Below are 55715 nucleotides of genomic sequence, written 5' to 3' on the forward strand. Positions count from 1 at the left end.
CTAAGCCAGTGCGTGGCGCTACATTGGAGGTCTTGCTGACGAGCCCTGCTGCTCGCAACGCGAGGAGCCGAGGAGACATTAAAAGCAATTACACAAGCAAACAAACATTCCACGAGGTGTTTTTTTGACAAAAGCGCTGGTAACCCCAGCGCTTTTTTTATGCCCGCCAGGATTCAGCCATGGCACCGCCTGTTTCACCTAAAAAGGCCAGCAGCCCTTTATTTACGGGCGTCACCAGCTATCAATAGTGCAGCAAATAGCCCCCTGGAGGGAGTGAGACAATCCCCGGCATGGAATTATTCTTTGTCTCGTTCGCCTCCCTGCTGGCCGGTTTTGTGGATGCCATCGTGGGCGGCGGCGGCCTGATTCTGGTGCCCACCCTGTTTGCCGTCTTTCCCACCACGCACCCCGCCACCCTGTTTGGCGTGAACAAGGGGGCCTCCATTTGGGGCACCGGCGTGGCCACGGTCCAATATGCCCGGCGTGTCAACATGCGCTGGGCTGCGCTGCTGCCGGCCGCCGCGGCGGGATTTTGCGGCTCGCTGGCCGGTGCCTGGCTGGTGACCGTCATCTCGCCGGGCTTTTTACGCAAGGCCCTGCCCTTTGTCTTGCTGGCGGTGCTGGCCTACACGCTGGTGAAAAAGGAGCTGGGCCGCCACCACACGCCGCGCTTCACCGGCCGCGCCGAAACGGCTGCGGCCTGCTGCATTGGCCTGCTGCTGGGCTTTTACGACGGCTTTTTCGGCCCCGGCACCGGCAGCTTTTTCGTTTTTTTGTTCGTGCGCTGGCTGGGCTATGACTTCCTGAACGCCTCGGCCTCGGCCAAGCTGCTCAACACGGCCACCAACCTGGCGGCGCTGGCGCTGTTTGCGTACAAGGGCCATGTCTGGTGGCATTTCGCCCTGACCATGGCCGTGGCCAATGTGGCGGGCAGCCTGCTGGGCACGCGGCTGGCGCTCAGGCATGGCGCGAGTTTTGTACGCTTGGTGTTTATCCTGGTGGTCAGCGCACTGATTTTGAAGACCGGCTACGACGCGTTCCTGCGCTGAGCCTGGGTTGCCTACAGCTTCAGGGTCAGTTGCCGCCACGGGCCCTCGGTGGCGTCCTGCACCAGCGTGGCCCCTGCAAAGCTGAGCATGCGCGCCCCGGCTGCGGGCAGTCGCAGCACCAGACTGTCTTGCACGGGTGGCCGTGCGCCTTCCCGGGCGACGGCAATGTGCAGGCGCTGAGGCGTGCACGTCACCTGCAGGCGCCACTGCCCATAAGCCCCGCCGCGCCAGGCCTGCGTGAGGCCGTCGTCTTCAAAACACGTGGCCTCGAACTGACCCTCGCCCTGGTACGGAAACACCTGGAAGCCGCGCAGGTCCTCGATCTGCCCGAAATGGATTTCGCCCAAGTTGAGCGGCACGGCGCAGCCTTCGCGCGCCAGCAGCGGCGGCGGGCCGTCCAGCGGTGCGTCCAGGCTCACCCACTGGCCAGCGGCCAGGTAGCGGGCGCTGTGCCAGTCGTACCAGCCCCCGGTGCCGGGCAGCCACACCCGGCGCTCGTGCTGGCCGGGCTCCACCACGGCCGCCACCAGCAGGTTGGGGCCGAGCAGCATGTCGTCGTTTTCATCGAAGCAGCGCGCGTCTTCGGGGAAGTCGTGGTAGGTCGGCCGGATGATGGGCTCGTAGGCGCTGTGGTAGCGCCACACCAGGTCGTACAGGTAGGGCATGAGCCGGCAGCGCAGGTGGATCAACTCGCGGACCTGGGGCGTGACCTCGGGGTACATCCAGGGTTCGTTCACGGTCTTATCGTCGTTCCATGAATGAATGCTGAAGCGCGGCAGGAAGATGCCGTACTGCACCCAGCGTACCAGCAGCTCGGGGCCGGGCGCGGGGCCTGAGAAGCCGCCGATGTCGTGCCCGGTGTTGGACACGCCCGACATGGCCAGGCCCAGGCCCATGCGGATGTTGTAGCGCAGGGTTTCCCAGGCGGTGTAGTTGTCGCCCGACCAGGTCTGCACATAACGCTGCATGCCGGCCGCGCCCGAGCGCGACACGAGGTAGGGCCGGTCTTGCGGTGCGAATTCGGTTTGTGCGGCGTGCGAGGCCTGCATCATCAGCAGGGTCTGCAGTGGCCGGGCTTCGCGCGCCGCGCGCGGCGTGCCGAAGCCGTGGACTCGCGCCTGGTCGCTCCAGATCTCGAATTCGTTGTTGTCGTTCCAGGTGGCGGGAATGCCGAACTGGAGCAGCTGCTCGGTGACCTGCCGCTTCCACCAGGCGATGGTCGCGGGGTTGGTGAAGTCGAGGTAGGCGCCGGTGCCGTCCCAGAACTGCACGGCGGTGGGCTGCCCGTCCGGGTCCTGCACCAGCAGGCCGGCCTGCCTGGCCTCTTCGAAGCGCGGGTGGTCGCGCAGCAGCGCGGGCTTGATGTTGGGCACCAGGCGCACGCCGCGGTCGAGGTAGCTCTGCACGAAGCGCGCCGGATCGGGGAATTTCTCGCGGTTCCAGTGGAACACGTAGCGGCCGGGGCCGATGGAGGTGTAGCCCGAGGAGAGGTGAAACGAATCACAGGGGATGTCGTGCTCCGCGCAGCGCTCGAGGAACTCCCCCATGCGCTCCTGCGCGTTCGGCGCGTCGGTATAACTCATGGTCGAGCCGGAGTAGCCGAGCGCGTAGCGCGGCGGAAAGATCGGCCGGCCGGTGAGCCAGGTGTAGCGGCGGGTGATCGCGGCCGGGTCGGCACCGGCGATGTAGTAGAGGTCGAGGTCGCCGTGGTCGGCCACGAAGTAGCGGTAGTGGCCGTGGTAGTTGTCCATCTCGCGGCCCATGTCGAAGCTGCAGTCGGACAGGGTGTCGTAGAACAGGCCATAACACAGGCTCGACAGGCCCGCGTCCTGCTCGACGCCCTTGCGGGTGATGTAGAACGGGATGTGCTTGTACAACGGGTCGGTGCTGCGCGCGCTGTAACCCATGGGGTCGAGGTTGCACATGCGGTAGCGCTGGCCGGCGCGGTTGGCGTCGCCGGCGCGTTCCCCCAGGCCGAAATAGGCCTCGCCGCGATCGCGCTGCAGGTAGTGGTAGACGCGCTCGTCCCACCAGCCGAAGTTGTAGCTCTGGGTGGGACGGTCGGCGGCGGTGGCTTGCCACTGGCCGTGGTGCTGGCTTTCCCAGCGGCAGAAGAAGCCTTCGAGCGCGATGGTCAAGCGGACCGACTTGGTGGTGATGCGCAGCTGCGCGGCGTCTTGTGTCAGTTCGAAGGTCGGCAGGGAAAAGCCACTCACATCGAAGCGGTCGCGGCCTTCGACGGGCAGATTTTCCAGGCCCGGCGCGACCGTCCAGGTGCGCGGCATCTGCAACTGGCCTTGCGGCAGCACCAGTACGCGCACGATGTCTTCTTCAAGCACCCAGATGTGGGCCACGGCGCCGCCGGCGCTGTTCAGGACGAGGTGGTTGCCGCTGCGCGATTGCAGGGCGAATACGGGAGCTTGGTCGAGGCGCATGGTCGGCTTCTCAGGATTTGGTGGAGGCGTGACGCTCAAAGACGCAGGCCGTTCTGGTCGAAATAATGCAGGTGTTCCGCGGGCGCGCTCACCTTGACGGTGTCGCCGCGCTGGATGGAGGTCTGGCCGTTCAGGATGAGTTCGAAAGGCCCGTCGGCCACCACGTGGCCGTGCAGGATGCTGGTGCTGCCCAGTTGCTCGACCTGCGACACCGTCATCTGCAGAGGACCGTCCTGGACCAGCTGCGCGTGTTCCGGGCGGATGCCCACGGTGTGTGTGCCGGGCTTGGCGCCGGGCATCTGCGCCACCGGCACGAAGTTCATGCGCGGGCTGCCGATGAAGCCGGCCACGAACTGGTTGCAGGGCCGGTTGTACAGCTCCAGCGGCGAGCCGACCTGCTCGATGCGGCCGGCGCGCAGGACCACGATCTTGTCGGCCATGGTCATGGCCTCGACCTGGTCGTGGGTGACGTAGACCATGGTGGCGCCCAGGCGGGCGTGCAGGTCGCGGATCTCCGCGCGCATGGACACGCGCAGCTCGGCGTCCAGGTTGGACAGGGGTTCGTCGAACAGGAACAGTTTCGGCTCACGCACAATGGAGCGGCCGATGGCCACGCGCTGGCGCTGGCCGCCCGAGAGCTGGGTCGGCTTGCGCTGCAGCAGCGGCGCGAGTTGCAGCATGGTGGCGGCGGCGTTGACCTTGCTTTCGATGACCGACTTGGCCACGCCCAGGTTCTCCAGGCCGAAGGCCATGTTGTCGTAGACGCTCATGTGCGGGTACAGCGCATAGGACTGGAACACCATGGAGCAGCCGCGGTGCGCGGCCGAGACCTCGTTGACACGCTGGCCGTCGATGCGGATGTCGCCGCTGCTGGCCGGCTCCAGCCCCGAGATGATGCGCAGCAGCGTGGATTTTCCGCAGCCCGAGGGGCCGACGAAGACCACGAATTCACCGTCGGAAACGGTCAGGTCCACACCATGGATGATGGTGGTCTTGTCGAAGGTTTTGACGACGCTGGCGAGTTCAAGAGTAGCCACGAGAAAGTCCTATGGGGGTTGTTCCGTTTCTCAATCAATCGTGAACGCGAAGCCGAAGCGCAGACAGTACAGACGTACGGCAGGCGAAGGCGACAAAGTGCACGGTTGATTCAGGAATGGAGTTACTTCACACCGGCGCTGGCGATGCCGGTGGCGATGTACTTCTGCAAAAAGGTGAAGACCAGGCTGATCGGGATCAAGGTGATGACGGTCATGGCCAGCAGGTAATGCCACTGCGTGTTGAGTTCGCCCTGGAAGGCGTTGAGCGCGAGCTGCAGGGTGAAATGTTCCGACTTGGACAGCACGATCAACGGCCAGAGGAAGTCGTTCCAGCGCCACATGAAGGAGAAGATGGCCAGCACCGCCATGGCCGGCGCGGCCAGCGGCAGGATGATCTTCCAGTAGATGCGCCATTCGCTGGCGTTGTCCATGCGCGCGGCCTCCAGCAGTTCGTCGGGAATGGTCAACATGTACTGGCGCAGCAGGAACACGCCGGTGGGCGTGGCCACGGCAGGCAGGATCACGCCCCACAGGTTGTTCAGCAGGCCCATGCCCGAGATCACCAGGAAGGCCGGCACCAGGATGATGGTGGGCGGGATCATCAGGGTGGCGATGATCAGCACGAACACCGTCTTCTGGCCGGTGAACTGGTATTTGGACAGCGCGAAGGCCGCCATCGAGTTGAACAGCAGCGTGATGAGGGTGGCGACCACGGTGATGAACACGCTGTTCCACAGGTAGGTGCCGAAGGCGAACTTGCCGAACAGCTCGGTGTAGTTGCCGCCCGCGAACTTGAGCGCATTGACCGGCTGGCGGTCATTGATGTTGACGCGGATTTCGGTCTGCGGCTGCTGCGGGTCGACCATGGTGGCCATGATGCCGATGCGGCGCACCTGGGCCAGTTCACGCGTCTGGCCTTGCTCGTCCTTGGCCAGGAACAGCGGCAGGGGTTTCTCGTGGCCGGCCACCACCACCTCTTTCTGGCTGTAGGGCAGGAAACTCGGAGGGAACTGGGTCAGCGCGCTTTCGGTCTTGAAAGACGACATGACCAGCCACAGCACCGGGCCGAACATCACGATCAGGCCCATCAGCAGGTAGGCGTAGGACAGCCAGTCCGTCCAGTGCAAACGGTTGCGGCCGCGGGTACGGGTGAGGAAATTCGCCATCGCTCGATCCTTGTTTCTCGCTTATTTCTTCACTTTGCCGGCGTCGCCGGCCTTGGACAGCCGCAGCTGCGCCAAGGTCAGGCCCATCAGGCCGACGGCCAGGATCAGCGAGGCCGCAGCCGCCAGGCCGTAGAGGTGGATCTGCTCGGCAAAACCCGTCTGGTAGATGTACTGCACGATGAAGGTGGTGGCCGAGCCCGGGCCGCCGCCGGTGAGCACGAAGGCTTCGTCAAAGGTTTGCACCGCGCGGATCATCACCAGCACCAGCACCACGATCAGGTTGGGCATCAGCAGCGGCAGGGTGATGCGCGTCAACACGCGCCACGGCGGGGCGGCATCCATCTCGGCGGCCTCGTACACGTCCTTCGGGATGGCCTGCAGGCCGGCCAGCAGGATCAGGGTGTAGAAACCCATGTGGGCCCAGATCGACACCACCACCACCCAGAAGAAGGCCCACTGGCGGTCCAGCAGCCAGTCCATCGGCGTGCTCCCCATGGCCACCAGGCCGGCGTTGAACACACCCTGGCTTTGCAGCAGCCATTTCCAGATCAGCGCCACCACCACGGGCGACAGCAGTACGGGATAGAAGAACACGCCGCGCCAGAAGCCGCGGCCGATGATCTTGCGGTTCAGCACCAGGGCCGTCACCAGCGAGAAGAACACCATCAACATCACTTGCATCAGGCTGAACTGGACGGTGTTGAAGATAGAGCGCCAGAAAATGTCGGTGCGGCAGGTCTGCAGGTCGGCGTAGTCGCGGCATTCGAGCAGGATGGAGAAATTCTCCAGTCCGGTGAATGGGCGCTGCGTGGGCAGCAGATTCACGCCGCCAGTGACCACGTACACGAGGTTCACCACGATCGGCAGGAAGGTGAAGATGCTGATCACCACCAGGTTGGGCCCGACGAAGAGCCAGCCGATGCGCGAGGCACCGAGCCATTTCTGGCCCAGCCGGAAGACCGGCTCGAACAGGTTGAAGCAAAAGCCCAGCAGGCTGGAAAACACCGACATACCGACTCCTATCCATCACCCCGACCGGGCCCGCCATGCATCGGGCTTTTGCTCCCGTTCATTTCTCGGCCTGCTTGACCGCTTCGGTCATGTCCGCGCTGATCTTGGTGACGGCTTCGTCCACGCTGATTTCACCCACGATGGCCTGGGTGACGCGGGTCACGGTGGGCAGCATCAGGGCGCGGTTGTACTTGTAGCCCTGCAGGGCATAGGCCGCCGGCGCCAGCGTTGCGGTGCCGCTGGTGAATACGCCGAGCGCCGCTTGCGCCGCAGGACCTGCGGAGGGGTAGCTCACGCCCTTCTTGGCGACACCCGCGTGGGCCGGGATGTTGTTGGTCCGGGAGACGAATTCGGCGACGTTGGCTTCCTGCGCCATGAAGTCGAGGAACTGGCCCACCTCCTTGGGCGACTTGGTGGTCTTCAAGGCCACCCAGGCGGCGCCGCCGGGCATGCCGGAGCAGGCGGCCGGGCCGCACGGATTGGGCGCGGCCACCCAGTCGAACGCATTGCCGATTTCTTTTTGCATGCGGTTGATCTGCCAGGAGCCCGACAGGATCATCACCAGCCGGCCGTTCTTGAACTCGCCCACGGTGTCGGCATAGCTGGAGCCACCCGAGCCGCCCCACACGTCCTTGAGCATGGTGCCGTCCTTGTGCCAGCCGACGAACTTGCCCACCGCGGTCTTGTAGCCCGGGTCCAATGCCAGGTTGCCCTTGGCGTCGAAAATCTTGGCGCCGTAGCTGATGGCCGGTCCGGCGAAGCGGTGGCCGGAACGGTCCCAGGCCATGGCCGCCGGCGTCTGGGTTGCCTTGGCCACTTTGCGGCTGGCGTCCACCCACTCTTCCCAAGTGGCTTTCGGGCCGGGCATTGGCACCTTGGCTTGTTCAAACAGCGTCTTGTTGACGAACGGGCCGGTCATGGTCAGCTGCGACAGGAAGCCGTAGATGCCCTTGTCGCCCGCCTTGTTGCGCATCCAGGGCAGGGTGCTGCCGAAGTTGGCTTCCCAGTACTTGCGGTCTTTCACGTAGGGGCCTATGTCGAGGTAGTTCTTCGACAGGCCGCCGATTTCGGCCACGCGCGCGATGTCGGGCCCCTGCCCCGCAGCGAGCTGGATCGGCAACTGCTCGACGACCGTCTTGTAGGGCACCACGTCCAGGATCACCTTGGCGCCGGCATGCTGGGCTTCATAACGCTTGATGAGCTCGGCCGTGACGTCGCATTCATTGCCATCCTGGTAGCACATGACGCGGATGTCAGCGAACGCGGCGGCAGGCAGCACGGCAGCGGCCAGGCCCAGCACGCCCACGCCGAAGGCGGCTTTGACAGGACGCGGCACGATGGATGGGCGCAAAGTATTGGAATGGAGCTTCATATGTCTTGCCTCTTTCTTGCTGTGTAGGGTTTAGCGGACCATGGCATGGTGCGACCTGGAACTGGATGGTGCGAGATTTTCTTCTGTTATCGTTAACATACCGGGTAATACTAGCGCCCATGCCTCACTAGAAAACAGAGGGTTTACCCCTATATTTAGGCTTGTTTCGCAAGAAAATGGCGGTGTACCGGCTTGTTTACCAACATTGTTATTGATAACAATCATGACTGAATGGTCCGGCTTTCTGGTACACAATCTCTCCATGTCGCAAGCCTTCACTGTTCACGATATCGCCCGGCTCGCCGGAGTGTCCGCCATGACGGTTTCGCGCGCCCTCAACCATCCGGAGCGGGTATCACCCGCACTGCTGGCCCAGGTGCTGGAAGTGGTGCGCCGCACGGGTTTTGTGCCCAACGGCATGGCTGGCGGCCTGCGTTCATCGCGTGCGCGCCTGGTCGCGGCGGTGCTGCCCACGCTGGTGGGACCGGTGTTCCAGGAGACCATCCAGTCGCTCAACCAGACGCTGGACGCTCATGGCTACCAACTGATGATTGGACAAAGCGGCTACAACGAATCACGCGAAGATGCACTGCTCGACGCCATCATCCGCCGCCGACCTGACGGCATCGTGCTCACCGGCATCATGCACTCTGCCGCCGGCCGCCGCCAGTTGCTCGCCTCGGGCATCCCGGTGGTGGAAACCTGGGACTTGACGCCCACACCGATCGACATGCTGGTCGGCTTCTCGAACGAGGAAATCGGCGCCTCGGCATGCGCCTACCTGCAGCAGCGGGGTTACCGCCGGCCGGCACTGATCTGTGGCGGCGACGAGCGGGCACAGCGGCGGGCCGCTGGCTTCCAGCGCATGGCCCGCACCCTGGGTTGGGAGGCCGAACTGCCGGTTTATCTCGCACCCGCCCCCGCCACCCTCGCCTCTGGCCGGGCCGGGCTGTCGGATCTGTTGGCCCGCGCCAGCGGCATCGATGCGGTGTTCTGCAGTTCCGACATGCTGGCGCTGGGCGTGCTCATCGAGGCTCAGGCACGCGGCTTGGCCGTGCCCCAGCAGTTGGCCATCGTGGGGCTGGGGGATCTGGAATTTGCCGCCAGCCTGCAGCCGGCGCTGACCACGGTGCGCATTGACGGCACCCGCATTGGCCAGACGGCGGCGCACTACATCATTGACCGCGCCGAGGGCCATGCCATCGCCCAGCCCATCGTTGATATCGGCTTTACCATCGTCGAACGCGCCACGGCTTGAGGCCGGTCACCACGCCACGCCTGCGTCTTGCCGGACAGCCTGATGGGCACGCGCATGGCGCTCAGGCATGGTGCCGCATTTGTGCGCGTGGTGTTTATCCTGGTGGTCAGCGCGCTAATCCTGAAAACCGGGTTTGACGCCTTCCTGAAATAGCCGGGCCCGGCAGCAGCGGCCGTTCGGGCCCTTGTTCGCGCCCTAATCCGGCTTGGCGCCTGGCAGAGGCGCTGGTGGCGCCGGCTGCGCCGGTTTGCCGGTGGCTTCGGCCAGGGCCGCCTTGGCGGTTTTGGCCACCTCAAGCCCTTTTTCCGTGGCGGCCTGCGGCGCAGCGCCGGCACCGTCGGCGGCCAGCAGGCCGACCATGTCGGCCGCGCGGCGCGGCTTGCCTATGGGAGCAGCGGCCAGCCCCTTTTGCACCGCCACCATGTCTTCCTCGCTGGGGTACTGGCCCATCAGCACGTAATCAAACACCCGCCGCGCGATCGGTGCCGCCACGCCGGCCCCCCAGCCGGCGTTTTCCACGATCACCGCCAGCGCGATCTTGGGGTTGTCGGCCGGTGCAAACGCCATGTACAGCGCGTGGTCGCGCTGGTGCTCTTCCAGCCTGGCCTTGTTGTATTTTTCTTTCTGGCCTATGGTCACCGCCTGCGCCGTGCCGGTCTTGCCGCCTGAGAGGTAAGCCGCACCGGCAAACACCCGGGTGGAGGTCCCCCCCTGCGTCACGCCCACCAGGGCCTTGCGCACGACCGCCACGTTCTCGGGCTTGAAGCCCAGATCAACCGGTGGATCGGCCGGCAGCGGATGCAGCGCGCCGGTCACGGTGTCCTGCGTCGCCATCACCAGGCGTGGCTTGTGCTTGATGCCGTTGTTGGCCAGCGCGGCGGTGGCCTGCGCCAGCTGCAGCATGGTGAAGCTGTTGTAGCCCTGGCCAATGCCCAGCGAGATGGTCTCCCCGGCGAACCACTTCTGCTGCGCGGCGCGTTTGAAATAGCCGCGCTTCCAGGCCTGGTTGGGCAGCACCCCGCGCACTTCGCCGTTGATGTCTATACCGGTGATCTGCCCAAAGCCCAGCGGCGCCATGAAGTCGTGAATGGCTTCCACGCCCAGTTCGTTGGCCAGCGAGTAGAAATACACATTGCTGGACTCGACAATGGCGCGGTTCATGTCCATGATGCCGCCGCGCTCGTTCTCGGGGCTGCCGAAGCGGTGGCCGCCAAACATGTAAAAGCCCGGGTCGTTGACCAAGGCCGTGGGTGAGCGCTTGCCGGTCTGCAAGGCGGCCATGGCCATGAAGGGCTTGTAGGTCGAGCCCGGCGGGTAGGTGCCGCGCAGCGCCCGGTTCAGCAGCGGCTTGTCGAGCGATTCATTCAAGGCCTGCCAGCTCTCCTGGTCGATGCCGTCCACAAACAGGTTGGGATCAAAGGTCGGCTTGCTGACAAACGCCAGCACCTCGCCGGTTTTCGGGTCCAGCGCCACCAGCGCGCCGCGCCGCGAGCCGAACATGTCCTCCACCAGTTTTTGCAGGCCGATGTCCAAAGACAGCATCACGGTGTTGCCGGGCGTGGCGGGATTGCTGGCCAGCCTGCGCACGGCGCGCCCGCCCGCCGAGGTTTCCATCTGCTCGACGCCGGTGGTGCCGTGCAGCTGCTGCTCGAAACTCTGCTCCACCCCCAGCTTGCCGATGTAGTCGGTGCCGCGGTAATTGCCCTCATCGTCGCTGTCGTCGATTTTTTCCTTTTCCGCCTGGTTGATGCGGCCTATGTAGCCCACCACATGGCTGGCCAGTTCGCCGTAGGGATAGCTGCGGAACAGCCGTGCCTTGATGTCGACGCCGGGAAAGCGAAAGCGCTGCGCAGTAAACCGGGCCACTTCCGCGTCGCTCAGGCGCGTGCGTATGGGCAGGGATTCAAAGTTTTTCGCCTCTTCGCGCAGGCGCTTGAAGCGCCGCTTGTCGCGCGGCTGGATGTCCACGAGCTTCTCCAGCGCGGTGATGGTTTCCTCCAGGTTGCCGACCTTGGAGGGCGTGATCTCCAGCGTGTAAGCCGAGTAGTTGCTCGCCAGCACCACGCCGTTGCGGTCCAGAATCAGGCCCCGGTTGGGCACGATGGGCACGATGGCCGTGCGGTTGTTCTCTGCCTGGTCGCTCAGGTCCTCGTGGCGGTATACCTGCAGGTAAACAAGCCGCATCGCCAGCAGGGCAAAGGCGCACAGCACCACCAGGCCCGCCACCAGCACGCGCGTGCGAAAGCGGTACAGGTCGGCTTCGACGTTGCGCAATTCAGTCATGACTGGAAGTGCCCCCACGGCCGCTCACTGCGTGTAGCTCCCTGCCCCCCGCGGGGGGCAGCGCATTACACGCAGCCGAAGGTGAAGTGAAAAGCGTGGGGGCCATTTATAGCGGGCGATTCTCGTCCGGGTTGGGCGCGCGGCGCTGCGGCACGAGCAGCAGCACGCTGACCACCGGCCAGAGCAGGGCCTCGGCCAATGGCGCCACCAGCATGATCCAGCCCGGGAAAATGCCCCCGCCCATCATGCGGATGAGGAGTTCCATGGCGTGCGCCACGGCAAACAGCGGCAACACCTGCACGGCCTGCGACGGCACCGTGAACCAGAGCAGTCGGCGGTGAATCAGGGCGGCAAAAAAACTCAGCGCCGTGTAGGACAGGGCATGCTGGCCCAGCAGCGAAGACTGGTGCACATCCATGCCCAGCCCAAACATGAAGGCCAGGCCAATCCCCACGCGCAGCGGCTGGTGCACATTCCAGAAGACCAGCACCAGGGCCAGAAAATCGGGCATCCAGGGCACGCGCCCCAACGGCAGCATGTCCAGCAGCAGTGCCGCGATCAGGCTGCACCAGATGAACACCGGGTTGGCGGGCAGCAGCAGCTGCTGGCCGGAGCGCATGATCATTTGGCGGCCCCCCTCTTTGGCGGAGCGGCCGGCGCATTGCTGACCGGCCGCGGCGGTATCTGGTTGCCGACGGGCTTGACCACCATGACATGCCGCGCGCCTGTGACGAGCGCTTGCGGCGTGCAGTAAATCTTGGCAAAAGCCGATTCGGCGCGCCGCTCTATGCGGCTGATTTTGGCGACCGGCAGGCCAGGGGGGTAGACGCCATCGATGCCGCTGGTGGTCAGCAGGTCGCCCTCCTGCACGTCCGAATTGCTGCCCATGAAGCGCAGCTCCAGCCCGCTGCCGGCGGCCGCCGGGTCGCCATAGGCCACGCTGCGCGCGCCGGTGCGCATGTTGAGCACGGGAATGGACAGTTCACGGTCCACCAGCAGCGTGACTTCACTGACCAGCGGATGCACCAGCGTGACCTGCCCCAGCACGCCGGACTCGTCGAGAATCGGGGAGCCCACCTCAACGCCCTGGGCCAGACCCTTGTCGATGATGACCTTGCGGGTGTAGGGGTCCGCCGCGTCGTAGAGCACCTCGGCGGCCATGACCGAGGTGGCCAGGTGTTCGCGCAGGTCCAGGAGCTTGCGCAGCCGGCTGTTTTCCTGCGTCAGCTGCTCGACCTGGCTGGCACGCAGCGACTGCAGCGCCAGCTTTTTGCTGGCTTCCCGGCTGTTGGCCTGGGCCTGGCTCAGGCCGGTGAAATACTCGCTGACATTCCTGACCGCGTGCACCGGCTGCAGGGCCAGCCACTGCACCGGGTACAGCGCGGTGGCCAGCACGGCACGCACCGGCTCGGTGACGTGAAACCGGGCGTCAGCCACCATCAAAAACAGCGACAGCGTGCTGAAGAACATCAGCTTGGACAGCGCCGACGGCCCCTGCTTGAAAAAGGGCGGCGGGGATCTGTCAAGGGTTCCTAAGGGCATGGTGCGCTGTCAGGCTGGCCCCGCCTGGTGCGGCGGGGATGCCACACGAAGCGGGGCGTGGGGGGCTATTCCGAGGTGAAGATGGAACCCAGGCGGTCCATGCGCTCCAGCGCGATGCCGCAGCCGCGCACCACGCAGGTCAGCGGGTCTTCGGCCACCAGCACCGCCAGGCCAGTTTCTTCGGCCAGCAGGCGGTCCAGATCGCGCAGCAAGGCGCCGCCGCCGGTCAGCATCATGCCGCGCTCGGCAATGTCGGCGCCCAGTTCGGGCGGCGTATGCTCCAGCGCGGTCTTGACGGCCGACACGATGTTGTTGAGCGGGTCGGTCAGGGCTTCGAGGATTTCGTTGCTCGAAATCGTGAAGCTGCGCGGCACGCCCTCGGACAGGTTGCGGCCCTTGACTTCGATTTCCTTGACTTCAGAGCCCGGAAAGGCCGAACCAATGCTTTTCTTGATGGCCTCGGCGGTCGGCTCGCCGATCAGCATGCCGTAGTTGCGGCGGATGTAGTTGATGATGGCCTCGTCAAAACGGTCGCCGCCGACGCGCACGCTGCCCTTGTAGACCATGCCGCCCAGCGAGATCACGCCGACCTCGGTGGTGCCGCCGCCAATGTCGACGACCATGGAACCGCTGGCTTCCGACACCGGCAGGCCGGCGCCAATCGCGGCGGCCATGGGTTCCTCGATCAGGTAGACGTCGCTGGCACCGGCGCCCAGGGCGCTTTCACGGATGGCGCGGCGCTCGACCTGGGTGGAGCCGCAGGGCACGCAGATGATGATGCGCGGGCTGGGCTTGAACAGGCTGCGCGGATGCACCATCTTGATGAACTGCTTGAGCATCTGCTCGGTCACGGTGAAGTCGGCGATCACGCCGTCTTTCATGGGCCGGATGGCTTCGATGTTGCCGGGCACCTTGCCCAGCATGGCCTTGGCTTCGGAGCCGACGGCCTGGATGGTTTTTTTGCCCTGCGGGCCGCCTTCATGGCGAATCGCCACCACGGACGGCTCATCCAGCACAATACCGTGGTCACGTACAAAAATCAGGGTGTTGGCGGTGCCAAGGTCGATCGCCAGGTCGGTGGAAAAGTACCGACGGAATGATTCAAACATATGCAGGAGTCCGGTTGCGGCATGGGCAAACTTCGTTGCGCCATCGCCTTTTATGATTAGCCAATTTTGAGGAAAGTCAGGCCCAAGCCTTCCGAAACCTGGTTTCCAGCACCTAAAAGGCGCCTAAAGAGTGCATCCGGCACTGATTTCACACCAAAGGCGGGATAATACCGCATCCCCCGTGTTTCCATGGTCCCGCCAGGACCGTTTTTTCAGCTTTACACCTCGTTTCAGCTCCCGTTTTCCACTGTATTTTCGCCCTGTTGCCCCGATCTTTTTTTCCGCATTTCCTTCACACCCTGACCCCATGGCACTGACACCCCAAGACATCGCACGCGTTGCCAACCTGGCGCGGCTGGAGTTGCGTCCCGACGAAACCGAGCACACCCTGCACCAGCTCAACGGCTTTTTCGCACTGGTGGAACAGATGGAGGCCGTCAATACCGACGGCGTGGAGCCGCTGGCCCATCCGGCGGCGGTGATCGGCGAGGTGGCCCTGCGCCTGCGCGAGGACATCGCCAGCGAACCCAACCAGCGCGAGGCCAGCCAGGCCAGCGCTCCGGCCGTCGAACGCGGCCTGTTTCTCGTGCCCAAGGTGATCGAATGAGCCAGCAAGACCTCCACGAACTCGGCGTGGCCGAACTGGCCGCCAGGCTGGCCGCCCGCGACGTTTCCAGCGTCGAAGTCACCCAGCATTTCCTCGCCCGCGTGCAGGCCGAGCAGCTGGGCGCCTTCCTGGCCACCAACGCCGACGTGTCGCTGGCGCAGGCCCGGGCCGCCGACGCGCGGCTGGCCGCCGGCGAGCGCAGCCCCCTGCTGGGTGTTCCGCTGGCCCACAAGGACGTGTTTGTCACCCGCGACTTCCCGACCACGGCCGGCTCGAAGATGCTGGAAAACTACCGCAGCCCCTTTGACGCCACCGTGGTCAGCCGGCTTGGCGTGGGACAACCCGGTACCCAAGGCGGCGCCGGCATGGTGACCCTGGGCAAGCTCAACTGCGACGAGTTCGCCATGGGTTCGGGCAACGACAACAGCGCCTACAAGCCGGTGCAAAACCCCTGGGACCTGAGCCGCGTGCCCGGTGGTTCCTCCGGCGGCTCGGCGGCGGCCGTGGCGGCGCGCCTGGTGCCGGCCGCCACCGGCACCGACACCGGCGGCTCGATCCGCCAGCCGGCGTCCCTGACCGGCATCACCGGCATCAAGCCGACCTACGGCCGCTGCTCGCGCTACGGCATGGTGGCCTTTGCCTCCAGCCTGGACCAGGCCGGCCCGATGGCGCGCAGCGCCCTGGACTGCGCCCTGCTGCTGTCGGCCATGGCCGGCCCCGACCCGGACCGCGACTCGACCTCGCTGGACCTGCCGGCGACCGATTACGCTGCAGATTTAATAGCAGCCACCGCAGGCAGGACGGGTGCCGCTCCCCTGAAAGGCTTGAGAATTGGCCTGCCCAGCCAGTTTTTCGGTGCCGGCTGCGCGCCCGACGTGCTGGCCGCCGTGCGCGGCGCCTTGAGCGAGTTTGAAAAGCTGGGCGCCACCCTGGTGGACGTCAGCCTGCCGCTGACCGAGCTGTCGATTCCGGTGTATTACGTGATCGCGCCCGCCGAAGCCAGCAGCAACCTGAGCCGTTTCGACGGCGTGAGATATGGGCACAGGGCGGCCAACTACAGCGACCTCACCGACATGTACAAGAAGTCGCGCTCGGAAGGCTTTGGCGACGAAGCCACGCGCCGCATCATGATAGGCACCTATGTGCTGTCGCACGGCTACTACGACGCCTACTACCTGAAGGCGCAGAAAATCCGCCGCCTGATCGCCCAGGACTTCCAGAAGGCCTTCAGCCAGTGCGACATCATTGCCGGCCCGGTGTCGCCTACAGTGGCCTGGAAGATCGGCGAAAAATCCGACGACCCGGTGGCCAACTACCTGGCCGACATCTACACCCTGTCGTCCAGCCTGGCCGGCCTGCCCGGCATGAGCGTGCCTGCGGGCTTTGGCGCAGGCGGCCTGCCGGTGGGCCTGCAGCTGATTGGCAACTACTTCAAGGAAGGCCAGCTGCTGGGCGCCGCGCACCAGTTCCAGCTGGCCACCGACTGGCATCAAAAGGCGCCGGAAGTTTCGGCATGACGACCATGAGCAAAGACACAAACTCCCTGTTGGTACAGGGCTACGAAGTCGTGATCGGCTTCGAAACCCACACCCAGCTGACCACCCAGTCGAAAATTTTCAGCCGCGCCTCGACCGCCTTTGGCGCCGAACCCAACACCCAGGCCTCCGCAGTGGACTTTGCCCTGCCCGGCGCCCTGCCGGTCATGAACAAGGGCGCGGTGCAGCGCGCCATCGAGTTCGGCCTGGCAGTGAATGCTCACATTGCAGAAAGCAGCGTGTTCGCGCGCAAGAACTACTTCTACCCCGACCTGCCCAAGGGCTACCAGATCAGCCAGTTCGAGATTCCGGTGGTGCAGGGCGGCGTGGTCGAGTTTTACCTGGGCGACGAGAAAAAATCGGTGCGCCTGGTGCGCGCCCACCTCGAGGAAGATGCCGGCAAGTCGCTGCACGAGGACTTCATAGGCATGAGCGGCATAGACCTGAACCGCGCCGGCACGCCGCTGCTGGAAATCGTCACCGAGCCCGACATGCGCTCCTCCGCCGAGGCCGTGGCCTACGCCAAGGAGCTGCACAAGATCGTCACCTGGATAGGCATTTGCGACGGCAACATGCAGGAAGGCAGCTTCCGCTGCGACGCCAACGTGTCGGTGCGCAAGCCCGGCGCGCCGCTGGGCACGCGCCGCGAGATCAAGAACCTGAACAGCTTCAAGTTCATGCAGCAGGCCATCGACTTTGAGGTGCGCTGGCAGATCGAGCAGATCGAGGACGGCCACGCCATCCAGCAGGCCACCGTGCTGTTTGACCCGGACACCGGCGAGACGCGCGCCATGCGCACCAAGGAAGACGCCGCCGACTACCGCTATTTCCCCGACCCGGATCTGCCGCCGTTGGTGATTGGCCGCGACTGGGTGGAGCGCACACGCGCCGAGATGTCCGAGCTGCCGCGCGTGATGGCGGCGCGCTTTGTCAAGGATTACGGCCTGCCCGAGTACGACGCCGGCCAGCTGACGCAGAGCAAGGCCACCGCCGCCTACTTCGAGGCCGTGGCGTCGGCGAGCAAAAGCCCCAAGCTGGCCAGCAACTGGGTGATGGGCGAGCTGTCACGCCGCCTGAATGCCGAAGAAAAGTCGATTGAGGCCTCGGCGGTCAGCACGGCGCAGCTGGCGCAACTGATAGGCCGGATTGCCGACGGCACCATCTCCAACAACGCCGCCCGCCAGGTGTTCGAGGCCTTGTGGACCGGCGCAGGCCAGGACGTGGATGCGCTGATCGAGGCCAAGGGCCTCAAGCAGATGAGCGACACCGGCGAGCTGGAAAGAATCATCGACGCGGTGCTGGCGGCCAACGCCAAGAACGTCGAAGAGGTGAAGGCCGGCAATGCCAAGGCCTTCAACGCCCTGGTCGGCCAGGCCATGAAGGCCACCAAGGGCAAGGCCAATCCGGCGCAGGTCAACGAGTTGCTGAAGAAAAAACTGGCTTGATGACGGCGGGCGCTGGCCCGGTATGCCCTTACGGCGCAAAATCGCTATGAAAAATATAGCTGCTTGCGCCCGTATTGATTGGGCCAGAGGCCGATCTCTCTCAAGGAATCAGTTCTTGGAAGCCGTCTTGGAGGCGCCCGGCGCATCGGCAGGCGCCCTGCCCGCCAGTGCCCACAGCTGTCTGAGCTTGACCAGTTCTTCATCAAAGCGCTGGTTGATGCGCTGTTTTTCCAGATTCTGGTCGGCAATGAATCTCTTTTGCACGGCCGCGCTGTTGTCGTTTTCCTCGATCCGGCGCTTCAGGGCCGGGGGGGCCTTGCTCGGGTCCTTGACGTAAAACTCCAGCTCGGCATTGATGGCCTTTCGCTGCTCGGCCAGCTCGACGGTTCGTTTGCTGGAGGCCTTGATGACCTCATCCACCTGGCTCAGCGCCGTGCTGCGCTCCTGGTCGTGCACCGCGCGGTTGGGATAGCGCAGCAGCAGGGCCCGGTCGCGGCGCTTGTCTTCGGCCTCGCGGGCCCGCGCCTCGGCGGCGAGCTTGTCTTTTTCGTCCTGGGCGGCGCGCTCCTGGGCGGTGAGCGAGGGCCCCAGCTCGCGCCTGATGGTGCCGGTATGCGTCAACTCGCGCTGCGTGCGGTCTATGCACTCAATGATGGGGCGGTCCGCCGTGATCGTGCGGCCCTTGCCATCGACACAGCTGTAGATGTTTTGCGCTGAAACCTGGCCGTCCAGGCACGCGGCCAGCGCCAGACCCACGGTAAATGCAGTTCGCAAGATTTGATTCCTTAATCCACGCCGTAGCGTTCCCGGTAAGCCAGCACAGCCTGGTAGTGCGTCTTGAATGCCAGGGCGCCGGCCTCATCCGCCGACGGCGCGCTGCTTTGCACGGACAGATACTGCAGCAAGTCCGTCAGGCGCGCAATCGCGCAAACCTGCAAACCCAGCTGCCGGGTGACATATTGCACGGCGCTGTGGTCCACATCGACCCCGTTTTCGGTGGCTTTTTCCTGCCGGTCCAGCGCGATCACCACCGCATGGGGGGTGGCGCCGGCGGCCTGGATGATGGCAATCGACTCGCGTGCCGCGGTGCCGGCGGACATCACGTCATCGACAATCAGCACCCGGCCCTGCACCGGGGCACCGACCAGCGTGCCGCCTTCGCCATGGTCCTTGGCTTCCTTGCGGTTGTAGGCAAACGGCAGGTTGCGGCCCAGCCGCGCCAGCTCGATGGCGACGGCGGCGGCCAGCGGAATGCCTTTGTAGGCGGGGCCGAAAATCATGTCAAACTGCAGGCCGCTGCGCTGCTCTTCGGCGACCAGCAGCCGCGCATAGAATTGCGCCAGCCGGCCCAGCTTGGCGCCGTCGTCAAACAGGCCGGCATTGAAGAAATAGGGGCTGATGCGGCCGGCCTTGGTCTTGAATTCGCCAAAACGCAGCACGCCCGATTCGACGGCAAACTGCACGAATTCCAGCGCCAGCGCGCTGTCCGCGGAAGTCGCTGCGCCCCTGTTGTCTGTTTGCCCTGCATTGCTCATTGGAAATCCCATGTTTAAATTAACCAGCCTCAACCTCAACGGCATCCGGTCCGCCGCCAGCAAAGGCGTGCAGGAATGGCTTGCCCAGTCCATGCCGGATTGTATTTGCGTGCAGGAACTCAAGGCGCAAGCCGCCGACGTGAGCGGCAAATTTGAGGAAATTGCCGGACTCAAAGGGCATTTTCATTTCGCCGAGAAAAAAGGCTATTCGGGCGTGGCGGTGTACACCCGCCATGAGCCCAGCGACGTGATCGTGGGCTATGGCTCGACCGAATTCGACGCCGAAGGCCGCTATGTGGAGCTGCGCTTCGACACACCCAAGCGCAAGCTGTCCATCATCAGCGCCTACTTTCCCAGCGGCTCATCGGGCGAGGAGCGGCAAGCCGCCAAGTTCCGCTTCCTGGCCGAGTTCTACCCGCACCTGCTGGCCCTGAAGACCACGCGCGACTTCGTGCTGTGCGGCGACATCAACATCGCGCACCAGGAAATCGATTTGAAAAACTTCAAGGGCAATAAAAATAACAGCGGCTTCCTGCCCGAAGAACGCGCCTGGATGACCGAGCTGCTGCGCGATGCCGAACTGGCCAACGAGGCGGCCGATGAGTTGATCGCCCCCACGCTTGTCGCTTCGCGTACTGCGCCGCCCCCCGAGGGGGCCGCTTTTTCCTTGGGGCGGCCCGGCGGAAAAATACCGCCCCAAGGAGGCGGCATGGTCGACGTCTACCGCAAGCTGCAGCCCACGGCCACCGACGCCGCCTACACCTGGTGGAGCAACCGCGGCCAGGCCTATGCCAAGAACGTGGGCTGGCGGCTGGACTACCATTTGGCGACACCGGCTTTTGCCGCGCTGGCCCGCCACGAGCATATCTACAAGGAGCAGCGCTTTTCCGACCATGCGCCCATCAGCGTGGACTACGACTTCAAGCTCTGAGCTTCATTGCCACAGACGTCACGTCGACCTCAAAGTCATTCGAGCAACTGTTGACGCTGCAGCTCGTAACTTCGGTGCGGACTATCCACTGACAAACCGCAACTTCCTGACTGATGGCAAGCGGCTCTTCCTTCAAGCCATTGAACAGGCAACAGGAGAACCTCGACTGATTGACGTGCTGCGCAAGCAATATGTCTTTTCGGACATCATCAAGCCGTCGCTTTATGCCGGCATTGAATATGGACACGATGATGCTCAAAGATGGTTCCCCGTCAACAGGCGAAAAACAATCGTCCTGGATCCTGCCTTGCAATTTGGCACTCCGGTTCTGGCTGAGGCGGGGATCCCAACCGACACAATCCACGCCTCGTTCCTGGCTGAAGGACGAGGCCGCGCGATGGTTGCAAGAGTTCTTTGACATCACGACAGGTATGGTGACTGCAGCGGTCGAGTTTGAAGAAAGACTTGCCGCTTGAAGTTTTTCTTCGACAACAACCTGTCACGGCATTTAGCCCACGGCATCAGAGAGTTGTCGGCACTCACGGCGGGGGAGGAAGAGGTCATTCATCTCGCTGATCGCTTCGAGAAAAATGCCCCTGATCTCAAGTGGATTGGCGAGCTATCCCAGGATGGTCCCTGGTACATCGTTTCCATCGACCGGTTCAAAAAGCAGCATGGCGCCGAGCGCGAAGCGATCCGCAGAGCAGGCCACACAGTGTTCGTTCTTGATAGCCAGTGGTCAAAGCACGGCTTCTGGATGGAAACAGAACGTTTCGTGAGATGGTGGCCTCAAATCGTCGATTATTCCGACCGCGTCAGCGACGGTGCATACAGGATGCCTTGGCAACATTCTCCAAGCGCCAAATTTCAGGCGATCTCGTTCTAGGCATTCGTTTCGCATTTCGGCCAACATCCGTAGGTTTTTCGTCGCACTGACTATCAAATCACGACTCCTGGTATCGCCAAAGCCGCTAAATTAGCCGCGACTTGGTGTGTCAGCCGAACACTCGACCCGACCTCTTGAAGTAGGTGAGAAACGAGCAACAACTCACACCAACGGCATTCATAGCGCATACGGCAGGAATCTTGTAATTCGCCATTGCACGTGGAAGAGTGGGCTGCTCGCTCTCATTGCTGATTAACTCAAAACCATGATGCCGTGCGGTCGCGACGATCAACAAGTCGTTTTCACCAACGCCTGCTTGGTAGCGGTCACCCACTATTCCAAGAAGCCCTTTGATCCTGTTTGCGTCAGTCGTGACTTGATTTCCGACAGGAAGCACAACGATTCCAGCCGCCGTCAACCAAGCCGCGCAATCAGGTGCCACGTTGCGCACCTCTTCGAGTGCGACAAACGGAATATGTAGGCGGACTGCGTTGATCTCGTCGCGCAGCCAATCCCATAGTCGAGGAAATTGAGCTATCGGATAGTTGTCCCACGCATACACGATTGAAGAGGCGTCAATTACCTGCAATGTGCCTCTCCAACTGATGTATGTCTGACAATTTGATGCCGTCTAAGTAGCTGCTCGCTTTGGTTGTCGTGATTCGGCGGGCGCTGAGTGCATCAAGAACAGTACGTACGTAAGTCTCGCCAAAAATATGCCTTGGTTCTCGGAAGCGGTACATACGGCTGCCGCCCTCTTCTTCTCGGACCGGTAGCGACGCAACGTGAGCACGATAGGCGGCATACTCGTCTTGTTCAACGCGTCCAGCCTCCAACAATCGACGCAAAATCACCTCGGTACTTACTCCGAGCATCCTACGCAAAGGCTTCAGCCACTCGTCGTAGTTCATGACATTCGCAGGGCGCTCGTCATCACGAAGACTGTTCAGAACTTCGTCGGGCACAAGTAATCTGCCCGCAAATGAGTTCGCTTGCCGCTCATGCCCCAGTCGGGACTGCATATCTGCTTCATCGTCAATGGAACTCTCATGATGGAGTAACAAATGTCCGAGCTCGTGCATCAGCGTGAACGTTTGCTGAGTTTCCCACTGCGACTTCCTAACCACGATGACAGGGCATCGTGCGTCGTAAAGTGCGAATCCTAAGATTGGACTCTCCTTAGGAATCTGCCATTGCCCCGCATATCCGTTGGTTCGGAAGACAAGAATGCCTTTCGCCTGAACAGCTGCTCGATATGCCTCGAATGTGTTTTGCTGACCTAGCCCCAGCCAACGCCGTATGTCTACCGCTGTGCGCGGTAGATCGGTTGCAAAAACCGTAGGAGGGACGAAGGTTGGATAGTCATCGGGGTTCAAGTCATCACGAAGGGCAAGATAAAGCTCACGTTGCCTCTCTACACGCTCGATCAACTTCTTCACTTGGTAGGACATACCAGGTTTTATGCCGGCTAGTGTTCGATACTGCACCGTGTGCACCCGCTCTGTTTCAGCGGGTCCTTCATCGAGGAAGAACAGAACACCTCGTCCAAAATACTCGGCGATTTTCCTCAGTTGCAAGAACGTTAGCCCAACTTCCCCGACTAGGAACTTTGCAAAGGTGATGGGCGAGATGCCGACCTCACGTGCAAGATCCTCTGGCGTTACGCCCCTTTCGGCGCAGCACCATTGGATTCGTTGACGATTGATCGATTCGATCCGTTCCATTTGACTTTCCAAGCGCCACAGCAGCCTTTGGCAGAAACCTTCTAGGTAAAAGTAAGCCCTTGATAGTACCGTACGCCCCACGGGGGCTGCCAGACATGGTTTAAGAGTGGGTGAGACCATTTTTCATTGGTCATGACAACCACAACTCAAATGTAGTTTTTTTGTGCAACTTTCTACCATTTGGCCACGCCAAGCCTTGCCGCCCATGCACGATCAAGCGACATCTACAAGGCCCAGCGCTTCAGTGACCACGCGCCGCTCACTGTCGAGTACGACTGGGCGCTTTGAAGGGCGACGGCACGGCCATCACATAGAAAGTGAAAACCGCATGCTCACCGTGACCCGTGCCCAGGTTCGCCCAGCTGTTTCATCCATGCGTCGTACCCGCCCTTGAGCGGGCGAACAGACGTGTAGCCCAATTTCATCAGCACGCGTGCCGCCCTCACGGCCGTGGCGTCCTGAGGGCAGGCACACAGGGTCACAATGCGATGGTCCTTAGGCCAGGGGCCGACGGCTTGGGGCAAGTCGTCCAGGCGGGCCGGCGTGGCGCGTGCTATGGGTCCCTCCTGGGCGATCATGGCGTCGCCACGAAAATCCAGCAGCAAAGGCGGTTTTTTGGACTTCAGGGCCTCCGCCAGCTCCACGGGCGTGATGTGGGGAATGGCCGCCAGTTGTTCAAAACGATATTTCTGCCACAGCTTCCATACGAGCCAGACGCCGAGGGCCATCGCAACGGCGACGACGGCTGTGCCGCCATGCCTGTTCATGATTTCCAGCGCGGTTTGCAGCTCGGCACGCAACCACCAGCCGGCGAAAATGGCCGCACCTGCCCAGAGCGCCGCGCCAAGACCGGCTGCGGCAACGAAACTGGGCAGCGGCATGCGCAGCGAGCCGGCGATCGGTGGCGCCACGATGGAAAAACCTGGAACGAACTTGGCGACAACCAGCGACCACGCGCCCCACTGGATAAAACGTCCCTCCGTTTCCGAAACACAGGAACCCGGATTGATGGACAGCCTGCACAGGGCGGACAGGACGCGATAGCCAAACGCGCGCCCGGCCAGATACCAGATCCAGTCTGCCAGCACCGACGCCAGCACCGCTGCCGCGAGCATTTGTCCGGCCCGGCCCGAGGAGGCGGCGAGGCTGCCGGCAACCAGCAGGGTCGGCACAGCCGGGATCGGCAGCCCCAATTGCTGCAGCAGCACATTCACAAACACGACCCACAAGGCGTCACGCTGGATGGCTTCGGTGATGGGAGTGATGTCCATGAGCGTTGCTGGCGTTTTTGCTTGCATTATGAGCGCTCGTCGTTTGTCGGATTGACCACCACCCGGCCCCGCATGAGCCTGGTCTACAACCTCAAGCGCTGGGGGCACCCGGCGCCTTCGTTTTAATTGCTACCAAAATAGAAGCACCCTGCGCTGATCCGGAGCGGGCTGCAAGCTCTTTTCATTCTTCATCCGGAAACAGCACGGGCCAGCAGCCCGGCTCGCCGGCCAGCAGGTCCAGCTCTCCGCGTGCCGGCTTCCCGCACGGCGCGGCGTTCAGGACATGGGCAACCACCGAGGCCGCCGGGGAGAAATAGGCCACGACCTCACAGTGCAGCCGCCCCTCCGACTCATGCCGCGTGAAGACCGCCATCTCCAACGGGCGGCCCGCGAGCACAAACAGGGGCAGGAATGCATCCTTGACCTGGTCCGTCATGCTGAAGGACCAGACCCCATCGCCCAGCGATTTTGAAAACCAGGTACTCATTGGGTAACCTCCGTGCTGCGCACTGCGGTGCGAGCTTGCTTGGGGACGGCCCGGCGCGGCGCTCATGCGATGTCCACCCGGAAATGGGGATCAAACAGGGGGTTCTCATTCACCCCGTCCTTCGCATACCCGCGCGGGTTGCAGACCACCCTGGTGCCGTTGAGTGGGTAGTCGAAGCTGTCATGGGTATGGCCGTGCACCCATAGCCGGGCGCGGCGCCCGTCGATCAGGGAATCCAGATCGGACACAAAGCAGGCATTGAGCGGCGAGCCGGCAAAGCGCGGATGGATGCTGCGGCGCGAGGGCGCATGGTGGGTGATCACCACGGTCGGTCCCGCATACGGCTCGGCCAGCCGGCTTGCCAGCCAGCGCGCCTGGCCATGGCACAGCGCCGCCGCGTCGTCGGGCGTGAACAGCCGGTCCGGAACCTCGTCCACATGGATTTTGCTGAAGTCACGCATGAAATGTTGCGCCGCCTGCATCGCCAGCGTCCGCGGCTCGCCCTCACCCATGAGCCGGAAATCGGTCCACAGCGTGGCGCCCAGAAAGCGCACGCCGCCAAGCATGATTTGCCCGCAGTCCAGCACATGGATGCGGGTGCCGGCGCACAGCCGCCCGAGTTCCGCCAGGGTGTCCACCATGCGGCTGCCGTAGAACTCGTGGTTGCCGGGCACATAGAGCACCGGCTTGCCGAATCCCAGGGCCCAGGACACGGCCTCCGGCGGGTGCGCAATGTCCCCGGCCAGGATGACCACATCGGCGTCATTGCGGGGAATCTCCAGGACGCCGCAGCTCAGGTGCAGATCAGACAGGATGTTGAGCTTCATGGACACCGCTCCAAAAAAGCAGGTGGCAATGGCCGGCAGGGCCGAATTGCCATATTACATCATGCCGTGATATATAGGGTGGGTCTGGAAATTTATCACCATGCCCGCCTCTGCCGTCCCAAAAATGTCCAAGGCCGACTTCGAACGGCTGGCCGATTTCCGTTACCAGCTGCGGCGTTTTCTGCGTTTCAGCGAAGAGGCCTGCCGCGACCACGGCATCACCTCCCTGCAGTACCTGCTGATGCTGCAGATCAGGGGCTTTCCGGGCCGCGATTGGGCCACGGTCGGCGAACTCGCCGAACGCCTGCAGGCCCAGCCGCATGGCGTGGTTTCGCTGATTTCAAGGTGCGAGGCCGCCGGCCTGGTCAAACGCCGGACCAGCAGCGACGACAAGCGGCGCGTTGAAGTCACGCTGACAAAAAAAGGCGAGCGCTGCCTGGAGCCGCTGGCTGATCTGCATCGGGCCGAGCTCGCCGGCCTGCAGGATGAATTTGCCCTGCCCGAGCTGGATGCGCCGTATCCCGAACGGGCTGCGGGCCGGCCGAAGGAAAAGAAACCGGGGCCATGAGCAAGGCCGGGCGCTTCCGCCGCCAAAGACAGCTGTAACCTGGCGGCCGCGTGAACCATCTAATGCAGTAATACCGACCCAACCGAGGTGAATGCATGGAAACCTTGTCGCCCGCGTCCCCGGCACTGACCGACCCGCAAGTGCTGATTGCACAGATTGCCGCAGGCAACCTGAAAGCATTCGAGCAGCTGATGCGCAGCCACAACCGGCGCCTGTTCCGCGTGGCGCGCAGCATCCTGCACGCCGATGGCGACGCCGAAGACGCCCTGCAGGAGGCCTACCTGCGCGCCTTCATCGCGCTGAAAACCTACCGGGGCACGGCACAGCTGTCCACCTGGCTGACACGCATCGTGATCAACGAGGCGCTGGGCAAAAAACGCCAGCAGCAAGCCGCCGGCCAGCGTCTGCAGGGCGACACGGCCTTCGCCATGCACGACAACCAGGCCCTCAACGCCATCGAACTCATGCTCTCGGAAACCCCGGAGGACCTGGCCATGCGCGAACAGTTACGCAGCCTGCTGGAAGCCAAGATTGACCGCCTGCCCGACGACTACCGCACGGTGTTTGTGCTGCGGACCCTGGAAGAGCTGAGCGTCGAGGAAACCTCGCAGTGCCTGGAGATTTCACCGGCGCTCGTCAAGACCCGGCTGTTCCGGGCCCGCCAGATGCTCAAGCTGTCCCTGCTGCGTGACGTGAAAGCCGGCTTGCAGGACTCGTTTGCCTTTGAAGGCGGGCGCTGCGACCGGATTGTTCACACCGTGCTGCAGGCCATTCGCCATGGCGCAGGCGCCGGCAGCACGCCACCGCCCTAGCCTTCCTCGCCCCTTCACCGACCCCATCAAGTCATGGTCAGCGCACATGACTTGGGGATGGCTTCGCCTGCGCTTTATCTAATCTACTTCGAGGGAATCATCATGTCATTCAGCTTTATTCGCCACGGCGAAGAACTCCTGAGCAGCCGCCGGGGCATGCTCCAGGCGACCGGCCTGACCTTGTCGGGCACCGCCATCGCCATGCTGGCCGGACGCGAAAGCCTGGCCGCCAGCAACAAGACCAAATCGCCCCACAAGGATGTGGGCATTCTGAACACCGCGCTGGGGGCGGAGCTGGAAGCCATTGCGGCCTACCAGGTCGGCGCCGAAAGCGGCCTGCTGCAAAAACCGGTGCTCGATCTGGCCGTCCAGTTCCAGGGGCACCACAAGGAGCACGCCACGCTGCTGGCGTCGGTGGTCAGCAAGCTGGGCGGCAAACCCGTGGTGGCCAAGGCCAAGTACGACTTTCCGGTTGACAAGCTCAAGAGCCAGGCCGACGTGTTGCGCTTTGCGGCCATGCTGGAAAAAGGCGCCGTCAGTGCCTACCTGGGTGCGGTGCCGGTGTTTGGCGATCGCGAACTCGCCAAGGCGGCCGCCAGCATCCTGGGCGACGAGGCCATGCACTGGGCCATTCTGAGCAACGCCCTGGGTGACAACCCGGTGCCCATGGCCTTCATGTCCTGAGCGCCCGCGCTGCCGCCGCCTGCCCGGGCCGCTTGTCCGGGCAGCCCGCGGCCCCGTTCATGGTCGCCTTGCCCGCAAGGCATGAAAAGAAAGAGGTTTTGCCGTGCGTGCTTTTATCTGCCTGTTTTTTGGCGCCGTCGTCAGCGGGGCGCTGGGCGCCGCGCCTGTGCGCGGCGATGTTGTGCGTGGCGAGCAGATCTACACGCGCTGCTTTGCCTGCCATGCGCTGGAGCGTGACCGCGCCGGGCCCAGGCACTGCGGCCTGTTTGGCCGAAAGGCGGGCACGGTGGCAGGCTTTGAATATTCTTCGGCCATGAAAAAATCCGGCATCGTGTGGAACGAAAAGACGCTGAATCTGTTCCTCGCCAACCCCGCCAAGGCCGTGCCGGGCACCTCCATGGGCTACGCCGGGGTGACGGATGCCCAGGAACGGGCAGACCTGGTGGCCTATTTGAAGCAGGCGAGCCAGCCCGGCAAGCAGTGCCCGTAATCTGGCGGCCACAGGTCCAACCGGAAACGCTATCAAAACAGTAGCAACCTATACCCATCCGAATTGGGCAAACAGCACTTTCAACCGTTTAATTCAACGATTCAATCCTGGCAGCCTCAGCGCCTGGGCAGACGCCAGCAGCGGCAGCCCCGGCTCACGCCGCCGGATCGGCCGCCCGCCCCAGTGCGGCGACCAGGTCGGACTGCGTGATCATGCCGACCAGGCGCTCCCCCTCTCCGATGATGGGAATGTGATGGTGGCCGGTGCTGCCAAACAGCGGCACCAGGTCCACGAGGTGGCGCTGCATGCCGGCCACGCGCACATGGCGCGTCATGATCTGGCCCACGACCTCGGGTTTGTTCGAATAGCTGCTCTTCGTGCTGCGGATCAGCGTTCGCAACTTCTCATCGAAGCCCTCGTACAGGTCGAGCTCGGCGGCCCGCATGAAATCGGCCAGCGTGATGATGCCGGCAATGCGAAAGCTGCGGTCCACCACGGGCAGGGCCTTGATGCGCCGCTCGCGCAGCAGCGCCCAGGCTTCCTGCAAGGGCGTGCCGAACTGCACCGTCACCAGGTCACGCGACATGATGTCGGCGCAGCGCACCTCGGCCAGCTTGCGGTCATAGGCCCGCAGTTGCGTATCGGCCAGCAGGGCCTTGAGGTCATCCCGGCTGACGTCCAGCACCTGGTTGTAGCGCGCCAGCACGGCGTCCAGGTCGGCATCGAGCTGCCGCGCCTCGCGGGAAACCGCCCCGGTGAGCGGCGCGAGCTGCATGTGCGGGTAGGGCCGGCGCGTGGCATTGTTGTAGGCGATGCCGGCGAGCACCAGCAGCACCGAATTGAGCAGCACCGGGTAAAACGCAAAAGCCGGGTCGGCCATGCCGCCCAGCACCATCATCAGCGCCGTGGCGCCGCCCGGCGGGTGCAGGCAGCGCAGCGCCAGCATCAGGGCAATGGCGGTGGCCACCGCGAGCGCGGCGGCCAATTCGGGCGAGCCCAGCAGGTACACGCCATGCACGCCGGCAATGCCCACCAGTGCCGACAGCGTGTTGCCGCCCACCACGGGCCAGGGCTGCGCCATGGGACTGGCCGGCACTGCAAACACCAGCACCGCGCTGGCGCCCAGCGGCGCTATCAGCCAGGGCAGGCCTGAAGCCAGCGTGCCGCCCGCCAGGTGGCACAGCCATCCGGTCAGGAAAATACCCAGCAGCGCGCCCATCACCAGGCGCAGGCGCTCGCGGGTGTTGATGCGGGTCCGGGCGGGCCGGAAAGCACGCCACCAGGCGCGGCTGAACAGGGACGGCAGGCGGCCGCGTTCAGTGTTGAGGGCGTCAGGACCTGCGGGAATGCTCATAAGCCTGGGGGTGGTGAAAAACGGCACAGGCCGCCAACCAGGCGGCACCCTGATTGTCCGCTACGCCGGAATGAGGAGCCGAGGCGGCCGCGCAGAAGGCACCGCCTCAGCTTCGGGCACGCAGGTACAAGCCCTGAACCTTGGGAACGTTGGCCTGAAGCTGCTGGATGCGCTCCGGCCCCGAGGGGTGCGTGGACAGAAAAGCGGGGCCGTTGCCACCCCCGCCGGCCTGGGCCATTTTTTCCCACAGGCTGACCGCGGCCTGGGGGTTGTAGCCACCGCGTGCGGCCAGTTCCAGCCCCACCAGGTCGGCGTCGGTTTCGTCTTCGCGGCTGAAGCGCAGCGTGAGCAATTGCGTGCCGACACTGGCTGCCAGATCGCCCAGTTGCCCCAGCCCCAGCAACTGCGCGCCCAGCGAGAGTATCGTCCCGGTGCCTTGGCTCTTGGCGATGCGCGCGCGTGCATGCTCGCGCAGGGCGTGCGCCATTTCGTGGCCCATGATCATGGCGGCTTCGTCGTCGGTCAGCTGGAGCTGCTCGAGAATGGCGGTGTAAAAAGCAATCTTGCCGCCTGGCATGCAGAAGGCATTGATCTGCTTGCTGCCGATCAGGTTGATTTCCCAGCGCCATTGCCTGGACCGGTCGTTCCATTGAGCGGTTTGAGGCACCAGGCGCGCGGCAATGCCGCGCAGCCGCTGCAGCTGCGGGTTGCCTTGCGGCGCCAGCGCACCCTTGGCCCGGGCCTCTGCCAACAGCTTGGTGTACTCCTGCGTGGCCGCGCCTTCGATCTCGTCGGCCGGCACCAGATTGCGCAGCCCCGATGACGGCCCCACCTCGACCTGGGCGCGCAGCGGCGTGGTGGCGGCAGTTGCCGCCGCCCCGGCCGCAGCCAGCAAAAATGCCCGGCGGCCTGACCAGGCGGAGTGTTTGGCCTCGCATAAAAAGCACATGAGTGAATAATAGTCACAAATTGAAATGCCCATGTCAGCCAAAAACCCCTCTTCCGACCTGCCTTGTCCCGATGCCCTCGATGCCAAGAGGCCATCGATGACCGAGGCCAACGCCACCACGCGCCGCAAACGCTCTGCGCTCGAGGTGCTGGCCGAGCTCCGGCAGCCGAAGGTCGCGGTCATGCTGGCGCTGGGCTTCGCCTCGGGCCTGCCCTTCCTGCTCACCGCCAACACCTTCGGCTACTGGCTGAGGGACGACGGCACGAGCCTGGTTGCCATCGGGTTCATCTCCTGGGTCGGCTTCGCGTACGCCTTCAAGGTGTACTGGTCGCCGCTGGTGGACCGCATCGACGTGCCGCTGCTGGGCCGCCTCGGCCGGCGTCGCGGCTGGATGCTGCTGTGCCAGATTCTTGTCACCATCGGGCTGCTGGGCATGGCCGCGGTCGGGACGGCGGGCGGGCTCGCAGCCATCGGCGCCTTCGCCTTGTTGACGGCCTTCGCCTCGGCCACGCAGGACATCGCGATCGACGCCTGGCGCATCGAGGCGGCGTCCGACGCCGACGAAGTGGGGCTGATGACCTCGGCGGCGCAGGTCGGCTACCGCATCGCCCTGCTCGTCACCGACGCCTTGATCATCGCCGCGGCGGCACGCGTCGGCTGGTCGATGTCGTACGTTGGCATGGCGGTGCTGATGGCGCTCTGCACGATGGCCACCTTGTTCGCCTCCGAGCCGACCCGCGCCGATGTGGTCCTGCACCAGAAGCCCCCGCTCTGGACCTTGCGCGGCCTCGCCGATGCGATCGTCGGCCCCTTCGTCGACTTCTTCGCCAAGCACAAGGTCGCCGGGCTCGTCATGCTGCTGATGGTGGCGCTCTATCGCCTGCCCGACTTCGTGATGGGGCCGATGTACAACCCCTTCTACCACGACCTCGGACTCTCCAAGGACACGGTCGCCTGGGTGCGCGGCTCCTTCGGCCTGGTCGCCACCTTCCTCGGCATCGCCGCGGCCGGGATCAGCGCCGTGCGGCTGGGCTTGCTGCCGACGCTGGTCGCAGGGCTGGTGCTCGAAGGGTTTGGTACGGCGGCATTCGCCTTGCTCAGCGTCTATCCTGAGCCGTCGGTTTTCGCCGCGGTGATGACACTCGACGCGTTTGCCCAGGCCTTCGCCGGCGTCGCCCTGGTGACCTACATGTCGAGCCTGACAAGCCTCGGCTACACCGCCACCCAGTACGCCATGCTGTCCTCGACCTACGCTTTGCTCGGCAAGTTCCTGAAGGGATTCTCCGGGATTGCGGTCGAAACGCTCACGCCCACCCACGGACTCCTCGGCGCCTACGCCACGGCGTTCGTGGCCACCGGCCTGACCGCCATCCCGCCCATGCTGCTGCTGCTGCTGCTTTGGCGCATGCAGCGGCCCGGGCGCTGAGCAATCTTCTCTTCGCGTGGCCGCGCTGATTGGATGCCTTCGGTGACAGCCATTTTTCCACCGCGACGGCCTTGCCGGGCTTGCCGGTGCTCGTGCTGGCGGCCCTCGTTTCAAGACTAAAATAGCCTCCAGCCCAATAACGGCGGGCACAAGAAGCTATTAATTAAATAGCATCTAGCGGCGCGGACGGCAGCGAAATCACTGCCGTTTACCGTATCTTTACGGAGGCTTCAAGCGGGATTGTTGCGCCGGGCGCACCATGAACGGCATTGTGATCCCCTCGGGGGACATTCCCCTGCAACCGAGGACCCGGCCATGACCCAACAGCTTTTGATGATTGAAGACGACGCCCGACTGGCCGCCATGGTGGGTGAATATCTGCGCCAGTCCGGTTACGGCTTTAGCCATGCCGCCGACGGCGCCAGCGGCCTGGCCGCGCTGGAAGCCAGCCCGCCCGATCTGGTGATCCTGGACCTGATGCTGCCCGACATGGACGGCCTGGAAGTGTGCCGCCGCATCAAGGGCCAGGGCAGCGATTCGGCCCGCACGGCGGTGCTGATGCTGACCGCCAAGGGCGACCCCATGGACCGCATCGTGGGCCTGGAAATTGGCGCCGACGATTACCTGCCCAAGCCTTTTGAGCCGCGCGAGCTGCTGGCCCGCATTCGCGCGGTATTGCGCCGCGGCGCCGAAGCCGGCGCGGCGGCGGCCGGCGGCAGCCACAAGGTGATGCGCTTTGGCTCGCTGGAAATCGACCGCGATGCGCGTACCGTCTCGGTGTCCGGGACCCTCTGCGAGCTGACCTCCTACCAGTTCGACCTGCTGGTGGCGCTGGCCGAGCGCGCCGGCCGCGTGCTCAGCCGCGACCAGATCATGGAAGCCGTGCGCGGCCGCGAACTGGAGGCCTTTGACCGTTCCATTGACGTGCACATGGGACGTATCCGCAGCGCCATCGAGGCCGATGCCAAGGACCCCAAACGCATTCTCACGGTCCGCGGCGTCGGTTACGTTTTTGCCAAGCAGCAAGACTGATGCAGACCATGTGGGCACGCTTTACCTCGCACCTTTATGTGCGCATCTGGCTCGCCGTGGTGGCGACGGTGGCGGTGCTGACGTTTCTGGTGGGCGCGGCCTGGCACCTCAACCGGGATCCCCCGCAACTGCCGATACGTGAGGTGCTGGTTCACAACAGCGCCGGCGAAGTCATTGGCACGGCACAAACCCGGCCGGACCGCAAACTGGGCGAGGACCTGGTATTCAGGGTCGTCACCAGGGACGGCCAGACCCTGAACCTCTTGCTGCCACGGCCCCAACGCCCGCCCGGCAACCCCTGGACGCGCCTGCCTTTCGGCTTTGGTTTTGGCTGGATGCTGGTCCTGGTCGGGCTCGCAGTGGCGCTGGGCGCCTACCCCGTCATGCGGCGCCTGACCTTGCGGCTGGAGGCACTGCAGCGCGGCGTGGAGCGCTGGGGTGCCGGCGACCTGTCGGCGCGCGTCAACGCGGATGGCAGCGACGAGGTGGCTTTTCTGGCCGGGCGCTTCAACCACGCGGCCGAGCGCATTGAGACCCTGATGGACTCCCACAAGTCGCTGCTGGCCAATGCCTCGCACGAATTGCGCTCGCCGCTGGCGCGCATCCGCATGGGGCTGGAGCTGATGGGGGTGGACCCGGCATCGCCCCAGCGCCTGGAAATCGCGCGCAGCATCAACGAGCTCGACCAGTTGATCGATGAAATCCTGCTGGCCAGCCGGCTCGATGCCAAGCAGGCCGACGCCGAACCCTTTGAGGTGCTGGACCTGACCGGGCTGGCGGCCGAGGAGTGCTCGCGCGTCAATGCCGAACTGCAGGCCGAACTGGAAACCGGCCTGGGGATTGCCAGCAACGGCCACAGCCTGACGGTGCAGGGCTCACCGCGGCTGTTGCGCCGCCTCATCCGCAACCTGCTGGAAAACGCCAGGCGCTACAGCAACGGCGACATCAGCCTGGAGCTGGCGCAAATGCGGCTGGGCCTGCGGCAGCTGGCCGTGATCAAGGTGCATGACCGCGGCCCGGGCGTGCCGGCCGGCCAGCGTGAGCGTATTTTCGAGCCGTTTTACCGCCTGCCCGGCGCCAGCGAGCGGGAGGGCGGCGTGGGCCTGGGGCTGGCGCTGGTCAAATCCATCGCCCAGCGCCACGCCGGCACGGTTCGCTGCGAAGCCCGCCCGGGTGGCGGCGCCTCCTTCATTGTCGAGCTGCCGCTGGCCGATCCAAGGGCCTGAGCCGAATACGGGAATCCGGTGGTGGCAAAAACTTTGCGCCGCCTCCCCTGTTTGGGGGATGGACACCCCTCGAGGATTGCCCCACAGTCGAGCAGTTGCTGTCACAACCAGGGGCGCCAGAGGGATACGAGAACAAAAAGGGAATTGAAAAGCCAGTGCGTCGGCAAGGGGTAAAGCACTTATTTGATCTCCCAGCGACGCCCTCTTCGCCAGGAGGACGTTCAAAAGGCCACCGCAAGGTGGCTTTTTTTTGGGCGGCATTGTCAGCATAATGGGCCCATGGCCGACACCCGCATCCCCGCATACCCCCGCCTGCAAACCCGTCTGACCCGCCAGTTTGGCCTGCAGACGCCGCTGGTGCTGGCGCCGATGGCGCTGGCTTCGGGCGGCGCGCTGGCCGCCGCCTGCGCCCAGGCCGGCACGCTGGGACTGGTCGGCGGCGGTTATGGCGACCTGGCCTGGACGCAGGCGCAATACAACCTCGCGCTGCAAGGCACCAGCACTGACGGTAGCCGCGCACGCCTCGGCTGCGGCTTCATCACCTGGAAACTCGACGAAGATGCCAGCGCGCTGGACTGGGTGCTGGCGCATCCGGCCACCGAGAAGCCGCACGCCATCATGCTGTCGTTTGGCGACCCGCGGCCCTATGCGGCCCGCATCGCCGCCGTCGGGGCGGCCCTGATTTGCCAGGTGCAGCGCATGGAACAGGTACCGCAGGCCATCGAAGCCGGCGCCCGGATCATCGTGGCGCAGGGCGGCGAAGCCGGCGGCCACGGCATGAACGCCCTCAACGGCCGCGCCACCATCACCTTTGTGCCCGAACTGGCCGACTGGCTGACCGTCCACGCCCCGGACGTGCTGCTGCTAGCCGCCGGCGGCATTGCCGACGGGCGCACGCTGGCCGCCGCGCTGGTGCTGGGCGCCGACGGCGCGCTGGTGGGCTCGCGGCTGTGGGCCACGCATGAAAGCCTGGCCGCCCAGGGCGCGAAAGACCAGGCGCTGGCCGCCAACGGGGATGGCACGGCACGCAGCAGCGTGTTCGACATCCTGCGGCGCAAGAACTGGCCCGAGCCCTACGACTTCCGCGCCATCCGCAACGACCTGCACCGCCGCTGGGAGGCGCGCCTGGACGCGCTGCTGGCAGACCCGGCCGCCGCCCGCGCCGACTACGACGAAGGCGTCAGGGCCGGAGATTTTTCCCGGGCCCATGCCACCGTGGGTGAAGCCGTCGGCCTGATTGGCAACCTGGCGCCGGCCGCCGAGGTGATCGCCCACATGAATGCCGATGCCGCCGAAATCTTGAGCAAAAACAGCTTCTAGCCCGCGCCGGATGGGCGCAAGCAGCTATAAGTTTTCCAGCACCCTGGCCACCGTGAGGTCATTCAGGCAGCGCGTGTGGCCGAGCGGGCATTCGCGCGCAAAGCAGGGCGCGCAATCCAGCGGCGGCTGGTAGGACGGGTCGGTTTTCAGCCAGAGCACCTTGGCGCGGTCGCTCAGGGGTGGCGTGTGCAGCGGGCTGGACGAGCCAAATATCGCCACCTGCGGCACCCCGAAGGCCGCCGCGACATGCATCAGGCCGGAGTCGTTGCTGACGGTGCTTTTGCTGGCCGCTATCAGGCACAGCGCCTGGAGCAGCGAAGTCTTGCCGGCAAAGTTGATGCACTTGCCGGCCTGCGCCGCATTCACCGGCGCCGCGATTTCATCGCACAGCGCCGCTTCCTTGCCGGAGCCGAGCAGCAGCACCGGCAGCCCCAGCTTCGCAGCCAGCTCTGAAAAATACCGTGCGGGCCAGCGCTTGGCCGGACCATACTCGGCGCCCGGCGCAAACACGTGGTAGCCGCCGCGCTGCAGGCCCAAGCCCTGCAGGGTGTGTTCGACATCCGCTGCGCTCATGTGCAGTTGCGGCCGGTCGGCGTCCAGGCCGTCCTCACCGCTCAGCGCGGAATAAAACGCCACCATGGGCGGCTTGTTGCTGGGGTTTTTGAGCCGGTGCGTGAGCAGCCCGACGCGCGCCTCACCGAGGTAGCCAATGCGGACCGGAATGCTGGCCAGAAACGGCAGCAAGGCGCTTTTCAGCGAATTGGGCAGCACATAGGCCTTGTCGAACTGGCCTGCTATGCGCTTGGCAATCGCGCGGCGCGCCTTGAACTGCAGGCCGCCGTGGGCAAAAGGAAAGTCGATCACTTCGGCGACCTGCGGCATGGCGCGGTACACCGGCGCCACCCAGGGCAAGGCGCCCACGGTGAGGCGCTCGCCGCGCGCGTGCAGGCGGCGCAGCAGGGGTTCCGTCATCACCGCGTCGCCTATCCATTGCGGCGCGATGATGAGGGAGTTTCCTGTTTCGCTGGTGCTCATCAGCGAACGCAGCGAAGGGCCGCCCAAGCCAAGTTCAGCCCCCTCAGGGGGAAGCGAAGGACACGCAGTGCCGAGCGTGGGGGCCTGCTAATGGCTTCCACCGAAATGTTCGCCGTCTTTCAGCTTGTACACCGTACCGCAGTAGGGGCACTTGGCTTCACCGGTGCGCGCCACATCCAGGTAAACCTTGGGGTGGCCGTTCCACAGCTTCATGTCGGCCTTGGGGTTGGGGCAGTAAACACCGCCCTGAGCATTGAGGTCGGAGGCCAGCAGCTCAACAATGAATGATTTGCTCATGTCCGGACGTCCTTCAGACCTTGCTCAGCCAGTGAGCGTACTTGGGGTTGCGGCCGTTGACGATGTCAAAGAACGCGGTCTGGATTTTTTCGGTGATCGGGCCGCGCGAACCGCTGCCGATCTCGATGCGGTCGAGCTCGCGGATGGGCGTGATTTCAGCAGCCGTGCCGGAGAAGAAGGCTTCGTCGGCGATGTAGACCTCGTCGCGGGTGATGCGCTTTTGCACCAGCTCCAGGCCCAGGTCCTGGCAGATGTGCAGGACGGTGTCACGCGTGATGCCCTTGAGCGCGCCGGCCGACAGGTCGGGGGTGTAGACCACGCCGTCCTTGACGATGAACACGTTCTCGCCCGAACCTTCGGACACAAAGCCGGAGGTATCGAGCAGCAGGGCTTCGTCGTAGCCGTCATCGGTGGCTTCGGTGTTGGCCAGTATGGAGTTGGTGTAGTTGCTCACCGCCTTGGCCTGCGTCATGGTGATGTTGACATGGTGGCGTGCGTAGCTGGAGGTCTTGACGCGGATGCCGCGCGTCATGCCCTCTTCGCCCAGGTAGGCGCCCCAGGCCCAGGCCGCGACCATCACATGGATGTCATTGCCCTTGGGCGAGACGCCCAGCTTCTTGTCGCCGATCCAGGTCAGCGGGCGCAGGTAGCAGCTTTCCAGCTTGTTGCCGCGCACCACGGCCTTTTGGGCTTCGTTGAGTTCTTCCTTGCTGAAGGGAACCTTCATGCGCAGGATTTTGGAGCTGTTGAGCAGGCGCTCGGTGTGGTCTTCAAGCCGGAAGATTGCCGTGCCGTTGACCGTGTTGTAGGCGCGCACGCCTTCAAACGCGCCGCAGCCGTAATGCAGGGTGTGGGTCAGCACGTGAATCTTGGCGTCGCGCCAGTCGACCATCTGGCCGTCCATCCAGATTTTGCCGTCGCGGTCTGCCATGGAGGGTACTACTGGGGACATGATGCTGATCCTGTGTGAATGAAGGTTGTCGTGGAATGAGGGTTGAAATCGGGGCGCTCCTGCCCCAGGAGCCGGGGGCGGCGTCAAAACCCGAATGGGCGATTTTACGGCGCGGGCGGCAAACCGTCTTGCGCGGCGGCGGAATCCGACGGCTGGGGCCTGAAAAGCACATGGTCCGTCAGTTTGCCCGCCACAAAGGTGCAGGTGACATGCGACTCGCTGCCGTCGGTCCAGCGAAACAGCTCGGGCTGCTGGTCTTTTTCGGACTGCAGCCGGCCCAGCGCCCGCGTCATGGCCACCACATGCAGCAGCGTCATGCCGGGCTTGAGCTTGGCATTGAGCATGACGGCGCTGTCGACATAGCCGACCGGCCGTTCGGCCGCGCGCTTGAGAACCTTCATCATGCGGGTGAAATGCAGCAGCATCCACATCACCACGCCGGTGACGGCCGCCGCCACGCCGGCCCAGCCGTAAGACCGGTAAGCCAGCACAGCGATCGCGATGCCGGCGGCGGGAACGAGAATTTTTTGGAAGTTCATGGCGCCATTTTCGCAGCTGCGCCGGGCGCCGCTGCTGTGGGGAGTGCGTAGCGGCCCGGAAACCGCCTGCCCGCCACTATTGCAAGGAATTCAGGCCATCAGCCCAGTGGACACGGGCGCAAACGGCTATTGTTTTTATAGCAAAATACATCAGGCCGGGCGCAGGGCAAAACCCGTCGCCAGCGCATGCGCCCAGTCGGGGAACTGGTTGCGGGCCGCGACCCGGGCCTGCGCCAGATGGTCGTAGGGCACGGCACGCAGCTCCACCCGCCAGCCCTGGCGGTTTTTTTCCAGCACCGCATAGCGCGCGTGCGGTGCGCCGTTTTCAACGACATGCGGGTAAGGATGGTCGTCGTCGAAGGCAGGCAAGCCGACGCTGCCGGGGTTGACGACCAGCACGCCGCCCGACTGCACCATGCGCGGCACATGCGTGTGGCCGCACAGCACCACCGGGTGCGAGGCGCTGCCCAGCCGGTCGGCAACCTCTTCAGCGGTGGCGGCACGCACGCCGGGGCTGCCACTCTGCCCGAAACCGGGCACCACGGTTTCCATCCAGTACTGCAGGTCGCTGCCGGGCGTGCCGTGGCACAGCCAGACGTCGGCATTCAGTTCAAGGACAGCGGGCAGCGCGCTGATCCACGCCGCATGGGCCTCGGACACCTGCGTGGCGGCGTAGCCGTCGGGGGTGGCCGCATCGATGTCGCCCTCGGGCTGGCCCAGCAGAGCCAGCAGCTGGCGCTCGTGGTTGCCCTTGATGGTGGGGAAATCCTGCGCCATCAGCAGGTCGGCCGTTTCAGCCGGCTGCATCGGGCCGCTCAGGATATCGCCCAGGTTGACCGTGGCGTCAACGCCCTGGCGCGCAATGTCGGCCAGCACCGCCTGCAGCGCCAGCAGGTTGCCGTGGATGTCCGAGATCACCGCCAGTTTCATAACGCTTGAGTCCTTGCCATCCTTCTTTTTACGCCAAACCGCGCACCACGTCCATGGCCTGCTCCACCCGCTCCACCGCATGGATGGTCAGGCCGTCTATGGGTTTCCTGGGCGCATTGGCCTTGGGCACCACGGCCACGCTAAAGCCCAGCTTGGCGGCCTCCCTCAGCCGCTCCTGGCCGCGCGGCGCGGGCCGCACCTCGCCGGCCAGGCCGACCTCGCCAAAGGCGATAAAGCCCTTGGGCAGCGGCTTGCCGCGCAGGCTGGAGGTGATCGCCAGCATCACGGACAGGTCGGCCGCCGGTTCGCTGATGCGCACGCCGCCCACGGCATTCACAAACACGTCCTGGTCCATGCAGGCCACGCCGGCATGGCGATGCAGCACGGCCAGCAGCATGGCCAGGCGATCCCGGTCCAGGCCCACCGACAGGCGGCGCGGACTCGGCCCGCCGTTGTCGACCAGCGCCTGGATCTCCACCAGCATGGGCCGCGTGCCCTCCAGCGTCACCAGCACGCAGCTGCCGGGCACCGGCTCGCTGTGCTGGCTCAAAAAGATGGCGCTCGGGTTGGTCACGCCCTTCAGGCCCTTCTCCGTCATGGCAAACACGCCAATCTCGTTGACCGCGCCAAAGCGGTTCTTGATGGCGCGTACCAGGCGAAAGCTCGAATGCGTGTCGCCTTCAAAGTACAGCACGGTGTCGACCATGTGCTCCAGCACGCGCGGGCCGGCCAGCGCGCCCTCCTTGGTGACATGGCCCACCAGCACGATGCAGACACCGCTGGACTTGGCGGCGCGCGTCAGGTGCGCCGCGCATTCGCGCACCTGCGCCACCGAACCGGGCGCCGAGCTGAGCTGGTCGGAATACACCGTCTGGATGGAGTCGATGACCGCAATACCCGGCTGGGTCGCCTCCAGCGTGGCGAGTATCTTCTCCAGCTGGATTTCGGCCAGCACCTTGACCTGCGAGCCGTCCAGCCCCAGCCGCCTTGAACGCAGCGCCACCTGCGCGCCGCTTTCCTCACCGGTGACATACAGCGTGCTCAGGCCGACGCGCTGCAGCGAATCCAGCGCCTGCAGCAGCAAGGTGGACTTGCCGATGCCGGGGTCGCCGCCTATCAGCACCACGCCGCCTTCGACAATGCCGCCGCCCAGCACGCGGTCCAGCTCTTCATGCCCGGTGGGCGTGCGCGACATGTCGGTGGCGTCTATGTCGGCCAGCGTGGTGACCTCCGAGGCCTTGGCCAGCGACTGGAACTGGCTGCTGTAGCGGTTCTTGGCCGGCGAGTTGTTCTCGGCGACCGACTCGATCAGCGTATTCCATGCATTGCAATGCGGGCATTTGCCCAGCCACTTGGGGCTGGTGCCGCCGCATTCGGTGCAGGTGTAGATTGTTTTTTCTTTGGCCATGCGGCTAGTGTATTGAGCGCGCAGCCACCAGGCCGGAGGAAAATGCCGGGAAGCTGTAGCATGCACCCAGGATCACCAACTCGCGACAGGATTCCCCATGAAACTTCCTCTCAACCCGTTCAAAAAGGCGCTGGCCGAGCGCCGCGCCCAGATCGGCCTGTGGCTTGGCCTGGCCGACCCCTACAGCGCCGAGCTCTGTGCCGGCGCCGGCTTCGACTGGCTGCTGATCGACGGCGAGCATTCGCCTAACGACCTGCGCAGCATCCTGGGCCAGCTGCAGGCCATTGCGCCCTATGCCTCGCACCCGATTGCGCGCGTGCCCATGGGCCACGGCCATGTCGGCGAGGCGCTGATCAAGCAGTACCTGGACCTCGGTGTGCAAACCCTGCTGGTGCCCATGGTGGACACGGCCGAGCAGGCCGCGACGCTGGTGCGCGCCATGCGCTACCCGCAAAACGACGGCAAGGGTGGCATTCGCGGCATGGGCGGCGCGCGGGCCTCGCGCTGGGGCCGCTACCCGGCCTACGCGCATGAGGCCAACGCCCAGGTCTGCCTGCTGGTGCAGGCCGAAACCCGGACCGCCCTGGACAACCTGGACGCCATCGCCGCGACCGAGGGCGTGGACGGGATTTTCATCGGCCCAGCCGACCTCTCGGCCTCCCTGGGCCATGTGGGCAACCCGGGCCATCCGGAAGTGCAGGCGGCCATCGCGGACGCGATTGCGCGCATCGTGAAGGCCGGCAAGGCCGCCGGCATCCTGACGCCCGACGAGGCCCTGGCGCAGCGCTACCTCGAACTCGGCGCCACCTTTGTGGCCGTGGGGCTGGACACCCAGCTGCTGGTCAAAGCCACCAGCGCGCTGGTGACCCGTTTCAAAAACGCCGTGCCGGCCACGCCGGCGAGCACGACCTACTGAAAACCCGCTTCTCATCCGGAGTCCCATGCCGCATCTGAACATTCAATACACCGCCAACCTGGACGCGCTCACCGACATGAGCGCCCTGTGCCGCGGCCTGGCCGCCACGCTGGTGGCGCTGCGCAATGACGACAACGACCCGCTGTTCCCGGTGGCCGGCACGCGTGTCATGGCCTGGCCCGCGCCGCACTTTGCGGTGGCCGACGGCCAGCCCGACCGGGCATTCATCTACCTGAACCTGCGCATCACGCCGGGGCGCAGCGATGCCCTGAAAAAACGCGCCGGCGACGCGGTGCTGGCCAGCGCCAGCGCGCACCTGGCGCCCGTCTTTGCCCGGCACGCCATTGGCCTGACCCTGCAGATTGACGAAGGCGCACCCGTGTATGAAGGCAAACGTAACAACCTGGCGGAGCATCTGGCAAAAGCAGCGACCGCCTGAAAGCTGGTGGCCCGCAGGCCTGCACAAAATGCCGGCTTGCTGGGACAATGAAAGGTGGATTTGCCCCCCGGCTCCGCCCCCAAATTTCTGCTTTATTGATATAACCGGGACAACAGGAAACACTTCATGACCATTTCACGCCGTCACCTTATCCAGACCAGCGGCGCCGCCGCGCTGCTGGCCAGCATCGGCCGCCAGGCCTGGGCCCAAGCCATTGAAAGTACCAAGGTCATTGCCGGCTTTGCGCCCGGCGGCACGGCCGATATCGTGTCGCGCCGTGTGGCCGACAAACTGCACCCCGGCTATGCCAAAAGCGCTGTGGTGGAAAACAAGACCGGCGCGGGCGGCCAGATCGCCGTGCAGTTCGTCAAGACGGCGGCGCCCGACGGTGCCACCGTGCTGCTGACGCCCATGTCCATGCTGGGCATTTACCCGCACACCTACAAAAAACTGCCCTACGACCCGGTGGCCGACCTCACACCCGTCTCGGCCGCCGCCGTGTTCGACTACGGCTTTGCGGTCGGCCCCATGGTGCCTGCCAGCGTGAAGACCGTGCCGGAGTTCCTGGCCTGGTGCAAGGCCAACCCGAGCCTGGCCAACTTCGGCTCGCCCGCCGCCGGCTCGTCGCCGCACTTCATCGGCGCGCTGCTGGGCCGCGCCGGCAACGTGGACCTGCGCCACGTTGCCTTCCGCGGCACGCAGCCCGCGGTGCTGGACATGGTTGGCGGACAGATCGCCGCCGTCTCCGGCCCGACCGGCGAGTTCACCCAGCAGGTGGCAGCCGGCAAATGCCGCCTGCTCTCCACCAGCGGCCCCAAGCGCAGCAAGTTCACGCCCAACACGCCCACGCTGCGGGAGCAGGGCTTCAAAGACATGGCGTTTACCGAATGGTTTGGCTTCTTCCTGCCCGCCAAGGCGCCGCAGGATGTGGTGCAGCGCCTCAATGCCGCTATCCGCACGGCGCTGGCGTCGCAGGACGTAATCGACGGCCTGGCGATGTCCTTCCTGGAAGTCATGCCCACGTCGCCCGCCCAGCTGGCCGCCATGCTCAAGGCCGACACCGAACTCTGGGGCCCGCTGGTAAAAGCCGTGGGCTTCACGCCGGAAGGCTAGGAATATGGCCCCCACGCTCGCCACTGCGTGTGCTTCGCTGCCCCCCGAGGGGGCTGAACTTGCTTGGGGCGGCCCTGCGCTGCGTTCGATGGCCCCCACGCTTGTCGCTTCGCGTACTGCGCTGCCCCCCGAGGGGGGTGAACTTGCTTGGGGTGGCCCGGCGGAAAGTTGTTTTTGCTATCAAATAAAGAGCTAATGGCGCTCGTATCTATTGGGCAGGTGGTTAATTTCTCTTAAAGATTTGGCGGGTAACAGCATGAAAGTTTGCATTTACGGCGCAGGCGCCATAGGCGGGTGGATAGGCAGCGGGCTGGCCCATGCGGGCTGCAGCGTCAGCGTGGTGGCCCGTGGCGCCACGCTGGAGGCCTTGCAGATGCACGGCCTGCGCCTGAACCAGGGAGGCCGCGTGACCTCACAGGCGGTCGCCTCCAGCGCGGCGCCGGCCGACCTGGGCGTGCAGGACCTGGTGGTGCTGACCGTCAAGGCGCCCGCGCTGCCGGAAGTCGTTCGCCACATCGGCCCGCTGCTGGGCCCGGACACCATAGTCCTGACCGCCATGAACGGCGTGCCCTGGTGGTTTTTGCAGGGCTTTGGCGGCCCGCTCGCCGGCACGCGCCTGGCCGCGGTGGACCCGGACGGGGCGTTGGCCGAGGCCATTCCCGCGCGGCACATCATGGGCTGCGTCGTGCATGCCAACTGCTCGCTCGATGAACCCGGGCTGGTGCATCACCACTTCGGCAACAAGCTGATTCTGGGCGAGCCCTCCGGCGAGAAAACCGCCCGGGTTCGGCAACTGGCCGCCCTGCTGGAAAAGGCCGGCTTTGAAGCCCCCATATCGGAACAGATCCAGAAAGACATCTGGTACAAGCTCTGGGGCAACATGACCGTGAATCCCATCAGCGCCCTGACCGGCGCCACCACCGACCTCATCCTGAGCGACGATCTGGTGCGCAGCTTTATTTCGAGCATCATGCTGGAAGCCAAGGAAATAGGCGCGCGCATTGGCATCCCCCTCGACCAGCAACCCGAAGACCGCCACGCCGTCACCCTCAAGCTGGGCGCCTTCAAGACCTCCATGCTGCAGGATGTGGAAGCCGGCAAGGCCATGGAGCTGGACGCGCTGGTGGCCGCCGTGCGCGAGCTGGGCCAGCTCACCAACGTGGCAACGCCGTACACCGATGCGCTTCTGGGGCTGGCGCGCTTGCAGGCGCGGGTCAGAGGACTGTATTAGGGCCTGTTCATACTATTTTTACAAGATGCGTTGCGGGCCAGTAGAGGCGCATCGGGTTATTGACCAGCAACTTCCTCTGCAACCCGGGAGTGGTGGCAATGCGGGGGATGAAATCCACCAGCAGGCCGTCGTCGGGCATGTGGTCCTTGAGGTTGGGATGCGGCCAGTCGGTGCCCCAGAGTACGCGATCGGGGAAGGTCTCTACGATGCGGCGGGCAAACGGAACCACGTCCTGGTAGGCGTTGCGCTCGCCGTCCAGCGCCTTGGAGCCGGTGACGGACAGGCGCTCGGGGCAGCTCACCTTGCTCCACACATTTTTGTGTTCATGCATGAACGTCACGAACAACTCGAACTCGGGGCCGTCCACCGGCTTGCTCACATCGGGACGGCCCATGTGGTCCACCACCACCGTGGTCGGCAGCGCGGTGAAGAAGTCCCAGAGCTCGGGCAGGTCCGCGGCCTCGAAGTAGATCACCACATGCCAGCCCAGCGGCGCAATGCGCGCGGCGATCTCCATCAGCTCGTCCCTGGGCGTGAAGTCCACCAAGCGCTTGACGAAGTTGAAGCGCACGCCGCGCACACCGGCGGCGTGCATGTCCTGCAGCTCGGCATCGGTCACGCTGGGGCGCACCGTGGCCACGCCGCGCGCCTTGCCGTTGGCGTGGCGCAGCGCATCCACCAGCGCGCGGTTGTCGGCGCCGTGGCAGGTGGCCTGCACGATCACGTTCTTGTCGAAGCCCAGGTGGTCGCGCAGGGCGAACAGCTGGGCCTTGCTGGCGTCGCACGGCGTGTACTTGCGCTCGGGCGCGAACGGAAACTGGTCGCCGGGGCCGAACACATGGCAGTGCGCGTCGACGGCGCCGGGCGGCAGCTTGAAGCGGGGCTTGCTCGGCTTGGCGTACCAGTCGAGCCAGCCGGGCGTCTTGGTGAAATCACCGGCCGTCGGTTCGGACACGAGGCGCCTTCAGTCGATGTACTTGAGGCCGGCCTTCTCGAGCGGCTCGCGCATCTTGTACATGTCCAGGCCCAGCACGCCCGAGGCAAGCTTGGCGCGCTTCTCGCCTTCGTTGGCCTCGCGAGCCTCGGCGGCGTCGGCTGTCTTGCGCGCCCAGTCGGCAGGCACAACGACCACGCCGTCATCGTCGGCCACGATCACGTCGCCGGGGTTGACCAGTGCGCCCGCGCAAACCACGGGGATGTTGACGGAGCCGAGCGTTGCCTTGATCGTGCCCTTGGCGCTGATGGCCTTGCTCCACACCGGGAAACCCATTTGGGTGAGCGTCTTCACATCGCGCACGCCGGCGTCGATGATCAGCGCCTTGGCGCCGCGCGCCGTGAACGATGTGGCCAGCAGGTCGCCGAAATAGCCGTCGGTGCATTCGGCCGTGACGGCCGCCACCACGATGTCGCCGGGCCGGATCTGCTCAGCCGCGACATGCATCATCCAGTTGTCGCCGGGCTGCAGCAGCACCGTGACGGCCGTGCCGGAGATCTGCGCGCCGGGCCAGACCGGCCGCATGTAGGGCTTCATGAGCCCGACGCGGCCCATGGCCTCGTGCACGGTGGCCGAGCCGTATTGGCCGAGGCCGTCGGCCGCGGCCCGGTCGGCCCGCTTGATGTTGCGGTACACAACGCCCAGTTCAAACATGTCAGAGTCCTTTCGAGGAAAGCAGCTTGTCCAGCCGCGGGAACACTCGGCGCGAGTTGGCTTCGTAGATCTGGTGACGGTCGTCGGCGCTGAGGATCTTGCTGGCCTCGATGTAGCGCTTGGTGTCGTCGTAATAGTGGCCGGTTTCAGGATCGATGCCGCGCACGGCGCCGATCATTTCGGACGCAAACAGCACGTTCCTGACCGGGATCACGGTGTTGAGCAGGTCGATGCCGGGCTGGTGGTAGACACAGGTGTCGAAAAAGATATTGTTGAGCAGGTGCTCGGTCAGCAGCGGCTTCTTGAGCTCCTGCGCCAGGCCGCGAAAACGCCCCCAGTGGTAGGGCACGGCGCCGCCGCCATGCGGGATCAGGAAGCGCAGCGTCGGGAAGTCCTTGAACAGGTCGGACGTCAGGCACTGCATGAAGGCCGTGGTGTCGGCGTTCAGGTAGTGCGCACCCGTGGTGTGGAAGCAGGCGTTGCAGCTGGTGCTGACGTGGATCATCGCGGGGATGTCATGCTCCACCATTTTTTCGTAGATCGGGTACCAGTACCTGTCGGAAAGCGGCGGACTGTTCCAGTGGCCGCCCGAGGGGTCGGGATTCAGGTTGATGCCGACGTTGCCGTATTCCCGGACGCACTTTTCCAGCTCGGGGATGCAGGTCTTGGGATCGACGCCGGGTGACTGCGGCAGCATGGCCACCGGCACGAAGTGCTCGGGGAACAGCTGACTGACGCGAAAGCACAGCTCGTTGCAGATCGCGGCCCAGGTGGACGAGACGTTGAAGTCGCCGATGTGGTGGGCCATGAAGCTCGCGCGCGGCGAGAACAGCGTGATGTCGCTGCCGCGCTCCTTCATCAGGCGCAGCTGGTTGCTTTCGATGCTCTCGCGCAGCTCGTCGTCGCTGATTTTCAGGTCAGACGCCCTGGGCATCATGGACGGGTCCTTGATGCCGGCAATCTGCTGGTTGCGCCACGCTTCCAGGGCCTTGGGCGCCGTGGTGTAGTGGCCATGGCAGTCGATGATCAAGCTCATTGGGCCTCCCGACGAGCCGCCTCAAGGCGGGCACGCGCCCCCTCGGGAGGCAGTGAACGAATGTAAACATAGGGGGTCATTGCTTGTCTCCTCGAGTCCATACAAATTTCGGCACCATCACCTCGCCGCGCATGATCAGCCGTGCCGTGCGCAGCAGGGCCGCGCGGGTGACGTTTTGCGAATTGGCCGGATCCAGGCCCAGCTCCACGCTGAACTCACCGGTCGGGTGTTCCACTGAAATGGTTTTAGGGTTGCCTTCGGGCATGACAGCCGCGCCATCGCAGACCGAGCCCTTGAGCACGCAGGCGGTGCCCACGGTCACGGCGGCCAGCACGCCGATGGCGTCGTGGCAGACATGCGGGATGAAACTGCGGGTGCTGATCGCACCCCCATTTTTCGGCGCTGCGATCAAGGTCATCTTGGGGTAGTTCTTGCTGGTCACGTCGCCCAACTGCATGGCGTGACCCGCCGCAATGCGCAAACGCTCGATGCGCGCCTTGAGCCCGGTGTCGGCATTGAGCTCGGCCGCGGTCTCGTAGCCAGTGCGGCCCACGTCGCTGGCCTTGAACATCACCAGCGGCATGCCGTTGTCGATGCAGGTGACTTCAACGCCGTCGATCACCTCCTTGACTCTGCCGGTGGGCAGCAGGCCCGGTGCCACCGAACCGGCCGTGTCGAGAAAATTGATGGTGATGGGCGCCGAGGTGCCGGGTGCGCCGTCGATGCGGGTATCGCCCGCGTATTCCACATGGCGCAGTCCGTCGGGGCCCTGCGGCGTCAGCACCGTGATGTTGCATTGCATGCCGGTGTTGCGGGTCAGCACGCGGAAGGTGCTCGCATCCCCCTGCGCCCGCACCATGCCGGTCTCCAGCGCAAACGGCACCACGGCCGCCAGCATGTTGCCGCAGTTGGGCGTGGTGTCCACCGTGTCCTTGTCGGGCTGCAGCTGGGCAAACAGGAAGTCGAGGTCCACGTCTGGCGTGGTGCTGTGTCGTACGATGCCGACCTTGCTGGTGAGCGGATGCGCGCCGCCCAGGCCGTCGATCTGCCGCCTGTCGGGCGAGCCCATGACGGACAACAGCACCCTGTCGCGGGCAGGGATGTCGGCCGGCAGATCGGCCTCGTTGAAAAACGGCCCCTTGGAGGTGCCGCCCCGCATGAACAGGCATGTGATGGCAGTTTGCATGAGGGAAATTCTAGAAACTTACCCTCGTTTCAGGTGCATTCCCGGCCACTAGCTGTTATATATAACCGTTATATCTTGGGCGCTGATAGCGAAATCGCATATGGACCTCAAACAAATCGAATCCTTCGTCCGCGTCGCGGAAATGGGCAGTTTCACGCGAGCGGCGATGGCGCTCGGCATGCCGCAGCCCCTGTTGAGCCGGCATGTGCGCCAGCTCGAAGTGGAATTGCGTCAAACCTTTCTGTTGCGCAACGGCCGGGGCGTGACCTTGACCGAAGCCGGCCTCGTGTTGCTGGAGCATGGCCGCGGCATTCTTCATCAGGTCGCCCTGGCCAGGGAAGAGTTGGGCTCGGTGCGGGGAGCACTGGCCGGACGGGTCTCGATCGGCCTGCCGCCCAGCCTGAGCAAATTGATCACCGTGCCGCTGACCCGCGAATTCAGGCGCAGCCTGCCCGATGCGCACCTGACGCTGACGGAGGGTTTTTCGGTGGTGATGCACGAAGGCCTGCGCTCCGGCCGGCTCGACATGGCCTTGCTGTACAACACACCGCATTCGCCGGACATTGAAATGCGCGTGCTGCACCGGGAGGCCCTCGTCCTGATTTCCTCCGAGGCCAGTGTGCGACTCAACAAGGTGCCCGCCCTGAAGTCACGCATGCCACTGGCCGCCCTGGCCGAGTTGCCCCTGATTGTCCCGAGCCGCCCGAATATCTTCCGGATTCTGATTGAAACCGAGCTGATGCGCATCAACTGCCGGCCCCGGATTGCGCTGGAGGTGGATGGGCTCAACGCCATTCTTGACCTGGTGCGCGAGGGTCTGGGGTTTGCCGTGCTGCCGCCCTATGCCCTGAGCAATTTTCCGAAACCGCATACCCTCACGACGCACAAGCTGTACAACCCCCAGCTCATGAGCGAGCTGATGCTGGTCACCTCGGCACGTCGGCCCAGCACCGAAACCCACAAGGAGGTGCAAGGCCTGGTCGCCGCCGTGGTCAAAAAAGCCATTCAGGAATACCTGTAGACGGTGCCTCCGGCATACCCCTGGTTTGTTATAGCTGCTATGCCTTGGCGAGCGCGCGGCGCCCCCCTAAGATCGCCCTAACGCTGGCTGACCGCGGCGCGCCCAGGCCTGGCTCACAGGCCTTGATGGCCGCCGTGACGGCGCTGCTCCCGCGCACCGGGGTCACCAGGAAACAAGGGAACACCAAGGGCCGAACCGGAGCACCCCTAGCATGGCAACAATCATTGGCGCGGTCGCCGCGTCACACACACCCACCATCGGCTTTGCGCTGGACAGCGGCAAGCAGGCCGATCCGGTGTGGGCTCCCATTTTCGAAGCCTTTGAGACGCCGCGCCGCTGGCTGGCGGAGCAAAAGCCTGATGCGCTGGTGGTGATTTACAACGACCACATCAGTTCATTTTTCCTGGATCACTACTCGGCATTTTCGTTGGGGATCGGCGAGGAATACCGGGCAGCCGACGAGGGCGGCGGTCCGCGTGAGCTGCCCCCCATCGCCGGACATCCGGAGTTGGCCGCGCACATCGGCCAGTCGGTCATGGCTGACGCGTTTGACCTGTCATTTTTCCAGGATCGGGCGCTGGACCATGGCTGTTTTTCGCCGCTGTCACTGTTGCTCCCGCATGACAAGAAGTGGCCCGTGCCCATCATCCCGCTGCAGGTGGGCGTGTTGCAGTTTCCAAGCCCCAGCGCAAGGCGCTGCTTCGATCTTGGAAAGGCGCTGCGGCGTGCCATTGAAAGCTACCCTGAGCCGCTGCGCGTGGCGATCGTGGCCACCGGAGGCCTCTCGCACCAGGTGCACGGCGAGCGCGCCGGGTTCAACAACATCGACTGGGACCAGACTTTTCTGGCGCTCATCGAGCACGACCCCGAGCGCCTGGCCGACCTGACCCAGGCCGAGCTCGCCGAACTGGGCGGACTGGAGGGCGCCGAGGTCATCATGTGGCTGGTCATGCGGGGCGCCCTGTCGGCCTCGGTCAACAAAACCCACCAAGCCTACTATCTGCCCTCGATGACGGGCATTGCCACGGCCATTTACGAGAACCGCAGCCACCCTCCGGTGGCCGGTGAGCTTGAGCGGCACCGCCAGCAGGCGCAATTGCAATTGCAGGGTGCCGAGCGATTGAGCGGCACCTACCCCTACACGCTGGCGCGCAGCGTGAAGGCCCTGCGTATCAACCGCTTTTTACACGGCATGACGCTGCCATCCCACAGGGCCGCCTTCCTGCTCGACGAAGAAGCCGCCTACGACACGGCCCGCCTGAATGATGAGGAGCGCGATCTGCTGCGCCAGCGCGATTGGCGCGGCCTTATCCACTACGGGGTGATTTTCTTTGTACTGGAGAAATGGGGTGCGGTGCTGGGGGTCAGCAACCTCCACATCTATGCCGCCATGCGCGGCCAGCCGCTGGCCGAGTTCCAGCAAACGCGCAATGCCCCTGGAGCGCTCTACTCCGTTGCCGGGCAGGTCCCTGCCCGCTTCAAAGGATAAGGAACTGTGCGCTATTGCCAGCGACCGCTTGATAGCCCACTTCATGGGCTGCGCTCAGGTCGCCGGAAAAGACGAGAGAAAGTGGCCCTTGTGCACCCCGTATCGCTTTTGCATTTCAACCACAACCAGGAGACATCATGCAAACTTCCTTCAAGACCCTGATTGGCACGCTGGCCCTGTCCGCCGCGGCCCTGGCGACGGCCCAGACCGTTCCGGTTTTTGGACTGGTCGAGCTCAGCGGAACCGGCGCCACCTCTGGCAGCAACTTTGACAATGGCATCAAGCTGGCGGTCAAGGAAATCAATGCGGCAGGCGGCATTCTCGGACGCAAGGTCAGTTATGTGTCGATGGATACCCAATCCAACCCCGGAGTCGCGAAAGCACTGGCCCAAAAAGCCGTGGACCAAGGCGCTTATGTGGTGATGGGGCCTGTGTTTTCCGGGTCCATCATGGTCAGCATGGCCGAGACGCGGCGCGCCGAGATTCCCAATTTCACGGGTGGCGAGGCGGCATCCATCACCCAACAGGGCAATCCCTACATCTTCCGCACCTCGTTCACGCAGTCCACCGCCATGCCCAAGGTGGCCGCCTACATTCACGACACGGTCAAGGCCAGGACGGTGGACGTGATTTATGTGAACAACGACTTCGGCAAGGGCGGCCTGGATCTCATCAAGAAAGAGCTGGAGGCACGCGGCATCAAGGTGCCCAACAGCATTTCCACCGATCCGGGCCAGCTGGACTTCAGTGCCCCGGTGCTCAAGGCCAGGCAGTCGGGCAGCGACGCCGTGTTTGTGTACAGCAATGAGGAGGAGTCGGCCCGCGCCCTGCGTGAACTGCGCAAGCAGGGCTACACCAAGCCCATGATCGGCGAAACCGTCCTGACCAGCCAGAAAGTGATCGAGCTGGCCGGCGATGCCGCCAACGGGGCCGTGGCCCACGTCGGCCTGACGGCCGACGCACCACAGCCGCTGATCAAGAAATTCAGCGACGCCTTTTTTGCCGAATACAAGATCAAGTCCGACCACAATGGTCTCAAGGGCTACAGCGGCATGTACCTTGTCAAGGCTGTCACGGAAAAGATTGGCAAGTTCGACCCCAAGGCTTTTGCCGCCGCCATGAAGGGGGTGACGCTGTCCGTCAAGGACCACCCCGGCATTTTGATGGACGTGAGCTTCGACCAGAATGGCGACCTCGACCGTGAAAGCTACATGACCAGAGTGGAAAACGGCAAACAGGTCGTCAGCGCCATCTTGCCCCCCGTTGGCCGCAAATAATCCCGCCAACAGCATCAACCAAGGAAGTTAAAAAATGAGTGACCCAAAATTCGGACTGGCGGGCATCATGGGCTGGCCCGTGGCGCATTCGCGCTCACCCACACTGCACAACTACTGGATCAAAAAGTACGGCTTGCTGGGCGCCTATGTGCAGTTGCCCGTCGCACCGGGCCAACTGGAGGTGGCCCTGCCCGGCCTTGCGGCGCTGGGCTTCAGGGGATGCAACATCACCATCCCGCACAAGGTGGATGCGCTGAAGCTGGTGCACGAGCTGGACCCGGTGGCACGTCGCATGGGCGCCATCAACACCATCGTCGTGCAGCCAGATGGCTCGCTCAAGGGATTTAACAACGATGGCTTTGGCTACATCCAGAGCCTGCTCGATGCCAAGCCCGACTGGCGCGCGGACGCGGGACCTGTCACGGTGCTGGGCGCCGGCGGCGCGGCGCGCGCTGTCGTGCTGAGCCTGGCCGAGCGGGGGGCCAAAGCGATTCGTCTGCTCAACCGCACCCTGGACAAGGCGCAGGCGCTGGCGGACGAGTTTGGCGGCCCCGTCCGGGCGTTGCCGTGGGAGGACCGGCACGACGCGCTTGAAGGAGCAGCCCTGCTGGTCAACACCACCAACCAGGGCATGCACGGCAACCCGGCACTGGACCTGGACCTGCGCAAACTGCCCGTGCAGGCGCTGGTGTCCGATGTGATTTATGTGCCCCAGGAAACCCCGCTGCTGGCGGCGGCACGCCTGCGTGGCAACCCGACCGTCAATGGTCTGGGCATGCTGCTCAACCAGGCCCGCCCGGCCTTCCACGCCTGGTTTGGCGTGATGCCCGAAATCACCCCCGAACTGCGACGCGCCATCGTGGCCACGCTTTAAATGCCGACGGATTTCTCGATTTATGCGCAGCCCAAGGTGGATTGCCACTGCCATGTGCTGGACCCGGCGCAATTTGCCTACGCGCCCGACGTCGGCTGGCGGCCAGCCGGACAGGAAACCGGCTCGGCCGCCTACTTTGGTCACGTGCTGGAGGCTTATGGCGTTCAGCATGCCTTGCTGGTAGGACCCAATTCGGGCTACGGCACCGACAATCGCTGCCTGCTCGACGCGATTGCGCGCGGCCAGGGGCGGTTCAAGGGCATTGCAGTCGTGCCCAACGACGCGCCAGCGTCACAGCTGCAGGACCTCAAGGCCCAGGGTATCGTGGGCATCGCCTTTAATTTTGCGCTGCACGGCCTGGACTATTACGCCAACATCGCACCGCTGCTGGACCGCCTGGCGGCGCTGGACATGTTTGTGCAAGTGCAAGTGGTCCAGGCCCAGCTCAAAGCCCTCGCCCCCCTGCTGGGCGACTGCGGCGCCCGGGTACTGGTGGACCATTGCGGCCGGCCCACCGTCGCGGAAGGCGTTACGGGCGAAGGCTTTGCAGCCTTGCTGGGTCTGGCCGACAAGGGCAACACCGCGGTCAAGCTGTCGGGCTTTGCCAAGTACTCCATGCAGGATTACCCGTTTTCCGACACCCCGGCCTACACCCGCGCCTTGCTGGACGCCTTTGGCGCGGCGCACTGCCTGTGGGCTTCGGACTGGCCGTTCCTGCGTGCGCCCAGGCGCCTGGACTACGGCGCGCTGCTGCAGCTGTTTGCCCAGACCGTTCCCGATGCCTCGATGCGACACGACATTCTTTGGCGCACGCCCCTGCGACTGTTCGGGTTCGGCTAGGGCCTGTTCACACTAAAACGGGAGATGCATTGGTTCCTCATGCGGATGGATGCACGAAGGGCGGCTTGCACGAGTTGCGCCTCGGGTTAAAGAGTTGTATTAATATCAAATTCGAACCCACAGCAACTTTCATCAGGGGACAACCATGAAACACATTGGATTCATAGGCGCCTCGGGCTTGATGGGTCACGGGATTGCCCGCAACCTGCAGGCCAGGGGCTTTGACCTCAGCCTGACGGCGCATCGCAACACCGAGCGCATGGCCGACCTGCTGGCCGCCGGCGCCAGGCTAGTCACCAGCCCCGCCGAACTGGGCGCCTGCGACGCGGTGCTCATCTGCGTCACGGGCTCGCCCCAGGTCGAGCAAACACTGGCCGGCCCGCAAGGGGTGCTATCCAGAGCCCGCGCCGGGCTGATCGTGATCGACACATCGACCAGCGAACCCGAGTCCACACGCCGCCTGGCAGCCCAGTGCGCCGAGCGCGGCGTCACGCTGGTGGATGCGCCGCTGGCGCGCACGCCGGTGGAGGCCGAACTGGGCCGGCTCAACACCATGGTGGGCGCCGAGCCGGCCGTGCTCGACAAAATTCGCCCGGTGCTGGCGGCCTACTGCGAAAACATCTTCCACGTCGGCGGCCCCGGCGCCGGCCACGTGGTCAAGCTGCTCAACAACTTCATCGGGCAGGCCATTTGCACGGCGACGGCGGAGGCGTTTGCCGTGGGCGCGCTGGCCGGCGTGGAGCCGCAAAAGCTGGTGGAGGTGGTCTCGGCGGGGGCGGTGAACTCGGGCCTGTTCCAGGCCATGGCCAAGACCCTGCACGGTGACTTCTCCGGCCTCCAGTTCGAGCTGGACAACGCCCGCAAGGACTTGCGCTACTACACCCACCTGGCCGAAATGGTGAACGTGCCTTCCCTGGTCGGCGAGGCCGTGCACCAGAGCCTGGCCACCGCCAGCGCGCTGGGCCAGGGCAAGAAGTTTGTCACCTCGCTGGTGACGGCGCAGGAAAAACTCACGGGCGCGAGGATTGCACCGCAGTGAGGCTTGCCGCTGGCGGTGCTATCGGCGCCATCGCCGTTGCGCCTTGATCAGCTCGATGCCGCCCCCGTGACACCCGGCCCCGGCGCGCCAGGCGGGCAAGTTCCTTATTCGACGGTCATGGGCACACGCGGTGCCACCGCGCACATCAGTTCATAGCCCACGGTGCCGGCCGCCTGCGCCACCTCGTCAATGGACAGCACGGCGCCGCCCGATGACTGCCCCCACAAGGTCACTTCGCTGCCAAAGCCGGCCTCCGGCACCGGCGTCAGGTCCACCGTGAGCATGTCCATGCTGACGCGCCCCACCAGGCGGGTGCGCACGCCGTTGACCAGCACCGGCGTTCCGGTGCCGCAGTGGCGCGGGTAACCGTCGGCATAGCCGCAGGCGACCACACCGAGGCGCAGCGGCCCGTCGGCGCTGAAGCTGGAGCCATAGCCCACCGTGTCGCCGGCCACCAAATGCTGCAGCCCGATGATTTTTGATGCCAGCGTCATCGTGGGCTGCAAGTCCCAGTCGGCGGCGCTGTGTTCGGGGAAGTCCGGAGAGCTGCCGTACAGCACGATGCCGGGGCGTATCCAGTCGGAGCGACCGGCCAGAATGGCCCCGTAGCGCATGGTGGCGGCGCTGTTGCTGAGGCTGCGCTCGCCGGGCAGGTCGTGGGTCACGGCCTCAAAGGCCTTGAGCTGGGCAGAAATGCCCCTGGGGCCGTCGGCATCGGGGAAATGCTGCATCAGCGAAATCTCGTCGACCTGCGGCAGGGCATTGAGGCGCGTCCAGGCGGCGCGAAAGCGCTCGGGCGTGAAGCCCAGGCGGTTCATGCCGGTGTTCATTTTCAGAAACACGCGGTGCGGCAGCTGGGTCTTGTGGGCGGCCAGCATGTCGATCTGCTCGTTGCAGTGAATGGCGTGCCACAGGCCCAGGCGGGAGCACAGCTCGAGGTCGCGCGCCTCAAAACAGCCTTCCAGCAGCAGGATGGGACCGCGCCAGTCGAGCGCGCGCAGGCGCTGCGCCTCCGCCAGATCCAGCAAGGCAAAACCATCGGCGCTGCGCAGGGCGTCAAAAACCCGCTCGATG

Annotated in this window: 55 protein-coding genes and 2 pseudogenes (1 of these 57 running past the window's edge); 28 read left to right on the forward strand and 29 right to left on the reverse strand. The window is 64.5% G+C overall.

Going from position 1 to position 55715, the window contains the following annotated elements:
- Window positions 1-290: 290 nt before the first annotated feature.
- Complete coding sequence (locus PJE01S_RS18685; RefSeq protein WP_068835169.1) at window positions 291-1049, forward strand: sulfite exporter TauE/SafE family protein; 759 nt, start codon at window positions 291-293, stop codon at window positions 1047-1049.
- 11 nt (window positions 1050-1060) lie between these two features.
- On the opposite strand, the gene PJE01S_RS18690 is transcribed toward PJE01S_RS18685, so the two are convergent.
- From PJE01S_RS18690 to PJE01S_RS18710, 5 genes are all read right to left on the reverse strand, one after another.
- Complete coding sequence (locus tag PJE01S_RS18690) at window positions 1061-3484, reverse strand: glycoside hydrolase family 31 protein (RefSeq protein WP_068835170.1); 2424 nt, start codon at window positions 3482-3484, stop codon at window positions 1061-1063.
- Window positions 3485-3519: 35 nt separating this feature from the next.
- Complete coding sequence (locus tag PJE01S_RS18695) at window positions 3520-4521, reverse strand: ABC transporter ATP-binding protein (protein ID WP_068835171.1); 1002 nt, start codon at window positions 4519-4521, stop codon at window positions 3520-3522.
- Window positions 4522-4643: 122 nt separating this feature from the next.
- Window positions 4644-5687: a carbohydrate ABC transporter permease gene (locus PJE01S_RS18700; protein WP_068835172.1), complete on the reverse strand. Its 1044-nt coding sequence runs from the start codon at window positions 5685-5687 to the stop codon at window positions 4644-4646.
- A gap of 21 nt (window positions 5688-5708) precedes the next feature.
- On the reverse strand, window positions 5709-6698 hold the full coding sequence (locus tag PJE01S_RS18705) for a carbohydrate ABC transporter permease (RefSeq protein WP_084389631.1): 990 nt from the start codon (window positions 6696-6698) through the stop codon (window positions 5709-5711).
- A 58-nt stretch (window positions 6699-6756) separates the two neighbouring features.
- The gene (locus PJE01S_RS18710; RefSeq protein WP_245660852.1) at window positions 6757-8070 is read right to left on the reverse strand and encodes an ABC transporter substrate-binding protein; all 1314 of its coding nucleotides are present in this window, start codon (window positions 8068-8070) and stop codon (window positions 6757-6759) included.
- Window positions 8071-8293: 223 nt separating this feature from the next.
- On the opposite strand from PJE01S_RS18710, the gene PJE01S_RS18715 reads away from it, so the two are divergent.
- Both PJE01S_RS18715 and PJE01S_RS25280 read left to right on the forward strand, forming a co-directional pair.
- Entirely contained in the window at window positions 8294-9328 is a 1035-nt protein-coding gene (locus tag PJE01S_RS18715; protein ID WP_068835173.1) for a LacI family DNA-binding transcriptional regulator, read from the forward strand.
- A gap of 36 nt (window positions 9329-9364) precedes the next feature.
- Window positions 9365-9481 (forward strand): annotated as a pseudogene (locus PJE01S_RS25280) (sulfite exporter TauE/SafE family protein); the annotation flags it as partial.
- Between the two features lie 42 nt (window positions 9482-9523).
- Here PJE01S_RS25280 and mrdA read toward each other — a convergent pair.
- The 4 genes from mrdA to PJE01S_RS18735 all read right to left on the reverse strand — a co-directional run bounded on the left by mrdA (window position 9524) and on the right by PJE01S_RS18735 (window position 14262).
- On the reverse strand, window positions 9524-11611 hold the full coding sequence (gene mrdA, locus PJE01S_RS18720; protein WP_068835174.1) for a penicillin-binding protein 2: 2088 nt from the start codon (window positions 11609-11611) through the stop codon (window positions 9524-9526).
- Window positions 11612-11717: 106 nt separating this feature from the next.
- On the reverse strand, window positions 11718-12236 hold the full coding sequence (gene mreD, locus PJE01S_RS18725; protein WP_068835175.1) for a rod shape-determining protein MreD: 519 nt from the start codon (window positions 12234-12236) through the stop codon (window positions 11718-11720).
- Window positions 12233-13153 carry a rod shape-determining protein MreC gene (mreC, locus tag PJE01S_RS18730; protein WP_068835176.1) on the reverse strand — a complete coding sequence of 307 codons (921 nt, stop codon included), beginning with the start codon at window positions 13151-13153 and terminating at the stop codon, window positions 12233-12235. The genes mreD and mreC overlap by 4 nt, the downstream gene beginning before the upstream one ends.
- Before the next feature lie 65 nt (window positions 13154-13218).
- Window positions 13219-14262 carry a rod shape-determining protein gene (locus PJE01S_RS18735; protein ID WP_068835177.1) on the reverse strand — a complete coding sequence of 348 codons (1044 nt, stop codon included), beginning with the start codon at window positions 14260-14262 and terminating at the stop codon, window positions 13219-13221.
- 307 nt (window positions 14263-14569) lie between these two features.
- Here PJE01S_RS18735 and gatC point away from each other — a divergent pair, with 307 nt between their 5' ends.
- From gatC to gatB, 3 genes are read left to right on the forward strand one after another with little or no spacing between them, the layout of a single operon-like run.
- Window positions 14570-14869, forward strand: coding sequence for an Asp-tRNA(Asn)/Glu-tRNA(Gln) amidotransferase subunit GatC (gatC, locus tag PJE01S_RS18740; RefSeq protein WP_068835178.1), 300 nt, complete (start codon window positions 14570-14572; stop codon window positions 14867-14869).
- Window positions 14866-16386 (forward strand): Asp-tRNA(Asn)/Glu-tRNA(Gln) amidotransferase subunit GatA, encoded by a 1521-nt coding sequence (gatA, locus tag PJE01S_RS18745; RefSeq protein ID WP_068835179.1) that lies wholly within the window; start codon window positions 14866-14868, stop codon window positions 16384-16386. The genes gatC and gatA overlap by 4 nt, the downstream gene beginning before the upstream one ends.
- A 5-nt stretch (window positions 16387-16391) precedes the next feature.
- Window positions 16392-17849, forward strand: coding sequence for an Asp-tRNA(Asn)/Glu-tRNA(Gln) amidotransferase subunit GatB (gene gatB / locus PJE01S_RS18750; RefSeq protein WP_068835230.1), 1458 nt, complete (start codon window positions 16392-16394; stop codon window positions 17847-17849).
- A 108-nt stretch (window positions 17850-17957) separates the two neighbouring features.
- Here gatB and PJE01S_RS18755 read toward each other — a convergent pair whose 3' ends face one another.
- Entirely contained in the window at window positions 17958-18623 is a 666-nt protein-coding gene (locus tag PJE01S_RS18755; RefSeq protein ID WP_084389632.1) for a DUF4124 domain-containing protein, read from the reverse strand.
- A gap of 11 nt (window positions 18624-18634) precedes the next feature.
- Window positions 18635-19384: an orotate phosphoribosyltransferase gene (gene pyrE, locus PJE01S_RS18760; RefSeq protein WP_068835180.1), complete on the reverse strand. Its 750-nt coding sequence runs from the start codon at window positions 19382-19384 to the stop codon at window positions 18635-18637.
- Window positions 19385-19394: 10 nt separating this feature from the next.
- On the opposite strand from pyrE, the gene PJE01S_RS18765 reads away from it, so the two are divergent.
- Genes PJE01S_RS18765 through PJE01S_RS18775 form a run of 3 tightly spaced genes read left to right on the forward strand, consistent with a single transcriptional unit; the run spans window position 19395 to window position 21201 of the window.
- Entirely contained in the window at window positions 19395-20315 is a 921-nt protein-coding gene (locus PJE01S_RS18765) for an exodeoxyribonuclease III (protein ID WP_068835181.1), read from the forward strand.
- Entirely contained in the window at window positions 20278-20733 is a 456-nt protein-coding gene (locus PJE01S_RS24665) for a hypothetical protein (RefSeq protein WP_174548564.1), read from the forward strand. The genes PJE01S_RS18765 and PJE01S_RS24665 overlap by 38 nt, the downstream gene beginning before the upstream one ends.
- Window positions 20734-20787: 54 nt before the next feature.
- On the forward strand, window positions 20788-21201 hold the full coding sequence (locus PJE01S_RS18775; protein WP_068835183.1) for a PIN-like domain-containing protein: 414 nt from the start codon (window positions 20788-20790) through the stop codon (window positions 21199-21201).
- 109 nt (window positions 21202-21310) lie between these two features.
- On the opposite strand, the gene PJE01S_RS24670 is transcribed toward PJE01S_RS18775, so the two are convergent.
- Both PJE01S_RS24670 and PJE01S_RS18780 read right to left on the reverse strand, forming a co-directional pair.
- Complete coding sequence (locus tag PJE01S_RS24670; RefSeq protein WP_084389633.1) at window positions 21311-21790, reverse strand: DUF4411 family protein; 480 nt, start codon at window positions 21788-21790, stop codon at window positions 21311-21313.
- Window positions 21777-22925 (reverse strand): helix-turn-helix domain-containing protein, encoded by a 1149-nt coding sequence (locus PJE01S_RS18780; RefSeq protein WP_068835184.1) that lies wholly within the window; start codon window positions 22923-22925, stop codon window positions 21777-21779. The genes PJE01S_RS24670 and PJE01S_RS18780 overlap by 14 nt, the downstream gene beginning before the upstream one ends.
- Before the next feature lie 174 nt (window positions 22926-23099).
- Between PJE01S_RS18780 and PJE01S_RS26035 the strand changes: the two are divergent.
- Window positions 23100-23213: pseudogene (locus PJE01S_RS26035) on the forward strand (exodeoxyribonuclease III); the annotation flags it as partial.
- 44 nt (window positions 23214-23257) lie between these two features.
- On the opposite strand, the gene PJE01S_RS18785 reads toward PJE01S_RS26035, so the two are convergent.
- From PJE01S_RS18785 to PJE01S_RS18795, 3 genes are all read right to left on the reverse strand, one after another.
- A complete protein-coding gene (locus PJE01S_RS18785) occupies window positions 23258-24196 on the reverse strand; it encodes a VTT domain-containing protein (protein ID WP_068835185.1) in 939 nt (312 codons plus the stop codon).
- Between the two features lie 181 nt (window positions 24197-24377).
- Window positions 24378-24683, reverse strand: a complete 306-nt coding sequence (locus PJE01S_RS18790; protein WP_068835186.1) for a hypothetical protein — start codon at window positions 24681-24683, stop codon at window positions 24378-24380.
- Window positions 24684-24745: 62 nt separating this feature from the next.
- Window positions 24746-25510: a metallophosphoesterase gene (locus PJE01S_RS18795; protein WP_068835187.1), complete on the reverse strand. Its 765-nt coding sequence runs from the start codon at window positions 25508-25510 to the stop codon at window positions 24746-24748.
- A 100-nt stretch (window positions 25511-25610) separates the two neighbouring features.
- Here PJE01S_RS18795 and PJE01S_RS18800 point away from each other — a divergent pair, with 100 nt between their 5' ends.
- From PJE01S_RS18800 to PJE01S_RS18815, 4 genes are all read left to right on the forward strand, one after another.
- Window positions 25611-26078: a MarR family winged helix-turn-helix transcriptional regulator gene (locus PJE01S_RS18800; RefSeq protein ID WP_068835188.1), complete on the forward strand. Its 468-nt coding sequence runs from the start codon at window positions 25611-25613 to the stop codon at window positions 26076-26078.
- Between the two features lie 95 nt (window positions 26079-26173).
- Entirely contained in the window at window positions 26174-26890 is a 717-nt protein-coding gene (locus PJE01S_RS18805; RefSeq protein WP_068835189.1) for an RNA polymerase sigma factor, read from the forward strand.
- A 102-nt stretch (window positions 26891-26992) separates the two neighbouring features.
- The gene (locus PJE01S_RS18810) at window positions 26993-27574 is read left to right on the forward strand and encodes a ferritin-like domain-containing protein (RefSeq protein ID WP_068835232.1); all 582 of its coding nucleotides are present in this window, start codon (window positions 26993-26995) and stop codon (window positions 27572-27574) included.
- Window positions 27575-27677: 103 nt separating this feature from the next.
- On the forward strand, window positions 27678-28064 hold the full coding sequence (locus PJE01S_RS18815; protein ID WP_068835190.1) for a c-type cytochrome: 387 nt from the start codon (window positions 27678-27680) through the stop codon (window positions 28062-28064).
- A gap of 154 nt (window positions 28065-28218) precedes the next feature.
- Here PJE01S_RS18815 and PJE01S_RS18820 read toward each other — a convergent pair whose 3' ends face one another.
- Window positions 28219-29418, reverse strand: a complete 1200-nt coding sequence (locus tag PJE01S_RS18820) for an HPP family protein (RefSeq protein ID WP_084389634.1) — start codon at window positions 29416-29418, stop codon at window positions 28219-28221.
- Between the two features lie 106 nt (window positions 29419-29524).
- The gene (locus tag PJE01S_RS18825) at window positions 29525-30367 is read right to left on the reverse strand and encodes a M48 family metallopeptidase (protein ID WP_068835234.1); all 843 of its coding nucleotides are present in this window, start codon (window positions 30365-30367) and stop codon (window positions 29525-29527) included.
- Window positions 30368-30464: 97 nt separating this feature from the next.
- Between PJE01S_RS18825 and PJE01S_RS18830 the strand changes: the two genes are divergently transcribed.
- The 4 genes from PJE01S_RS18830 to PJE01S_RS18845 all read left to right on the forward strand — a co-directional run bounded on the left by PJE01S_RS18830 (window position 30465) and on the right by PJE01S_RS18845 (window position 35371).
- Entirely contained in the window at window positions 30465-31793 is a 1329-nt protein-coding gene (locus PJE01S_RS18830) for an AmpG family muropeptide MFS transporter (protein ID WP_068835235.1), read from the forward strand.
- A gap of 315 nt (window positions 31794-32108) precedes the next feature.
- Window positions 32109-32825, forward strand: a complete 717-nt coding sequence (locus PJE01S_RS18835; RefSeq protein WP_068835191.1) for a response regulator — start codon at window positions 32109-32111, stop codon at window positions 32823-32825.
- 8 nt (window positions 32826-32833) lie between these two features.
- Window positions 32834-34051: an ATP-binding protein gene (locus PJE01S_RS18840; protein WP_174548565.1), complete on the forward strand. Its 1218-nt coding sequence runs from the start codon at window positions 32834-32836 to the stop codon at window positions 34049-34051.
- Between the two features lie 279 nt (window positions 34052-34330).
- Window positions 34331-35371, forward strand: coding sequence for an NAD(P)H-dependent flavin oxidoreductase (locus tag PJE01S_RS18845; RefSeq protein ID WP_068835193.1), 1041 nt, complete (start codon window positions 34331-34333; stop codon window positions 35369-35371).
- A 24-nt stretch (window positions 35372-35395) separates the two neighbouring features.
- On the opposite strand, the gene waaF is transcribed toward PJE01S_RS18845, so the two are convergent.
- The 6 genes from waaF to radA form a co-directional block, all read right to left on the reverse strand.
- Entirely contained in the window at window positions 35396-36406 is a 1011-nt protein-coding gene (gene waaF / locus PJE01S_RS18850) for a lipopolysaccharide heptosyltransferase II (RefSeq protein ID WP_084389637.1), read from the reverse strand.
- Window positions 36407-36493: 87 nt separating this feature from the next.
- A complete protein-coding gene (locus PJE01S_RS18855) occupies window positions 36494-36703 on the reverse strand; it encodes a zinc-finger domain-containing protein (protein WP_068835194.1) in 210 nt (69 codons plus the stop codon).
- A 13-nt stretch (window positions 36704-36716) separates the two neighbouring features.
- Complete coding sequence (locus tag PJE01S_RS18860) at window positions 36717-37655, reverse strand: branched-chain amino acid transaminase (RefSeq protein ID WP_068835195.1); 939 nt, start codon at window positions 37653-37655, stop codon at window positions 36717-36719.
- Between the two features lie 104 nt (window positions 37656-37759).
- Window positions 37760-38194, reverse strand: a complete 435-nt coding sequence (locus tag PJE01S_RS18865) for a glycerate kinase (protein ID WP_068835196.1) — start codon at window positions 38192-38194, stop codon at window positions 37760-37762.
- A 150-nt stretch (window positions 38195-38344) separates the two neighbouring features.
- Window positions 38345-39124: a metallophosphoesterase family protein gene (locus PJE01S_RS18870; RefSeq protein ID WP_068835197.1), complete on the reverse strand. Its 780-nt coding sequence runs from the start codon at window positions 39122-39124 to the stop codon at window positions 38345-38347.
- Between the two features lie 28 nt (window positions 39125-39152).
- On the reverse strand, window positions 39153-40532 hold the full coding sequence (gene radA / locus PJE01S_RS18875) for a DNA repair protein RadA (protein ID WP_068835198.1): 1380 nt from the start codon (window positions 40530-40532) through the stop codon (window positions 39153-39155).
- Between the two features lie 97 nt (window positions 40533-40629).
- Between radA and hpaI the strand changes: the two genes are divergently transcribed.
- The 4 genes from hpaI (at window position 40630) to PJE01S_RS18895 (ending at window position 44231) form a co-directional block, all read left to right on the forward strand.
- Entirely contained in the window at window positions 40630-41448 is an 819-nt protein-coding gene (hpaI, locus tag PJE01S_RS18880; protein ID WP_068835199.1) for a 4-hydroxy-2-oxoheptanedioate aldolase, read from the forward strand.
- A 25-nt stretch (window positions 41449-41473) separates the two neighbouring features.
- Window positions 41474-41887, forward strand: coding sequence for a 5-carboxymethyl-2-hydroxymuconate Delta-isomerase (locus PJE01S_RS18885; protein ID WP_068835200.1), 414 nt, complete (start codon window positions 41474-41476; stop codon window positions 41885-41887).
- Between the two features lie 126 nt (window positions 41888-42013).
- Complete coding sequence (locus PJE01S_RS18890) at window positions 42014-43000, forward strand: Bug family tripartite tricarboxylate transporter substrate binding protein (protein ID WP_068835201.1); 987 nt, start codon at window positions 42014-42016, stop codon at window positions 42998-43000.
- 256 nt (window positions 43001-43256) lie between these two features.
- On the forward strand, window positions 43257-44231 hold the full coding sequence (locus tag PJE01S_RS18895; RefSeq protein ID WP_068835202.1) for a 2-dehydropantoate 2-reductase: 975 nt from the start codon (window positions 43257-43259) through the stop codon (window positions 44229-44231).
- A 7-nt stretch (window positions 44232-44238) separates the two neighbouring features.
- Here the strand turns inward: PJE01S_RS18895 and PJE01S_RS18900 are convergent, their stop codons facing one another.
- From PJE01S_RS18900 to PJE01S_RS18915, 4 genes are all read right to left on the reverse strand, one after another.
- On the reverse strand, window positions 44239-45186 hold the full coding sequence (locus tag PJE01S_RS18900) for an amidohydrolase family protein (protein WP_068835203.1): 948 nt from the start codon (window positions 45184-45186) through the stop codon (window positions 44239-44241).
- A gap of 9 nt (window positions 45187-45195) precedes the next feature.
- Window positions 45196-45879, reverse strand: coding sequence for a 4-carboxy-4-hydroxy-2-oxoadipate aldolase/oxaloacetate decarboxylase (gene ligK, locus PJE01S_RS18905; RefSeq protein ID WP_068835204.1), 684 nt, complete (start codon window positions 45877-45879; stop codon window positions 45196-45198).
- A 1-nt stretch (window position 45880) separates the two neighbouring features.
- Window positions 45881-46909 carry an amidohydrolase family protein gene (locus PJE01S_RS18910; RefSeq protein ID WP_068835237.1) on the reverse strand — a complete coding sequence of 343 codons (1029 nt, stop codon included), beginning with the start codon at window positions 46907-46909 and terminating at the stop codon, window positions 45881-45883.
- Between the two features lie 82 nt (window positions 46910-46991).
- Window positions 46992-48101 carry a 4-oxalomesaconate tautomerase gene (locus tag PJE01S_RS18915; RefSeq protein ID WP_068835205.1) on the reverse strand — a complete coding sequence of 370 codons (1110 nt, stop codon included), beginning with the start codon at window positions 48099-48101 and terminating at the stop codon, window positions 46992-46994.
- A gap of 100 nt (window positions 48102-48201) precedes the next feature.
- On the opposite strand from PJE01S_RS18915, the gene PJE01S_RS18920 reads away from it, so the two are divergent.
- From PJE01S_RS18920 to PJE01S_RS18945, 6 genes are all read left to right on the forward strand, one after another.
- Entirely contained in the window at window positions 48202-49122 is a 921-nt protein-coding gene (locus PJE01S_RS18920) for a LysR family transcriptional regulator (RefSeq protein ID WP_068835206.1), read from the forward strand.
- Between the two features lie 211 nt (window positions 49123-49333).
- Complete coding sequence (locus PJE01S_RS18925; protein ID WP_068835207.1) at window positions 49334-50611, forward strand: gallate dioxygenase; 1278 nt, start codon at window positions 49334-49336, stop codon at window positions 50609-50611.
- A 137-nt stretch (window positions 50612-50748) separates the two neighbouring features.
- Window positions 50749-51888, forward strand: coding sequence for an ABC transporter substrate-binding protein (locus PJE01S_RS18930; RefSeq protein ID WP_068835208.1), 1140 nt, complete (start codon window positions 50749-50751; stop codon window positions 51886-51888).
- Window positions 51889-51922: 34 nt separating this feature from the next.
- On the forward strand, window positions 51923-52762 hold the full coding sequence (locus PJE01S_RS18935) for a shikimate dehydrogenase (protein WP_068835209.1): 840 nt from the start codon (window positions 51923-51925) through the stop codon (window positions 52760-52762).
- Window positions 52763-53602, forward strand: a complete 840-nt coding sequence (locus PJE01S_RS18940) for an amidohydrolase family protein (RefSeq protein WP_068835210.1) — start codon at window positions 52763-52765, stop codon at window positions 53600-53602.
- Window positions 53603-53747: 145 nt separating this feature from the next.
- Window positions 53748-54641: an NAD(P)-dependent oxidoreductase gene (locus tag PJE01S_RS18945; protein WP_068835211.1), complete on the forward strand. Its 894-nt coding sequence runs from the start codon at window positions 53748-53750 to the stop codon at window positions 54639-54641.
- A gap of 104 nt (window positions 54642-54745) precedes the next feature.
- Here the strand turns inward: PJE01S_RS18945 and alr are convergent, their stop codons facing one another.
- Window positions 54746-55715 carry the 3' portion of an alanine racemase gene (gene alr / locus PJE01S_RS18950; RefSeq protein WP_068835212.1) on the reverse strand. 125 nt of this gene lie beyond the right edge of the window, so 970 of the gene's 1095 nt are visible here — the last part of the coding sequence; the start codon falls outside the window, past its right edge — the gene reads right to left on this strand; its stop codon occupies window positions 54746-54748.

Origin of the sequence: Polaromonas jejuensis NBRC 106434, assembly GCF_001598235.1 — a bacterium.
GTDB classification, from domain to species: domain Bacteria; phylum Pseudomonadota; class Gammaproteobacteria; order Burkholderiales; family Burkholderiaceae_C; genus Polaromonas; species Polaromonas jejuensis.

Bases quoted from the DNA above. Each gene is read 5' to 3' on its own strand.
- PJE01S_RS18885 (WP_068835200.1), top strand. From the start codon at position 41,474: ATGCCGCATCTGAACATTCAATACACCGCCAACCTGGACGCGCTCACC.
- PJE01S_RS18935 (WP_068835209.1), top strand. From the start codon at position 51,923: ATGAGTGACCCAAAATTCGGACTGGCGGGCATCATGGGCTGGCCCGTG.
- PJE01S_RS18800 (WP_068835188.1), top strand. From the start codon at position 25,611: ATGCCCGCCTCTGCCGTCCCAAAAATGTCCAAGGCCGACTTCGAACGG.
- PJE01S_RS18920 (WP_068835206.1), top strand. From the start codon at position 48,202: ATGGACCTCAAACAAATCGAATCCTTCGTCCGCGTCGCGGAAATGGGC.
- pyrE (WP_068835180.1), bottom strand. From the start codon at position 19,384: ATGAGCAATGCAGGGCAAACAGACAACAGGGGCGCAGCGACTTCCGCG.
- PJE01S_RS18790 (WP_068835186.1), bottom strand. From the start codon at position 24,683: ATGAGTACCTGGTTTTCAAAATCGCTGGGCGATGGGGTCTGGTCCTTC.
- PJE01S_RS18810 (WP_068835232.1), top strand. From the start codon at position 26,993: ATGTCATTCAGCTTTATTCGCCACGGCGAAGAACTCCTGAGCAGCCGC.
- mreD (WP_068835175.1), bottom strand. From the start codon at position 12,236: ATGATCATGCGCTCCGGCCAGCAGCTGCTGCTGCCCGCCAACCCGGTG.
- PJE01S_RS18930 (WP_068835208.1), top strand. From the start codon at position 50,749: ATGCAAACTTCCTTCAAGACCCTGATTGGCACGCTGGCCCTGTCCGCC.
- PJE01S_RS18715 (WP_068835173.1), top strand. From the start codon at position 8,294: ATGACTGAATGGTCCGGCTTTCTGGTACACAATCTCTCCATGTCGCAA.
- PJE01S_RS24665 (WP_174548564.1), top strand. From the start codon at position 20,278: ATGCGCCCATCAGCGTGGACTACGACTTCAAGCTCTGAGCTTCATTGC.
- PJE01S_RS18685 (WP_068835169.1), top strand. From the start codon at position 291: ATGGAATTATTCTTTGTCTCGTTCGCCTCCCTGCTGGCCGGTTTTGTG.
- PJE01S_RS18825 (WP_068835234.1), bottom strand. From the start codon at position 30,367: ATGTGCTTTTTATGCGAGGCCAAACACTCCGCCTGGTCAGGCCGCCGG.
- PJE01S_RS18820 (WP_084389634.1), bottom strand. From the start codon at position 29,418: ATGAGCATTCCCGCAGGTCCTGACGCCCTCAACACTGAACGCGGCCGC.
- gatC (WP_068835178.1), top strand. From the start codon at position 14,570: ATGGCACTGACACCCCAAGACATCGCACGCGTTGCCAACCTGGCGCGG.
- gatB (WP_068835230.1), top strand. From the start codon at position 16,392: ATGAGCAAAGACACAAACTCCCTGTTGGTACAGGGCTACGAAGTCGTG.
- PJE01S_RS18890 (WP_068835201.1), top strand. From the start codon at position 42,014: ATGACCATTTCACGCCGTCACCTTATCCAGACCAGCGGCGCCGCCGCG.
- PJE01S_RS18845 (WP_068835193.1), top strand. From the start codon at position 34,331: ATGGCCGACACCCGCATCCCCGCATACCCCCGCCTGCAAACCCGTCTG.
- ligK (WP_068835204.1), bottom strand. From the start codon at position 45,879: ATGTTTGAACTGGGCGTTGTGTACCGCAACATCAAGCGGGCCGACCGG.
- PJE01S_RS18865 (WP_068835196.1), bottom strand. From the start codon at position 38,194: ATGAACTTCCAAAAAATTCTCGTTCCCGCCGCCGGCATCGCGATCGCT.
- PJE01S_RS18735 (WP_068835177.1), bottom strand. From the start codon at position 14,262: ATGTTTGAATCATTCCGTCGGTACTTTTCCACCGACCTGGCGATCGAC.
- PJE01S_RS18915 (WP_068835205.1), bottom strand. From the start codon at position 48,101: ATGCAAACTGCCATCACATGCCTGTTCATGCGGGGCGGCACCTCCAAG.
- PJE01S_RS18780 (WP_068835184.1), bottom strand. From the start codon at position 22,925: ATGGAACGGATCGAATCGATCAATCGTCAACGAATCCAATGGTGCTGC.
- PJE01S_RS18835 (WP_068835191.1), top strand. From the start codon at position 32,109: ATGACCCAACAGCTTTTGATGATTGAAGACGACGCCCGACTGGCCGCC.
- PJE01S_RS18690 (WP_068835170.1), bottom strand. From the start codon at position 3,484: ATGCGCCTCGACCAAGCTCCCGTATTCGCCCTGCAATCGCGCAGCGGC.
- gatA (WP_068835179.1), top strand. From the start codon at position 14,866: ATGAGCCAGCAAGACCTCCACGAACTCGGCGTGGCCGAACTGGCCGCC.
- PJE01S_RS18940 (WP_068835210.1), top strand. From the start codon at position 52,763: ATGCCGACGGATTTCTCGATTTATGCGCAGCCCAAGGTGGATTGCCAC.
- PJE01S_RS18700 (WP_068835172.1), bottom strand. From the start codon at position 5,687: ATGGCGAATTTCCTCACCCGTACCCGCGGCCGCAACCGTTTGCACTGG.
- mreC (WP_068835176.1), bottom strand. From the start codon at position 13,153: ATGCCCTTAGGAACCCTTGACAGATCCCCGCCGCCCTTTTTCAAGCAG.
- PJE01S_RS18855 (WP_068835194.1), bottom strand. From the start codon at position 36,703: ATGAGCAAATCATTCATTGTTGAGCTGCTGGCCTCCGACCTCAATGCT.
- waaF (WP_084389637.1), bottom strand. From the start codon at position 36,406: ATGAGCACCAGCGAAACAGGAAACTCCCTCATCATCGCGCCGCAATGG.
- PJE01S_RS18785 (WP_068835185.1), bottom strand. From the start codon at position 24,196: ATGGACATCACTCCCATCACCGAAGCCATCCAGCGTGACGCCTTGTGG.
- PJE01S_RS18705 (WP_084389631.1), bottom strand. From the start codon at position 6,698: ATGTCGGTGTTTTCCAGCCTGCTGGGCTTTTGCTTCAACCTGTTCGAG.
- PJE01S_RS18925 (WP_068835207.1), top strand. From the start codon at position 49,334: ATGGCAACAATCATTGGCGCGGTCGCCGCGTCACACACACCCACCATC.
- PJE01S_RS18860 (WP_068835195.1), bottom strand. From the start codon at position 37,655: ATGTCCCCAGTAGTACCCTCCATGGCAGACCGCGACGGCAAAATCTGG.
- PJE01S_RS18945 (WP_068835211.1), top strand. From the start codon at position 53,748: ATGAAACACATTGGATTCATAGGCGCCTCGGGCTTGATGGGTCACGGG.
- radA (WP_068835198.1), bottom strand. From the start codon at position 40,532: ATGGCCAAAGAAAAAACAATCTACACCTGCACCGAATGCGGCGGCACC.
- PJE01S_RS18895 (WP_068835202.1), top strand. From the start codon at position 43,257: ATGAAAGTTTGCATTTACGGCGCAGGCGCCATAGGCGGGTGGATAGGC.
- PJE01S_RS18805 (WP_068835189.1), top strand. From the start codon at position 26,174: ATGGAAACCTTGTCGCCCGCGTCCCCGGCACTGACCGACCCGCAAGTG.
- PJE01S_RS18830 (WP_068835235.1), top strand. From the start codon at position 30,465: ATGACCGAGGCCAACGCCACCACGCGCCGCAAACGCTCTGCGCTCGAG.
- PJE01S_RS18870 (WP_068835197.1), bottom strand. From the start codon at position 39,124: ATGAAACTGGCGGTGATCTCGGACATCCACGGCAACCTGCTGGCGCTG.
- PJE01S_RS18710 (WP_245660852.1), bottom strand. From the start codon at position 8,070: ATGAAGCTCCATTCCAATACTTTGCGCCCATCCATCGTGCCGCGTCCT.
- PJE01S_RS18795 (WP_068835187.1), bottom strand. From the start codon at position 25,510: ATGAAGCTCAACATCCTGTCTGATCTGCACCTGAGCTGCGGCGTCCTG.
- mrdA (WP_068835174.1), bottom strand. From the start codon at position 11,611: ATGACTGAATTGCGCAACGTCGAAGCCGACCTGTACCGCTTTCGCACG.
- hpaI (WP_068835199.1), top strand. From the start codon at position 40,630: ATGAAACTTCCTCTCAACCCGTTCAAAAAGGCGCTGGCCGAGCGCCGC.
- PJE01S_RS18840 (WP_174548565.1), top strand. From the start codon at position 32,834: ATGTGGGCACGCTTTACCTCGCACCTTTATGTGCGCATCTGGCTCGCC.
- PJE01S_RS18765 (WP_068835181.1), top strand. From the start codon at position 19,395: ATGTTTAAATTAACCAGCCTCAACCTCAACGGCATCCGGTCCGCCGCC.